Here is a 57,050-nt window from a genome sequence, read left to right as displayed (position 1 = left end):
TCTTGTCGTTGATTTCTTTTTAAAGGAGTTCAAGCCATGTCGAATCGCACCCCCGCCACTTCCATTTCCCCGCTGACACGCCGGCAGTTCTCCGGCGCCCTGGCCGCCGCGCCCTGGCTGGCCCCGGCCGCGCTTTTCCCGCTCTCCGCCCAGGCCGCCGCCGCGGCCGTCGGCCAGGCGGCGCCCGATTTTTCCGCCGTCGACACCGCCGGCAAAACCCACCGCCTGAGCGACTACAAGGGCAAGCTGGTGGTGCTGGAGTGGACCAACCCCGGCTGCCCCTTTGTGCGCAAGCACTACAGCGGCAACATGCAAAGCCTGCAAAAGGAATTCACCGCCAAGGGCGTGGTGTGGCTGGCCGTCAACTCCACAGAAGAAAGCAGCGGCGACTACCTGGCGCCGGGCAAACTCGCCGGCTGGATGGCCGAAAAGCAGGGCCAGCCCACGGCCACGCTGATGGACGAATCGGGCAAGGTCGGCCAGCTCTACGGCGCCAGGACCACACCGCACATGTACATCATCAGCCCGCAGGGCCAGCTGGTGTATGCCGGCGGCATCGACAGCATTCCCTCGGCCCGCGTCGACGACATCAAGACCGCCACCAACTACGTGCGCCAGGGCCTGGGCGAGGCGCTGGGCGGCAAGCCGCTGAGCGTGGCAACCAGCCGCGCCTACGGCTGCTCCGTCAAGTACAAGGATGCGGCGTAAGCCATTTCGGCCACCCCCAGGAAACAAGAACCGACCATGACCACTCCGTCTCCCGCCGATCGCATGCCGCACATCCTGAACCACTGCCGCACCATCGCGGTGGTGGGCCTGTCGCCGCATCCGCACCGCGCCAGCTTTGACGTGTCGCGCTACATGCAGGCCAACGGCTACCGCATCATCCCGGTGAACCCGAACGCCACCGAGGTGCTGGGCGAGAAGGCCTACCCCACCCTGACCGAGGCCGCGCGCCACGAAAAAATCGACCTGGTGAACTGCTTTCGCAACAGCGAGGATATTCCGCCCGTGGTCGACGAGGCGATTGCCATAGGCGCCAAGGCGGTCTGGATGCAGCTGGGCATCAGCAACCCGGGCGCCGCGGCCAAGGCCGAAGCCGCCGGCCTGCTGGTGGTGCAGGACCACTGCATCAAGATTGACCACCGCGTGCTGCAGTCGCGCGGCTTGTTGCACAACGCGCCGGCGCCGGCCTGAACCCGGTTCCGCGGCCGCCGCCGGCGGCCCGGGAAAGCCAAGGCTTGCGCGACGCACCGCCGCCGCTGAGAATGTGCCATGTCCCTGCGCACGGCACCCACCTCTTCCCCCACATCCGCCGTTCTGCCGTCCCCTTCTTCTTTCTCCTCTCTTCCCCTGTTGCTGGCCATGGCCGCGCTGGCCGGTTGCGCCGGCCCGGCGCCCACGCACCGGGGCGAGGCGCAGGTGGCACCCATGGCCCCCAGCGAGGTGGGCCAGTCGGACGTGAACCGCATGGCCACGCTGGGCATGCAGGGCAACCTCGAAAGCCTGCTGCGCCTGGCCGACAAACTCTACCGCCGCAACCCGGCCGAATGGCGCAAGACCAGCCCCATCAGCCGCGACGCGGCGCTGGCGCAGCTGCGCGTGGCGGTCGACACGCGCACGCCCTGGCCCGAGCTGCAGGGCCGGCGCGACATCGCCGCGCTGTCGCTGGCGCTGGGCCCGGACTTCAAAGGCGACCGCGTGGCGGCCTTCATCTACGCCAGCGCCGACATGGTGGTCACGGCCCACGGCGGCAAGACGTCTTTCTATTTGACCGACAGCCTGGACGCGCAGTACATCTACAACGCCGCGCGCAACATCGAGATCGCCGTGTGGATGCTGTCCAACCGCCGCAATGCCGCGGGCCAGCCGCTGCTGCTGGCCGACGAGATCAGCGAGCGCGAACGCAACCTGAGCTTTGAGCGCGAGTTCGGCAAGGTCATCGGCCGGCTGGATTTGCTGTCATCGGTGCTGACCGAAAAATACCGCCGTGCGGTGATCACTTACGTGCAGAACTTGCTAGGCGGTACGTTCCTGCAGTTCTTACCCGTCAGGTAGAGCAAGCTCACCCCCTTCTCCGCTCACTGCGTGTAGCGGGATCCCCCCTCAGGGAGCGACATCTACGGCCCGGCGAAGCCGGTTCCGTGCTGTCACTTGGTTAAGAAAAGAGACACGTCTCCGGCCGGAGACAATAGCTATTTGCCGTCCATTCCGGAATACCCCATGCCCGACAACTACCTGCCCGAGGTCAGAAACCAGTACGAAGCCCTGCCTTACCCGCCCTGCGACCCGCAGGACGAGCACAGGCGGCTGGCGCTGACCTGGCTGGAAGACCTGCCCATGATCAACCACTACTGCTTTGCCGGAAAGCAGTCTTTCCAGAAGGGCTTCCGGGCGCTGGTGGCCGGCGGCGGCACGGGCGACGCGACCATCTTCCTGGCCGAGCAGCTGCGCCACACCGACGCGCAGATCGTGCACCTGGACATGAGCGAGGCCAGCATCGCGCTGGCCAAGGAGCGCGCGCAGATCCGCAAGCTCACCAACATCACCTGGGTGCACGACTCGCTGCTGAACCTGCCGGCGCTGGCCGCGCAGCTTGGACAATTCGACTACATCAATTGCAGCGGCGTGCTGCACCACCTGGCCGACCCGGACCTGGGCCTGAAGGCGCTGCTCAGCGTGCTGAAAGAGGGCGGCGCCATCGGCCTCATGGTCTATGCCACCACCGGCCGCATCGGCGTCTACCAGATGCAGGCGCTGATGCGCCTGGTCAACGGCGACGAAACGGACGCGCAGCGCAAAATCGCCAACACCCGCGACATCCTGGCCAGCCTGCCGCCGGGCAACTGGTTCAAGCGCAGTGAAGAACTGCACCACGACCACAAGGCCGGCGACGCCGGCCTCTACGACTTGCTGCTGCATTCGCAGGACCGCTCGTACAGCGTCGGCGAACTGTTTGACTGGTTAGGCGACGTCCACGGCCTGCACCTGGCCTTCACCGACGTGCAGCGCGGCCGCGCGCCCTACCTGCCGCACATGGTGCTGGGCAGCAAGCCGCCGGCCATGGCTGCGGCGCTGCGCAAACTGCCGGTGAGGCAACAGTATGAAATGGCTGAGCTGATGGGCGGCAACATCATCACCCATTCGCTGTACCTGACGCGCAATGCCGCATGCACCGCACCCTACGGCGATACCGACTACGTGCCTTTTTATTACCACGAGCCCCTGACGGCCGAGCTGGCCGCGCAGGTCTTCGGCAACAGCCGCGGCCAGCCCTTCATGCTCAGGCACCAGCATTCAGGCGTTTCCATCACGGTGAACCCGGGCAAGTACGGCGCGAAGATCCTGGCGCTGATAGACGGCCGACGCAGCTTCGGCGAAATTTTTGATCTCTTTCGCGCGGCTTGGCAAGGCAAGGCCGCCGCGCCCGACAACGCCACGCTGTTCGCGGATTTCGCCGAATCCTATGAGACGCTGAACGCGCTGGAGCGTTTGCTGCTCAGGCACATGTCGGTCGAGGTCGCGGCGGCGAAGTAAGTCAGGCTTAGGCGGCGGAACGCCACAGGTCGGCGGTCTGCTGCGCTTCATTCACGCGCAAGTCGACCACCACGACGAGTTCACCGCCGAAGCGGCCTATGCCCAGGCCGCTCATCAATTTTTGCTCTTCCTCATCGGTCGCCATGCGCACAAAACACAGGGCCTGATGCTTGCCGGCATGTGCGGCTGGCAGGATATTGAGCTGCGTGACCGTGCCGAAACGCGCGCACATGGTCCTCAGCACAGTCTGCAGGGTGGCGATGTCAGGGCATTGCTGCAACTGGTCGAGTTCGAGAGGGCTCATGGGTCCTTGCCTGGAATAAAAACGGAAAACGGGGAAGTCTCACTGCGAGTGCGGGAAGTGGTGCAGCTTGAGGGGCGTCCCTGCGGCCTTCCGTGCGGTGGCGGCGACCCACAGCGTAGGACAAAACCGCGCGCAAGTCCGTGACGGAACGTTTTGCAACGCTTTACCGTCAACGCTTGCAAATCTCCTGAAGAAACCGCCGCGCCATGCGTCAGCATGTTTGATTGAATGTCTGAAAAGCAGGTGCTTGCCCGTGTCCGCTGCTGTTCCCACCCTGGATTCCGCGTTCGCGCTTCATGTTCTGCCGCATTCCGGCGCCGACCGGCTGGCGCGGCTGGCCGCGCGTGCCTGCGGCGTGCCGATTGCCATCGTCGTGGCCCTGGAAGGCGACGAGGCCGTATTCCACGCGGGCACCGGTTTTTCCGCGCAAGAGCGCGAGGGGCTGGTCGCCCTTTGCGAGGCCACGCTGGAAACACCGCCGCGCCAGCCGCCGCTGCCCGCGCGCTGCGCACCCGAAATTTATTTCTACCGCGGCCTGCCGCTGAGCCGCGAAGACGGCACGCCGCTGGGCGTGCTGGCGGTGATGGACAAGACGGCGCGAAACCTCAGCCCCGAACAGGAAGAAGACCTGGAGACGCTGGCCGGGCTGGCCGCTGCGCAACTGGACGCGCGGAACGGCCAGGCGCTTCAGGCCACCCAGCAGACGGAAGAAGACGCCCAGCGCCTGGCCACGCGCCTGGGCATCACGCTGGAAAGCATCACCGAAGGCTTCTACACGCTGGACCCGCAGTGGCGCTTCAGCTACCTCAACCGCGAAGGCGCGCGCCTGCTGGGCCGGCCGCCGACCGAGCTGCTGGGCAAAAGCATCTGGAAGGAATTCCCGGGGGCCATCAACACGCTGTTTTCGGAGCAGGTGCGGGCTGCCGTGGCGGGCAATTACCAGGTGGAGTTCGAGGCCCTGTATGCGCCGCTGGACAAGTGGTTCGAGATACGCGCCTACCCCTTCCCCGACGGGCTGGCGATCTACTTTCGCGACGTCAGCGACCGGCGCCAGGCGCGCGAGCAGCTCATGCTGCTGGAAACCAGCATCTCGCGCCTGAACGACATCGTGCTGATCGCCGAAGCCGTGCCCTCGGGCAAGCCGGGGCTGCGCATCATCTTCGCCAACAATGCCTTCGAACAGCACACGGGCTACAGCCTCGAGGAAGCCCTGGGCCAGTCGCCGCGCCTGCTGTGCGGGCCGCTGACGCAGCGCGGCGAACTCGAGCGCCTGCGCAACGCCTTCCAGAAGGGCGAGCCGGTGCAGGCCGAACTCATCACCTACAAAAAGAACGGCAGGCATTTCTGGATGGAGGTCGACATCGTGCCGGTGGCCGACGATGCCGGCGTCTTCGTCACGCACTGGGTGGCGGTGGGACGCGACATCACGCGGCGCAAGGTGGCCGAAAGCGAGATCAAGCACCTGGCTTTTTACGACCCGCTGACCCAGTTGCCGAACCGCCAGCTGCTGATGGACAGGCTGGACAAGGCGCTGAGCCACAACCTGCGCCATCCGCGCGAAGGCGCGCTGATGTTCATAGACCTGGACAACTTCAAGACACTCAACGACACCATGGGCCACCAGAAGGGTGACCTGCTGCTGCAGCAGGTGGCCAAGCGCCTGGCCGCCTGCGTGCGGCAGACCGACACGGTGGCGCGCCTGGGCGGCGACGAGTTCGTGGTCATGCTCGAAGACCTGGGCCAGGACCCGGGCGAGGCGACGGTGAAGGCCGAGATCGTCAGCGGGCAGATCCTGGCCGCGCTCAGCGAGCCCTACAGCCTGGCGGGCTACCAGCACTACAGCACCTGCAGCATAGGCGTGACCGCCTTCAACCAGACGCTCAACAACATCGGCGACCTGCTCAAGCAGGCGGACCTCGCCATGTACCAGGCCAAGATGGCCGGGCGCAACACGGTGTGCTTTTTCAACCCGGCCATGCAGGCGGCAGTGACGGCCAGCGCCGCCCTGCAGTCGGACCTGCGCCGCGGCCTGCGCGAACACCAGTTCCTGCTTTACTACCAGCCGCAGGTGGGCCGCGACGGCCGCATGACGGGCGTGGAGGCGCTGTTGCGCTGGCAGCACGGCGAGCGCGGCATGGTGCAGCCGGCGGAGTTCATCCCGGCGGCCGAAGAGGCCGGGCTGATCCTGCCGCTGGGCCAGTGGGCGCTGGAGACGGCCTGCCGCCAGCTTGCGGCCTGGGCCCGGCGCCCCGAAACCGCGGCGCTGAGCATCGCGGTGAACGTCAGCGTGCGCCAGTTCCGCCACCCCGAGTTCGTCGACCTCGTGATGGCCGCGCTCAAGGAAACCAAAGTCAGCCCGCACAAGCTCAAGCTGGAGCTGACCGAAAGCCTGCTGGCCGAGGACATGGAGATCACCATCACCAAGATGGCCCGCCTCAAGAAGATGGGCGTGACCCTGTCGCTGGATGATTTCGGCATGGGCTACTCGTCGCTGTCCTGCCTCAAGCGCCTGCCGCTGGACCAGCTCAAGATCGACAAGTCTTTTGTCGAAGACATCCTGCGCGACCCCAACGATGCCGCCATCGCCCGCACCATCATTGGCCTGGCGCAAAGCCTGGGCCTGGGCGTGGTGGCCGAGGGCGTGGAAACCGAAGCGCAGCGCGACTTTTTATCGCGCCACGGCTGCGACTGCTACCAGGGTTATTTGTTCTGCAAGCCGCTGCCGATTGACGAACTGGAAGCCTTTATCAAGACGCTGCGGATGTAAGGGCGGGGGTTGCCGCTTTGGGGTGCTGGTGTTCCAGCCGGAAGATCACCTCCCTGACGATGCCGTACATCACGGCGCGGTCGCGGCCCGGGTGGTCGCTGAAGTGCACCGTGGTGGCGCCTATGGCGGCGCCCTCGCCTTCATAGGCCACCGTGATGCCATGGGCCGTCATGAGCGGCCCGCAGGCGCGCCAGTCGCGCGTCCACTGCGGCAAGGCCTGGGCGTTGTCCCAGAGCGTGCCCGCGCTTTCATAGCATTCCTCGATATGCGTATGCCCCAGCAACTGCGCCAGGTGCCGCTCTTTGGCAATGCAGCTGCGGAAATATTCCTGGTCGTTCATGCGCATGGAAGTGTCCCTTCTATGTCCCTGGGAAGCCGTTCAGCCATGGTAAGTCCGAACCCGCGCGGATGCCAGCGGGGTATATATCCCATATACCCCGGGGCAAAGGAGGCGTGAGGCGGCTCTGAGACAATCGGTGCATGTTCGCACCTCTCCAAAACGACAGCTTTTTACGCGCCTGCCTGCGCCAGTCCACCCCCCACACCCCCGTCTGGCTGATGCGCCAGGCCGGCCGCTATTTGCCTGAATACAAGGCCACGCGGGCCCAGGCCGGCAGCTTCATGGGCCTGGCCACCAACACCGACTACGCCACCGAGGTCACGCTGCAGCCGCTGGAGCGCTACCCGCTGGACGCCGCCATCCTGTTCAGCGACATCCTGACCGTGCCCGACGCCATGGGCCTGGGCCTGTCTTTCGCGCTGGGCGAAGGCCCGCGTTTTGCCACGCCGGTGCGCGACGAGGCCGCCGTGGCCAGACTCGAAGTGCCGGACATGGAGAAGCTGCGCTATGTCTTCAACGCCGTCACGTCGATCCGCAAGGCCCTGAACGGCCGCGTGCCGCTGATCGGCTTTTCGGGCAGCCCCTGGACGCTGGCCTGCTACATGGTGGAGGGCGCCGGGTCCGACGACTACCGCCTGGTCAAGACCATGCTGTACCAGCGCCCCGACCTGATGCACAAAATGCTGGCCGTGAACGCCGACTCCGTGGCCGCCTACCTGAATGCGCAGATCGAGGCCGGCGCCCAGGCGGTGATGATTTTCGACAGCTGGGGCGGCGTGCTGGCCGACGCGGCCTTCAAAACCTTCAGCCTGGCCTACACGGCCCGCGTGCTGGCCCAGCTCAAGCGCGAACATGAAGGCGTCAAGATTCCACGCCTGGTGTTCACCAAGGGCGGCGGCCAGTGGCTGGAAGCCATGGGCCAGCTCGACTGCGAAGTGCTGGGCCTGGACTGGACGGTCAACCTCGCCCAGGCGCGCGCCCTGGTCGGCGAGCACGGGCCGCAGGCCAAGGCGCTGCAGGGCAACCTGGACCCTAACGTGCTGTTTGCCAACCCGGCGCAGATTGAGGCCGAGGTGGCCGCGGTGCTGGACAGCTTCGGCGCGCCCCATACCGACCCCGACAAGGCCGGGCCCACCCATATCTTCAATCTGGGGCACGGCATCAGCCAGCACACGCCGCCGGAAAGCGTTGAAGTGCTGGTGCGCGCAGTGCACGCTTACTCTCGCAGCATGCGCATCGCCCGTAGCTAAAGCTTTGCGCGTACGCCCCCAAACCGCCGGCAGAGGGCCTATTCCAACCATGGCTAGCACAAAACCGGGCATTGGCTGCTGGACTTATGCACAAAAATCTTGCTGCGCCGCCGCAATGAAACCGTTCCGGTCCACCTCGCGCTATCAAAGCAATAGCGTTCGTAAGTCATTGATTTATATAGAGACTTTAAATTGCTTTTTTTCCGGGCAATTTAAGCAAACCCTTGATTTACAAGGCTTCGCGACGCTCGACGACAAGCTATCAACAAAGTTATCCACAGAAAATCTGGAAATCTGTAAAGCGGTGGCAAATCAAGCACTTAGCGCATTGTCTGGATGTAGATCGCCAGAAGTAAATACATTTAGTTACTCTGAATGAGCAATTGGCTGCAAGTTGTCGTGGCAGCGCCGGCGCACAGTTCCATCGCCGGGCCGCTGACTTACCAGAGTGAGTTGCCACTCCCGGTGGGGGCGCTGGTGCGTGTGCCGCTGGGCAAACGCGAGGTCCTGGGCGTGGTCTGGGAAGTGCTGCCCGACAGCGGCGCGCTGCTGGAAATGCAGACGCGCCACGTTGCCGGCGCGCTGGAAGGCCTGCCGCCTTTGTCGGCCACCTGGCGCAAGCTGGTGCAGTTCACCGCAATTTATTACCAGCGCTCGCTGGGGGAGGTGGCGCTGGCCGCGCTGCCGCCGCAACTGCGCGACCTCAGCAATGTGCAACTGGCGCGGCGGCTCAAACGCCCCATGGCCGACACCCGCGGCGAGCAGGCCGGCGGCCGGGCGCTGACGCTCAGCGCGCAACAGGCCGCCGTGCTGGCCGAATTTGATGCCGATACGCGGCCGGCGCTGCTGTTCGGCGCCACCGGCAGCGGCAAGACCGAGGTCTACCTGCGCGCCGCCGCCCGCGTGCTGGAACTGGACCCCGCCGCCCAGGTGCTGGTGATGGTGCCCGAGATCAACCTCACGCCGCAGCTGCAGTCGCGCTTTGAAGAGCGTTTTGCCCACCTGGGCAAGGAGCGCGTGGTGGCGCTGCACAGCGGCCTGACGCCGGCCCAGCGCCTGAAAAGCTGGCTGGCGGCCCATGCCGGCCATGCGCGCCTGGTGCTGGGCACGCGCATGGCGGTGTTCGCCTCCATGCCCCACCTGCGCCTGATCGTGGTCGACGAGGAACACGACCCCAGCTACAAGCAGCAGGAAGGCGCGCGTTATTCGGCGCGCGACTTGGCGATTTACCGCGCCAAGGTAGAAACCGAAGACGCCACGCATGCGCACGGCCCCTGCCGCGTGCTGCTGGGCTCGGCCACGCCCTCGCTGGAAAGCTGGCAGGCCGCGCTGGCGGGGCGCTATCAGCGCTTGGTCATGGACGAACGTATTGGCACGGTGCCGTCGACCGGCGAGGAAGCCGCGCCCTACTCCGCCGGGCCGCAGCCTGATCCCTACTCACCGCCGAAAGCGCGGGAACCGGGCGACGCCGGCAGCCTGCCCACCGTGCGGCGCGTGGACATGAACCACCAGCCCAAGCACTGCATCATCGCGCCGCCCCTGCTGGAGGCCATCGCCCAGCGCGTGGCGCGCGGTGAGCAGTCGCTGATCTTCTTGAACCGGCGCGGCTATGCGCCGGTGCTGGCCTGCCACGACTGCGGCTGGAAAAGCGAGTGCCCGCATTGCAGCGCATTCCGCGTCTTCCACAAGATAGACCGCACCCTGCGCTGCCACCACTGCGGCTTCACCGAACGCGTGCCGCGCGCCTGCCCGAGCTGCGGCAACATCGACATCGCGCCCGTGGGCCGCGGCACCGAGCGCCTGGAAGAGCACCTGGCCGAACTGCTGGCCGGCGTGAAGCGGCCCGACGGCGAGCCCGTGCGCATCGCCCGCATCGACGCCGACACCACGCGGCTCAAGGGCGCGCTCGAATCACAGCTGGCCAGCGTGCATGCCGGCGAGGTCGACGTGCTGGTCGGCACGCAGATGATCGCCAAGGGCCACGACTTCCGGCACATCACGCTGGTGGCGGCCATCAACCCCGACGGCGCGCTGTTTTCCAGCGACTTCCGCGCGCCCGAGCGCCTGTTCAGCCTGCTGATGCAGGCCGGCGGCCGCGCTGGCCGCGACGCGCGCCACAGCGGCGCCAGCGAAATGTGGGTGCAGACCTTCCACCCCGAGCACCCCTTGTTCGCCGCGCTCAAGCAGCACGACTACGCGGGTTTTGCGGCCCAGCAACTGGCCGAACGCGAAGCGGCCGGCATGTCGCCTTTCGGCTTTTCGGCGCTGGTACGGGCCGAGGCGCGCACCCAGGAAGTGGCGCAAGGCTTCCTCAACGCGGCGGCGGCCCAGGCCGAAGCCTTACAACTCACCGGCAACGGCCAGGTCACGGCCTACCCGGCGGTGCCCATGACGATTCAGCGCGTGGCCAATATCGAACGCGCGCAGATGCTGGTCGAAAGCCCCTCGCGCGCGGCGCTGCAGCGCTTCCTGGCGAATTGGCAACCGGTGTTGTTTGAAACGCGCCAGCAGGCTGAGTTCAAGAGCCTGATTCGCTGGGCGATTGATGTGGACCCGATTGCGATTTGATGGAGTGGCCGGTTGCGGTTCGTGTTGACATGAGAGGCTCGACCCGGACTTTTCAGCGGGAAGTCCTCACGATGGAGCACTCAGGCATCGACCTCGACCAGCTATGCACCGAGCTCAAAGCCATTGTCTTCGCACCACTTGCGTAACTCATTTTCTGTAGCAACGCGCTCATACTCGTGCCATGCGTCGAGTTGACCCACGCGAGTCAGCAAAGATTTGAATTATGCGTATGCGCCTTTCTTGCGAAAGAACGCGTGGACCGCTTCCTGGTGCTGGGGAAGATGCTTTTTCACAAAGCGAAGTACGAGAGAACTACCCAGGTCGAACTCGTTTTTCTGCGGAAACGCGATGTACAGGTTACCGTCTTCGATATCGCCCGGAAGTTCTTCGTCGATGCCTTCGCCACGCCAATGTATCGAGCCTGTCTTTCTACCTACATAGACTTGACAGTCGATTGCGGCCGCCTGTCCAGCACTGAGCCATTCGTAGGCGGCAAGCAGTTCAGCGAGGCTTACCGGTACGCTCATATGCCGCCTTCCGGCGTCCAATTTAATGCATACCGCAAAGCACTGCGATATAGCTTGGCGACTTCGACCGCAGAGATCAGCGCTGAGGCTTGTCTCATCTGAATAACGTGCTCCATCAAAAGTAGCGACAAATCCGGCGTTGCATATTAGCTCCCGCGCATGGCATGCGCCCAGCTCAGGGGGCAATGGTTCGTTGCTCTCGTTGCACAGGGAATGCTGCATCACCCTCGGTCACTTGCCGCCAGCTTTCCTGCCCCATCCAGCCACGCAGCGCCACCACGCCTTTAGGCGTGATCTCCAGCGCGCGCATGCCCTGGCGGCGCATCAGCCAGCCGCGTTCCAGGCTGTGCGTGCAGATCAGCGTGCCCAGTTGCCCGGCCACATGAAAGCGGCGCTCGCTCCAGTCAAGACATGGCCGGCAATAAGGCCGCCTGGTGTGGGTGCCGGGCAATGAAGCCGTCAGATCAATCCCCAGCCGCGCGAGCACGGCGCCGGCCTTGTCGGTCACGTGGCCGGCCTCGCCGTCAAAGGTGATCGCGCCATCGGCGATCAGGTGATGGGCAATCGCCACGCCGAGCCGGCCGGCGATGTGGTCGTAGCAGCTGCGCGCCATGCGCATGGCGGCGTCCTTGGGGCCGGGCACCACGGCGCGGCGCAGCGGGGGCGCGTTCTGAGCCGCGAGTTGCGTGATGCCTTCGAGCACCCGGGCCACCTCGGGCGAAGCCAGCCGGTGGTAGCGGTGGCGGCCGTGCTGCTCGACGCTCAGCAGGCCGCCTTCGACCAGCAGCGCCAGGTGGCGGCTGGCGGTTTGCGGCGAGACGTTGCCGGCGCCGGCCAGTTCATGGGCGGTGAGGGAGCGGCCGTCCAGCAGCTCCATCAGCATGGCGGTGCGGGCCGGCTCGCCGACCAGCGAGGCGATGTGGGCGATCTGGTTGGTGTTCATGGCTTGGGACCTCTTGGGTACCCACCTTAGCAGCATCGCGCGGCCCATGCTTCGCTCCGGGGCGAAGCATCGCAGGCCTTCTTCGCCGCACCATGGCAGCCATGCCCTTCAAGGAGAAGCCCATGGAACTGCCAATGTCCCCTGCCCTGCAAACCCCAGCGCCGCGCGCCTTTTACGGAACCACTGTCGTACGCGCCGCCTTTGTGTTGGCCATCTTCGGCTGGGGCATAGGCTTTTATAGCCCGGCGATTTTTCTGCATGCCGTGGTCGCGCGCACCGGATGGGCGCTGCCGCTGGTCTCCAGCGCGGTGACCTTTCACTTCTTGTTCGGCGCGGGTGTGGTGGCCTGCCTGCCGCGCATCCATGCCCGCCTCGGCGTGGCCGGCACGACGGCCGCCGGCGCCGCCGCGCTGGCCCTGGGCCTGCTGGGCTGGGCGCTGGCAGCCCAACCCTGGCAGTTGTTTGCCGCCGCACTGCTGACCGGCGGCGGCTGGGTGACCATGGGTGCGGCGGGCATCAACGCCATCATCTCGCCCTGGTTTGTGCGCGGCCGGCCCATGGCACTGGCCAAGGCCTACAACGGCGCAAGCCTGGGCGGCGTGATCTTCTCGCCGCTGTGGGGCGCGCTGATCGCCGCCATCGGCTTCACGGCGGCCACGCTGCTGGTGGGTGCGGCCATGCTGGCCATCGTGGGTGGCTTGAGCTTTTACGTGGTGCGCCGCACGCCCGAGCGCATGGGCCAGCGGCCCGACGGCGATGCGCCGGGCGCGCCGGCGCGCGGCGTCACGTCGGCGCACGCCAAGCCGCTGCCGGGCCGGCTGCTGTGGCGCGACCGCGGCTTTCGCACGCTGGCCGCGGCCATGGCGCTGAGCCTGTTCGCGCAGGCCGGCCTGATCACGCATTTGTATTCGCTGCTGGTGTCGGCCATGGGCACCCAGGGCGCGGGCCTGGCGATGGCGCTGGCGACCGCCTGCGCCATAGGCGGGCGCACGCTGGTGGCCAGGTGCATGCCGGTGGACGCCGACCGCCGCCTGGTGGCCGTGGTGAGCTACGCGGTGCAGATCGCCGGTTCGCTGACGCTGGCCTCTGCGACGGAACACCAGACCGCGCTGATCCTGCTGGGCGTGGTGTTGTTCGGTGTCGGCATCGGCAACGCGACCTCGCTGCCGCCGCTGGTGGCGCAGGTGGAGTTCGTCAAGGAAGACGTGGCGCGGGTGGTGGCGCTGATCGTGGCGATGTCGCAGGGCCTGTGGGCGCTGTCGCCGGCCGCGTTCGCGCTGCTGCTGGTGAACGGTGACGGGAGCCCGGCGCACCTGGGTACGGGCACGGGGCTTTATTTCGGCGCGACGGTGCTGCTGCAGCTGGCGGCCATCGCCTGCATGCTGGGCGGGCGCAAACCCTCGGGCTGAGACCTCAGGTCAAGCGCGGCGTGGCGTCCGGCACGCAGGCCGCGGCACGCGCGAGCAGCAGTTCGCGTTCGCGCAGGTTGCGTGTGAGCGAGGCGGCGCGTTCGAACTCGGCATGGGCTTCTTCCAGGCGTCCCAGCTTGAATAAAAAATCGCCGCGCACGCTGGGCAGCAGGTGGTAGTTTTTCATCAGGGGCTCGGCCAGCAGCGCGTCGGCCACCTCCAGCCCCGTCGCCGGGCCGAAGGCCATGGCCAGCGCGACGGCGCGGTTCAGTTCCACCACCGGCGAGGGCGCGAGCTGCGCCAGCGCGTCGTAGAGCGCGGCGATGCGCGTCCAGTCGGTGTCGGCGCCTGTGGGCGCGCGCGCATGGCAGGCGGCGATCGCGGCCTGCAGCGCATACGGCCCCAGCGCGCCGCCCAGCGCCTCGGCGCGCGCCAGCGCGGCAAAGCCGCGGCGTATCAGCAGGTGGTCCCAGCGCGCGCGGTTCTGATCGAGCAGCAGGATGGGCTCGCCCGAAGGCCCGGTGCGCGCCTTGGCGCGCGAGGCCTGGATTTCCATGAGCGCGACCAGGCCGTGGACTTCGGGCTCCTGCGTCGCCAGTTCGCCCAGCACGCGGCCCAGCCGCAGCGCCTCGTCGCAGAGCGCGGGCCGCATCCAGTCGCTGCCCGAGGTGGCCGAATAGCCTTCGTTGAAGATCAGGTAGATGACTTCCAGCACCGAGGCCAGCCGGGCCTCGCGTTCTTCGGGGCCGGGCCCTTCAAAGGGCACGCGGGCTTCGGCCAGGGTGCGCTTGGCGCGCACGATGCGCTGGGCCACGGTGGGCTCGGGCACCAGGAAGGCGCGCGCGATTTCGTCGGTGCTGAGGCCGCCCAGCAGCCGCAGCGTGAGCGCGATGCGCGCCTCGGTGGACAGCACCGGGTGACAGGCGGTGAAGATCAGGCGCAACAGGTCGTCGCCGTAATCATCCTCGCCGTCGCCGGGGCCGGGCTCGTCTACATCGGCGAAGGCCATGTCCTGCTCCATCTCGAGCTCGCGACCCAGCTCTTCGTGCTTGAGCGCGAGCAGCTTGCGGCGACGCAGGTAGTCAATGGCACGGTGCTTGGCGACGGCCATGAGCCAGGCGCCGGGGTTGTCGGGCACGCCGGTCTGCGGCCAGCGCTCCAGCGCCGTGACCAGGGCGTCCTGCGCGATCTCCTCGGCCAGCCCCACCTCCTGCACCATGCGCGCGACCTTGGCGATGACCTTGGCCGACTCGATGCGCCAGACGGCGTCGATGGCGCGGTGGGTTTCATGGGACGCCATGCGGCCTCAGGCGCCCTTGCCCTTGGCTTTTCCGCTGGGCGCCTGCTGCATTTCGGTGAAGCCGGCGGCGGCCTGCTGCACGTCGGGCGGGAAGTCGCTCATCTCCTGCACCTGGCGGATCTCGATGGTTTCGTTCTCGCCGCCGGGGCAGCGTGACGCGCACTGGATGGCTTCCTCGCGCGAGGCGACGTCGATCATCCAGAAGCCGCCCAGCACTTCGCGGGCTTCGGCAAAGGGGCCGTCGACCACGCGCGGCTTGCCGCCGGGAAAGCTCACGCGCGCGCCCATGGAGGGCGGGTGCAGGCCTTCCAGCGAGAGCAGCACGCCGGCTTTTTGCAGTTCCTCGTTGTACTTCATCATGGCGGCCACGGCGTCCGCGCTGGGCAGGGTGCCCGCGTCTGCGGTTTCGTAGCCTTTGGGGATCATCAGCATCATGAATCGCATTTCAATACTCCTTGGGCGTGGATTGGGACAAGGAGCCGGGCGTTGGTCGTGTCACTTCAGCCTGGCTCTATCCGTATGACGAACGGGTTCCGGGAAATCGACAGGCAGGTCCTACTTTTCCGCTGCGGCCTTCAGGTCGGCCAGGCCCGCTTCAAAGTCCTTGCCCACCATCTTGTCCATGCTGAAAAAGACCTGCATGACCCTGGACATCAGGGGCGCGGGGCCGGCCATCTCCCAGCTCACCATGCTGCCGCCGGCCTGCGGCTGGATGCTGAAGACCACCTTGTTGCGGGCCTCGAAAGGCTTGGTGAAATTCAGGTCTATCCTGATGAGTGAGGACGGCACGGACTCGGTGATCAGCATGTCGCCCGTGCCGACTTCCTTGCTTTCCCAGGCGTAGGCCGAACCTTTGCCGGTGGCCGGGCCGCTGAAGCTGCGCTTCATGGCCGGATCTTTCTTCTCCCAGGGCGACCAGGCGGCCCACTGTTTGTAATCGTTGATCAGCGGAAAGATCTTTTCGGGCGGCGCCTGGATGGTGGCCTGGCGTTGCACGCGGAAGGTGTCGGGCTTGTTGGCGGCAAGCAGCAGCACGGCCACGATGAAAACCACAATGGCGACGGCGGCAATGATGGCAATGGTCTTGAACATGTTTTATTCCCTTCAGTTGGTGTTCGTTCACTTCGATAAATGGGCGAGCGCCGGGTTTATCGGGCCGGGCCGGCCCCCAAAAAACGTCTGCTCACTGGTACGACGAACGGGAAACGCAAAATCGACACGCCTGGCCAAAAAAATTCAAAATATTTTTGACCGCCGCTCCCGGATGTCAGGCCGGGGCGAAATCGGCCATCTCATAGAGCAAGCGGATCTCCACCTCAAGCTCCTCGGTATCGCGAAACGGGAAGGGGTAGCCCAGCGCCCAATCCACCGCCGCCCGCAGCGAGCGCGCCCGGATGATCCAGAAGCCGGCCAGCAATTCCTTGGCCTCGGCAAACGGCCCGTCCATCACGCTGGGCTTGCCGCGCGTGAACTTCATGCGGGATGCGCCGGCGCTGGGTTTGAGACCCTCGCCCATCAGCAGCACGCCGGCCTGGACGGCCTCATCGTTGTGCCTGGCCATGCGCCCCAACCACTGGCTGTCGGGCACGACACCGGCTTCGGCCCTGTCATTGGATTTGAGCAAAATCATGAAGCGACTAAAGCCTTCGGGCAGGGGCGGCGCGCCCTCACCACTCACGCCGCGCAGGCCGCCGGGGCAGCCGCCCTCGCGGATCTCCAGCGAGGTGTTGCCATCGGCGTCTTCCTGCGGCCAGCGCTTGAGCCACTCAATGAGCTCCCGGCACGAAGCCGCCTCGACCATGGTGAAGCCGGCGATCAGTTCTTTGGATTCGGTGAAGGGGCCGTCGGTTACCGTGGGCTTGCCGCCCGAGAAGCGGATGCGCGCGCCCTTTGAACTGGGCTGCAACCCAACGCCGCCCAGCAGCATGCCGGCTTTGGCCAGCTCTTCGTTGTAGGCGCCCATGGCGGCCAGCAGCGCGGGGCCGGGCAGTTCGCCGGCCTCGGTGCTCGCGTCGGATTTGCGCAGGATCATGTATTGCATGCGTGGTGTCTCCTTGGAACCCGGTTTTTACCTCAAACACGGGCCCGGCGGCCGGACGCCTGTTTTCAGGACTTTGCGCCGGACTGTGCCTCCACCTGCCGGCGCAGGCGCTCCTCGGCTTCGCGCAATTCAGGCGTGAATTCGGCGCCGAAGTCTTCGGCCGAGAACACCTGGCGGATTTCGAGTTCGGCTTCGCTTTCCGGCGGGAAGGGGCAGCGCTTGATCCATTCGATGGCCTCTTCTTTCGACGAGACCTGCAGCATCCAGAAGCCGGCCACCAGTTCCTTGGTTTCGGGGAAGGGCCCGTCGACCACGGTGCGCTTGCCGCCGGAGAATTTGACGCGCGAGCCTTTGGAACTGGGGTGCAGGCCCTCGCCCGCGAGCATCACGCCGGCCTTGACCAGCGATTCGTTGAATTTCCCCATATCGGCCAGCAGTTGTTCGCTGGGCATTTCGCCGGCTTCGCTGTGTTTGTCGGCTTTGACCAGAACCATGAATTTCATTTCGGACTCCTTGCAGTTGCGTTGGGAGCGGAGAGCCCGGACAACCCGGGCAGAAACATCCTGCTCTTGTGGGTACGACGAAGGGCTGAAGCGAAATCGACAGATCGGGATCGTCTTTTTCAGTTTTTTTGTAACAGCAACTGAAAAGACCGGGTACCAGACTCAGGTCAGCAAAGCCACAGCCGCCGAGAAGCTGAAGAAGGCCAGCACCGTGGACAGCAGGATGATGCGCGCGATGCGGCCGTTGTCGGCGCCGAAGCGCTCGGCCAGCAACGCGACATTGCTGGCGCTGGGCAGGGCCGCCACCAGCACGATCACGACCAGCGCGGAGCGTTGCAGCGGCACGCCCAGCGCGATGGCGCCCAGCCCCACCACGCCCACGAGCACCGGGTGGACCACCAGCTTGATGAGCGCCACCGGCACATAGTCCCTGAGCGGCGTGGCGGCGACGCTGTTCATCTGCGAGCGCGCCAGCACCGCGCCTATGGTGAACAGCGCCACGGGCGAAGCCGCGTCGGCCAGCAGGCCCACGGTCTGCATCACCGGCCCGGGCAGCGCCACGCCGAAGCCGGAGGACAGCGCGCCCAGCACGATGGCCCAGGGCATGGGATTGAGCGCCACGCCCTTGAGCGCTTTTTGCGCGGCGACTTCGGCGCCGTGGATGTCGGCCGAATCGAGCCGCGACAGCGCGATGCACAGCGAGCTTGTGACCAGCAGATCAACGAGGATGGTGACGATGGCCGGGCCGGCGGCCTGCGCGCCCAGCAGCGCCACCAGCAGCGGCACGCCCATGAAACCGGTATTGGGAAAAGCCGCCACCAGCGCGCCGAAGGAGGCGTCGTTCCAGTTCATGCGGCCCTTGCGCGTGAGCAGCACGGTCAGGGCCACCATCGCCAATGCACAAACCAGGTAGACGGCCACCAGGCCGGCGTCCAGCAATTGCGCTATGGGCGTGCCGGCGCCGAAGCGGTACAGCATGCAGGGCAGCGCGAAATACAGCACAAAGGTGTTGAGGCCGGGAATGGCCAGCTGCGGCAGCAGGCCACGGCGCGCGGCCAGGTAGCCGCACAGCACCAGGGCGAAGAAAGGGAAAGTGATGAAGAGAATGCTGAGCACGGCGCTGATTGTCGCCCACGCCTTCTCTATATGAGTGCTCCGCACAACCGGCGTGCACACCGGTGCAGGAAAAAATAGCGGCAACGCAGGAAGTCCCTGCACGGGAGCTACTCATGAAACGGCAAAAAAAAACGGCGGGCAGCCGGCGAGGCCTTGATTCTGGTCCGCCTCCCGCCAGGCTGCCGCCGAACGCCGGGGACCCTCCCGGCGATGTCGCCCCTTTAAAAGCTGTGCGCAATGCCCGCGTAAATGGTTCTTTGCGACTGGTTGACCGCCGGATTTCCCGATACCGTGTCCACCCCGAAGTTGGCGCCGCTGGAGTTGCTGACGTTGCCGAATGCCGCGTACAGCAGCGTGCGCTTGGACATGGCGTAGTCCGCGCCCACCATGCCCAGCGTGGCCTTGCCGGCCACCCGGTCGGAGGTGACGTGGAAGACCGAACCGATCAGCGTGAGCGCCGGCGTCACGTCGTAGCGAACGCCGACCCAGGCATGCTTGAGCTTGGTCGCGGCGGCGAGGGCCGCGTCGGGCGCGGTGATGTAGTCGTAGGCGGCATACAGCTTGGCCGGGCCGATCTTGTAAGTGCCGCCGATGATGGTTTCCTTGGAGGTGTTGAAAACATCTGTGAAGGTGCCGACAGCATTACGGCGCTGGGAATAAATGGCGCGCAGCATCAGGTCCTGGTTCGCATAGGTCAGAGAAAGGCCTTCGCCGCGGTTGGCCTTGCTGTTGCCCGCCTGCTCGCCCAGCGAGATTTGCCCGGTGGCGCTGAAGCCACCCAAATCAGGCGTTGAATACTCGACCACATTGTTGGCCCCGGGCCAGTTGCGGCCCCTGACCAGGGTGGCGCTGCCCACCCACTGCTGCCCGGTCGGGTCCAGGTCCCACACATCGTTGCTGATGAACAGGTTCTTGCCGAGGCGAAAGCTGCCCCAGCTGGCGTTGGACAACCCGACATAGGCGCGGCGGTTGAACAGGTTGGTTCCGGCCCCCCCGTTTTTAAGCTCAAAACCGCTTTCGAGAACGAAGTTGGCCGCCAGGCCGCCTCCCAGGTCCTCCTTGCCCTTCATGCCCCACATGCTGGTGCCCCACTGGTTGCTGGCCATAAAGGTTTTGGAGAAGCTGGCGTTGGCCACCGGGTCATACACATGGTCGATATAGGCCAGGCCCGAGACGACGCGCCCATACAAGGTGACGGAGGACTGGGCCGAGGCCATCTGCGGAACCAGCGCAGCCACGCAGGCAGCCCCCAGGTACATACGACGGAAAGCAGCTTTCATGATGTGTCTCTTTTCTATGCTTGGTTTTGAGTCAGTGAAGAAGTCCGGCTATGCCCATTCGCCGGCATGGCTGCCCAGAGCGAACCCGGTCCGGGCGGGAAATCCTGGTCGGCAGCACCGTCAATCGTCCTGGGCACATGACAAAACCCCCTTTTTTGAGCTGACGACCATGAGGCGAAAGTGCCAAAGGCAAAAACTCCTCCGACAAATAATTCATTGATGAATAATGTATTTACTCATGGACTGAATCATAGAAATTGGCTTATCTTTCAGGCTCCGGACTTTCCCTAGATAAACATTCGATTTATTGGTAAATTTTTTAATCCAAAAGTAAACAAATCCGCGCCAGAACGGCGAAAATCGTCTTGAACGCTGCATGACATATCAAGAGCGCTGCCTTACATATCAAAATTGCAATGCTTCGGCTTCACCCACTCTGCCGCCATGAACCAAAACTCCTCATCCCCGACTGCCGACGAGAACCCGGACGACGCTGACGCCACCGCATCCCCGTCTCTTGCGGATGACCGCTACCGCGCACCGGCGCTTGACAAGGGCCTGGACATCCTGGAGTTGCTGGCCCGCCAGCCGCAGGGCCTGACGCGCGCGGAGATCGTGAAGAAAATGGACCGCAACGCGAGCGAGATCTACCGCATGCTGGAGCGCCTGGTGGCCCGGCAATATGTGATGCGCTCGCTGCCGGGCGACCGCTATTCGCTGAGCCTGAAGCTCTTCACGCTGGCGCACCTGCATCCGCCGCTCAACCGGCTGGTGAGCCAGGCGATGCCCATCATGGAAGCCTTTGCACAGCAGGCGGAGCAGGCCTGCCACATGGGGGTTTACGACCAGGGAAATGTGCTGATCGCCGCGCAGGTCAACGGCCCCGGCACCTGGAGCATGACGGTCCGCGTGGGGGGCCATGTCGGGCTGGTCGATACCGCCTCGGGCCGGGTGTTGCTGGCTTTCGCGGATGCCAGCCAGGCCCGGCAAATGCTGGCCCAGCACACGGCGCCCGAAGGCGAGGCGCCGGTCGAATCCGATGAATTGGCCGCCACCCTCGGCCTCATCCGCAAGCAAGGCTATTTCGAACGCGACAGCTTGCAGTCTTTCGGCGTGGCCGATATCTCCTGCCCCATCTTCGGGCCCGACCACAGCGCGCTGGCCGTGCTGACCTGTCCTTACGTGCGGCGCATGGACCGCCATGCGGGACCCGACCAGAAAACCGTGCGCATGCTGCTGCTGCAGGCGGCCCAGGCCCTGTCCTTGACGCAAGGCGGGTTCGCCCCGGCGAGCCGGGACGCCTGAGACCCCGCCGCGGACCCCCAAAGGGGGTAGCCGCTATGATTTGCCGTTCCCCGGCAGCCCGCTACAGGGCCTGCCCCGCGCTCCCTTCTCCCCTTGGAATCGATTTCTCTTCATGAACCACGGCCTGAACCCTGCCCAACAAGAAGCCGTGAACTACCTGCATGGCCCCTGCCTCGTGCTGGCGGGCGCCGGTTCAGGCAAGACGCGGGTGATCACACACAAGATAGGCCGGCTGATCCAGTCGGGGCTCAAGCCCGAGAAGATCGCGGCGATCACCTTCACCAACAAGGCCGCCGCCGAAATGCGCGAGCGGGCCAAGGCCTTGATCGGCAAGAGCGCCAAGGGCGTTCTGATCTGCACCTTCCACGCGCTGGGCGTGCGCATGCTGCGCCAGGACGGCGCGGCGCTGGGCTTGAAGCCCCAGTTCTCCATCCTCGACAGCGACGACGTGACCAGCATCATCAAGGACGCGGGCGGCAGCACCGACGCGGCCACCGCGCGGCAGTGGCAGTGGACCATCAGCCTGTGGAAGAACATGGGCCTGAACTCGGCCGAGGCCATGGCGCAGGCCAACGGCGACGAGGAACGCGCCATCGCCCGTGTGATGGCGCACTATGAAGAGCGCCTGACCGCCTACCAGAGCGTGGACTTCGACGATCTGGTGGGCCTGCCGCTCAAGCTGCTGCGCGAACACGACAGCGTGCGCGAAAAATGGCAGGAATCGCTGGGCCATGTGCTGGTCGACGAATACCAGGACACCAACGCCACGCAATACGAGATGCTCAAGCTGCTGGTGGGCCCGCGCGGCCGCTTCACCGCCGTGGGCGACGACGACCAGTCGATCTACGGCTGGCGCGGCGCGACGCTGGACAACCTCAAGAAGCTGCCGCAGGATTACCCCAACCTCAAGGTGGTGAAGCTCGAGCAGAACTACCGCTCCACCAGCGCCATCCTGCGGGCGGCCAACAATGTGATCGGCCCCAACCCCAAGCTGTTCCCGAAGACGCTGTTCAGCGAACTGGGCGAGGGCGAGCCGGTGCGCGTGGTGGATTGCGACAGCGAGGAGCACGAGGCCGAGCGTGTGGTGGCGCGCATCCAGAGCCTGCGCGCCGAGGGCAGCCTGCAGGCCGAGGGCGGGCAGTACAAGGAGTGGAAAGACTTCTGCGTGCTCTACCGCGCCAACCACCTGGCCAAGCCTTTTGAAAAAGCCTTTCGCAAGGCCAACATCCCCTACAAGGTCTCCGGCGGGCAAAGCTTTTTCGACCGCGCGGAGATCAAGGACCTGTGCTGCTGGATGCGGCTGCTGGTCAACAACAACGACGACCCGGCGTTCATGCGCGCGGTGACCACGCCCAAGCGCGGCATAGGCCACACCACCCTGGGCGCGCTGGGCAACTTCGCGAGCGCCTCCAAACAAAGCCTGTTCGAGGCGCTGTTCAGCAACTCGCTGGGCTCGGTGCTGCCGGCCAAGGCGGTCGGTTCGCTGCACGAGTTCGGCCGCTACCTGAACGACCTGGAGTACCGCGCCAAGCGCACCGTGGGCGCCGAGGACGCGCGCGTCTTCCTGGCCGACTGGCTCAAGGAAATCGATTACGAGAAGCACCTTTACGACGGCGAAGACAGCGAAAAACTCGCGGCCGCGCGCTGGACCAATGTGATGGACTTCTGCGACTGGGTGGCCCAGCGCTGCGGCGGACAGATCGACGACGCTTCGGGCGCTGTGGTGGCCGCCGAGACCAAGACCATGCTGGAGGTGGTGCAAACGATCGCGCTGCTGTCCACCATCAGCGAACGCGAGGGCGACCAGAACGTGGTGACGCTGTCCACGCTGCACGCGGCCAAGGGTCTGGAGTGGCCGCACGTGGTGCTGGCCGGCGTGAACGAGGGCCTGCTGCCCTTCAAGCTCGAAGACGACGATGGCAAAAACACGGACAGCATCGCGCTGCGCCTGCAGGAAGAGCGCCGCCTGATGTATGTGGGCATCACGCGCGCGCAGCGCACGCTGGCCGTGAACTGGCTGCGCAAGCGCAAGAAGGGCCGCGACATGATTCCCGGCATGCCCAGCCGCTTCATCGCGGAGATGGCACTGGACAAGGCCACGGTGAAGGAAGACCCGCGCGAAAAGCTCAAGGCCTTGCGCGCGGAGTTTGCGAAAAAATCCGCCGAGGGCATTGCCGCCGCGGCGGCTTCCGAGACCCGTTAGCGCCGGGGTTTCACAGCCCCAGCCACTTGCCGATGCCGACCAGCGCAGCTTCGTCAAATTCCACGAAGCCCGTCACATTGAGCGCTTCCAGCCGCTTCTTGCCTTCGGCGGACTGCTCCAGCCCGACGAAGTAGGCGGTAAGCTGGGCGCGCTGCGCATCCGTCACCTTGGCGCTGGCGATCATGTGCTTGATGGGCACGGGCTTGCTGGTGGCCAGCACCTTGCCGCCCTTGTCCTGCCAGTCCTTGACCACCGCGCGCGAAGCCGTCACGCCGGCGGTTACCAGGCCGTGCTCGACCATGAAGGGCACGGCTTCCTGCAGCTTCACGTAGCTGGTTTCCAGCGGCTGCGCGCCGAGGGCGTCGCGCAAGGTCGCGCGCATGATCACCGAGGTGATGGAGTCTTCGTCGGGCGCGCCTATCTTGTGGCCCTTGAGGTCGGCCAGCGTCTTGAGCGGGGAATCGCTGCGCACCATGAAGGAGTCGCGGTATTCGGTGAAGCCCTTGGTCAGCGCAATGAGGTGATAGCCGCTTTTGGACATGGCCCGGATGGAATGGTGGGCCGGATGCACGTAGGCGATGTCATAGCGCTGCTCGGCCAGGCCCGCCGCCAGCTCTTTGTAGTCTGTGACCGGCTGTATCTTCACCGGCCGCTTGAGCAGCTTGCCGAGGTCTTCGGACAGCTCGCGAAAACGCTCGACGGTCGCGCCCGGGTTGACGCGGTAGGTCACGCCTTCGTTCACCGCGAACACCAGCGGCGTACCTTGCGCCCACGCCTGGCCGGCCATCAGGGCCAGCAAAAGCACACTCACACATTGACGGAAACTCATGAAAACATCCCTTCGAATAAGCAGAAAGTATTCCCAGTGTCGCCGTTACAAACAGTTGCAACTAACGGGTTTGTCTGTGTTGCGCCTCATACAAGATGTATTCGTGAGATAGTTCGCAAGCTTCAGGGCTTGTGCGTTGCGTAAACCCCGCACCTTGCCACCCCTGAATTGCCGTTTCGCCACCGCGCCGCCATCCTGCCCTTCGGCCGGCTTGGGCGCTTTCCCGTAGCCCGTACCGAACAGCCCAAGCCGGGTGTTCGCCCGTTCATGATTTCGAATATCTTGCGACTTGCTCTTTTTTTGATCACCGCCTGCGCCCTGTCTGCCGGGGTTTCCGCCCAAACCGCCTCTGATGTCGCGTGCCCGCCGGCGGCGGAAATGAAAGCCGCGCAACTCCACGGCCTGTGGGTGGCGCGTTTTGCCAACCCGCCGGCCGGCCTGCCGGCCCGCGCCACCATGCTGCTGGAGCGGCATGCCGAATTCAGCGAAAGCCTGGCCGGCGTCGTGAGCCGCGACCTGGGCAGCGCCGGCGGCTCCAAGGCCATTGCCGGCCATGCCGCCAAGGCCGTGCTGGCCGGCGACCTCGAGGGCGGCATGCTGCTGCTGGACGAATCGTCCGACAACGTCAGCATCACCGGCACCTGGAACGGCGAAATGGTCGAGGGCTCCTGCGGCAAGGTGTTCAAAGGCAGCTGGAAAGACACCAGCAGCAGCGCGCCCGACAACGCGCCCGAGATTCCCTTCACGCTGACCAAGCTGCCCTGAGCCGCATCCGCCCCACAACCCCTCAGCCTTAGAACACCACCGGACCCAGCCCCCCATGCGACTGAAACTCTCCGCACTTGCCACCCCACTGCTGTGGGCCGGCCTCCTGGGCCTCTTCAGCGCCGCCCAGGCGCAAACACCGCCCGCCGCGCGCCCCTCGCCGCTGGGCTGGCAAACCTGCCAGGCGCTCAAGGGCGACGACGCCGGGCAACTGGCCTGCTTCCAGCAGTGGGCCGATTCACAGTCGCCGGCCAATACGCCCGCGCCCAGCCTCACCACGGCGCCGGCCAATGCGGCGACCGGGCAGCCGGCAACGCCGGTGCTGCTGCTGCCTTCGCTGAACACCGAAGCGCCCGACGGCAAGCCGATCGGCTGCAGGAACACCAAGTACTCCGAGCTGTCCCGCTTCTGGGAACTGCAGCGCGGCACCGACTGCGACACCTTCTCGCTGCGCGGCTACCGGCCGATCTCGCTGGCCGTGGTCACCTCCGACAGCGTGAACACGCAGCCCTCCTCACCGTCGCTGGGCCACACCGCGCTGACAGCGCAGCCCTACATGCGCACCGAAAACAAGATCCAGCTTTCGGTGCGCACCAAGGTGGCCAAGGGGCTGCTGAAGAAGGGCGACAACGACGAGGACGACCACGACTCGGTGTGGATCGGCTACACGCAGCAAAGCTACTGGCAGCTGTTCAACGGCAGCATCTCGCGGCCTTTCCGCAGCACCGACCACGAACCGGAAGTGCTCTACATCTACCCGCACCAGATTGCGCTGCCCGGCGGCTGGAGTTACCGGCTCTCGGGCCTGGGACTGGTGCACCAGTCCAACGGCCAGTCGTTGCCGCTGTCGCGCAGCTGGAACCGCGTCTACCTGATGGGCGCGGCGGAAAAGTCGCTGGGCCAGGACTCGGGCCTGACCCTGCAGGGGCGCATCTGGGACCGCCTCAAGGAGTCTTCCGGCAACGACGACAACCCCGGCATCGAGGACTATGTGGGCCGTGCCGAAGTCACCGGCAGCTGGCAGATCAACAAGGCCAACACGGTGGGCGTGACGCTGCGGCATTCGCTGCGCAAGGAAGCCCGCGGCTCGACGCGTTTTGACTGGATGATGGCGCCCGCCTCGTCGCCCAACTACACCGGCCTGCGCTACCACGTGCAGCTTTTCAACGGCTACGGCGACAGCCTGGTGGACTACAACCGCAAGCGCACCGTGCTGAGCGTCGGCCTGAGCCTGGTCGACTGGTAGCCACGGGGCTTTACGGCACTTTTGCCAGCACGCGAACGGCGTGCCGGCTGATACACAAGGGCAAGGACCGGCCCCAAGCTGGTGCCGATGAACGAGCCCACCACCTTCACCCTGGCCTGCATCGTGGCCGGCGCGCTGCTGATCGCGATGACGCTGGGCGGCTCTTTCATCGCGCGCCTGCCGCTGAGCTCGGCCATGCTCTACCTCGGCGTCGGCGTGGCGCTCAGCCCGGTCGGGCTGGCCCTGATCAAGCTCGACGCGTTCAAAAACGCCGTGCTGCTGGAGCGCCTGACGGAAGTGGCCGTGCTGGTGTCGCTGTTCACCTGCGGCATGAAGCTCGAGTTCCGCTGGCGGGACGGGCGCTGGCGCATTCCGGTGCAGCTGGCGACGGTTTCCATGCTGCTGACGGTCGCGGCCGTCACCGCGCTGGGCGTCTACCTGCTGAACCTGCCGCTGGGCGCGGCCGTGCTGCTGGGCGCGATCCTGGCGCCGACCGACCCGGTGCTGGCCTCCGACGTGCAGGTGTCCAACCCCGGTGACCGCGACCGGCTGCGCTTCGGCCTCACGGGCGAGGGCGGGCTCAACGACGGCACGGCGTTTCCCTTCGTCATGCTCGGGCTGGGCCTGCTGGGCCTGCACGAACTCGGCGAAGGCGGCTGGCGCTGGTGGGCCGTCGACGTCGCCTGGGCGGTGGCCGGCGGCCTGGCGCTGGGCTGGCTGCTGGGCACGCTGGTGGGCCGCGCGATTCTTTACCTGCGCATGCGGCACCGCGAAGCGCTGGGCTCGGACGAATTCATCGCGCTGGGGTTGATAGGGCTGACCTACGGCCTGGCGCTGCTCAGCCACACCTACGGCTTCCTGGCGGTGTTCGCGGCCGGACTGGCGCTGCGCCGCATCGACGAGCCCCACGTGCGGCCGCAGGTGCAGGCACCCGACCCTGCCGGCGAGGCGCTGAGTCCCGCAGAGCAGGAGGCCTCGGGCGCCGAAGCGCCGGCCCACATGATGCGCGCGGTGGAGCGCTTCAACAGCCAGCTCGAAAGTTTTGTGGAAGTGGCCATCGTGCTGGCCGTCGGCGTGCTGGTGGCGACGACGCGCTTTCGCACGGAAGTGCTGTGGTTCATCCCGGTACTGTTCCTGGTGATACGGCCGGCGGCCGTCTACCTCGGCCTGCTGGGCACGCCGGTCAAGGGCACGCAACGCCGCCTGATGGGCTGGTTCGGCATTCGCGGCATCGGCTCGCTCTACTACCTGCTTTACGCCATCAACCACCACATCGAACGCGCGCTGGCCCAGCAACTGCTGTCCATCACGCTGGCCGTCGTCGTGGCCTCCGTCGTCGCGCACGGCGTCTCGGTCACGCCGCTGATGAAACGCTACGAGGCGCGCAAGGCCGGGCGGCGCCCGCGCTGAGCACAAAACCCTGCCGGCGCCGCCCCGGCGGGACCGCTTCGCCGGGTTTTGTGGGCGTCTCTCCATCTGCCCCGCACTTGACCTGCGTCAAGCCATGGCGGAAATATCCCCGACATTCTCCTCGTCGGTGATATTGATAACCATTCTCATTTGTATAATCGCGGCTTCCTCTTTCTTTTCCGCCATCCACCAGACCCAGGAGCCGTCATGACACCAGCGCTGAAACCAGCCCTCATTGCCACCTTGCTCGCCCTGCTCGCAGCGCCCGCCATGGCCCAGCCCGCAACGGCCGCAGCCGGCACTGCCGTAGCGGCCCCCGCCGCGCAGGCAGCGACGGCCCCCGCCGTGGCAAAACACTATGCGGCACTGGTGCTGGCCAGCTATGAAGACACGCTGGCCAGCGCGCTCACGCTGCAAAAAGCGGTGCAGGCCCTGGCGGCTACACCTTCCGACGAAAACCTGAAAGCCGCGCGCAAGGCCTGGCTGGACGCCCGCGAGTTCTACGGCCAGACCGAGGCCTTCCGTTTTTACGGCGGCCCGATCGACGACAAAAACGGCCCCGAAGGCCGCATCAACGCCTGGCCCATGGACGAGTCCTACGTCGATTACGTGAAAGACTCGCCCAACGCCGGCATCATCAACAACCGCAAGGTCGTCATCGGCAAGAAGCAGCTGTCCGGCCTCAATGAGCGCAACGGCGAAGAGAACATCGCGACCGGCTGGCATGCGATCGAGTTTTTGCTGTGGGGCCAGGACCTGAGCACCACCGGCCCGGGCAACCGCTCCTTTGAAGATTTTGTGGACGGCAAGAAACCCAACGCCGATCGCCGCCGCCAGTACCTGCTGGTGGTGACCGAACTGCTGGTCGATGATCTGCGCAGCCTCTCCAAAGCCTGGGCGCCCACGGCCGGGTCCTACCGCGCGAAGTTCGAGCGCGGCGGCATGGAATCGGTGCGCAGGATTTTTGTCGGCCTGGGCTCGCTCTCGCGCGGTGAACTCGCCGGTGAACGCCTGGAAGTCGCCCTGGCCAGCCAGGACCAGGAAGACGAGCATTCATGCTTTTCCGACAATACGCACCGCGACGTGGTGAACAACGCCAAGGGCATACAGAACGCCTGGCTGGGCCAGTACAAGCGAGCCGACGGCAGCACGCTGGCCGGCGCTTCGCTGCGCGACCTGGTGGCCGTCAAGAGCCCGGCGCTGGCCGAACGCACGACCAGGCAGATCGCCGCGTCGGTCGCCGCCGCCGAAGGCATTCAGGCGCCGTTTGACCGCGAAATCGTCGGCGCCAAGGATGCGCCCGGCCGCCTGCGCGTGCAAAAAACCATCGACAGCCTGGTGCAGCAGAGCAAGGACCTGGTCGAAGCCGCCAACGCCGCCGGTATCACCAAGTTGACCCTGGTGAAGCCTTAAGTGTCCCGCCCCGCCTCGCTCCGGACCATCACACGCTGCCTGCGGGCGGGGTTGGCCGGGCTGGCCGTGACGGGCCTCGCGGGCCTGGCCTTCTGGGCGGCCGCAGGGCCTGCCGGGCAGGCCGGCGCCGCGCCCGATGACGAAAAAACCGGCGGCGAGACCACCGTCTTCGCCACCGGCCAGAACGCGTTTTCATTTCCCCTGGCCAACCTGCCCGATGAGGAGCGCACGCGCTTTGTCATCGGCAATTCGTTTTTCAGGCGCAACTGGGTGCAGGCGCCGTCGTCAACCACCGCGCGCGACGGCCTGGGCCCGCACTTCATCGCGCGCTCTTGCGGCGGCTGCCACGTGCAGGACGGCCGCGGCGCGCCGCCCGACTTCACGCGCGGCCTGTCCGAGCAGCCGGTGGGCTTGCTGCTGCGCCTGTCGGTGCCGGGCAAGGACGCCCACGGCGGCCCGCTGCCCGACCCGGTCTACGGCGACCAGTTTTCCAACTTCGCGATCCAGGGCGTGACGCCCGAAGGGCAGATCTCGCTGCGCTACGAGGTGGTGCGCGGCAAGTTCGCCGACGGCACGCCGTACCAGCTGCAAAAGCCGCGCTACGGTTTCAGCAAGCTCAACTACGGCCCCATGACCAAAGACGTGATGCTGAGCCCGCGCATCGCGCCGCAGATGGCCGGCGTGGGATTGCTGGAGGCGATTCCCGAGGTGGAGATCCTGCGCAATGCGCGCGACCAGGCGGCCCTGGGCGGCGCGGTGCGCGGCGTGGTCAACCAGGTGTGGGATGCGCCCTCGCAGCAGATGCGCGTGGGCCGTTTCGGCTGGAAGGCCAACGTCGCCACGCTGGCGCACCAGACCGGCGGCGCCTTCCTCGGCGACATGGGCATCACCTCGCCGCTGTTCCCCAACGAGACCTGCACGGCCACGCAGAAAGACTGCATGGCCGCGCCGCGCGGCGCGCAGGGCAAGGCGCCCGAGATCGACGAGAAAACCTTCAACGACGTGGTGTTCTACGAGAGCACACTCGCGCCGGCGGCGCGGCGCAACCCCAAGGACGCACAGGTGGTGCAGGGCCAGAAGCTGTTTGCCCAGGCACAGTGCGCCGCCTGCCATCGCCCGAGTTATGTGACCGGTGAAATCCCCTTCCCGCGCCTGGGCAGCAAGGCCGCGCAGGGCCAGACCATCTATCCTTACACCGACCTGCTGCTGCACGACATGGGCGAAGGCCTGGCCGACGGCCGGCCCGACTTCCTGGCCAACGGCCGCCAGTGGCGCACGCCGCCGCTGTGGGGCCTGGGCCTGGTGCCCGACGTGAACGGCCACAACCGCTTGCTGCACGACGGCCGCGCGCGCGGCGCGCTCGAGGCCGTGCTGTGGCATGACGGCGAGGCCAGGGCCAGCAAGGACAAAGTCCTGCAAATGAATGCGCAGGAACGCGCCGCGCTGGTGAAGTTCCTGGAGTCGCTGTGACACGGTGAGTGTTTGGCTCACACGTTGCCTGACCGAACAGACAAGGCATATTCCGATGAAAACCATCACCACCGAACTGAAGCCCTCGCTGCGCAAGGCGCTGCTGGCCCTGGCCGGCGCCGCCCTGCTGGCCGGCGGCGCGGCGCGCGCGCAAACCGTCGCCTCCAACGTCGCCGTGCCGTTTTACACGGCGGGCGATTTCATGCGCGGCGCGTACCGCTTCTGGTACGCGCCGCAAGCCGCCGCGTTCGCAGAGCAGGCGGGCGGCCTTCCAGCCGCGGTGTCCGCGGTGTGTGACGCGCCTACGGACGCCGCAGCGCCCCCACTGGAGCAGGCGCGCGAGCGATGGAAAGCCACCGCCCTTGCCTGGGACCGTTTAAGCGGGGTGCAGGTCGGCCCGCTGGTGCAGCGCCGCTCGACACGCCAGATCGACTTCACGCCGACGCGGCCCGAGCTTATCAAGCGCGCGATTCAAACCGCCCCGCAAGATGCCACCGCCATGGAAAGCATAGGCACCCCCGCCAAGGGCTTGCCGGCGCTGGAGTGGCTGCTGTGGACCCAGCCCATCGCGCCAGCCACGCCGGCTTGCCGCTATGCGGTGCAGGTAGCGGCCGACGTCCAGCGCGAGGCCGATGCCTTGGCCAAAGCCTTTAACGAACTCGCCGCGCGCCCACCCGGCGAAGCCGAGCAAACCCAGGGCCCGGCCATGAGCGAACTCATCAACCAGTGGGCGGGCGCGCTGGAACGCCTGCGCTGGGCCGAAATGGAAAAGCCGCGCCTCGCGGGCAGCGCGCAAGGTGGCCGCAATGCCGTGGCCTATGCGCGCAGCGCCAGCGGCCAGACGGCCGCGCGCTGGGCCGCGCAATGGCAGGCACTGCGCACGCTGGGCGCCTCGCAAGCGGCCGAAGCGCCGCGTCCCGGCACCGGCCTGGCGCCGATTGAAACCTATTTGCGCGGCCTGGGCCGCAACGAGCCGGCCGACCTGCTGGCGCAAAGCGTGGGCAAGGCCGACAAGGCGCTGCAGAATGTGTCGCCCGCGAACCGCGCCGGCATCACCGCCGCCGGGCGTTCGCTGGCCGACCTGAAAAAACTCACCGAAGCCGAGATCGCGCCCGCGCTGGAAGTGAGCATCGGTTTTTCGGATGCCGACGGGGATTGACGAGATGGCCGCGCCCTTCACCTTGCAACGCCGGCAGTGGCTGGCCTTCGCCGCCTCGCTGGCCGCGCCCTTGGCCACATCCGCCATGGCTGCCGCGCGCGCGCCGCAGCTGGTGACGGCCTGGGAAGGCCGCGACGGCTACCAGGTCGGCGTGCTCGCGCAGCAGGGCGCGGCCCTGACGGCAAGCGCCGCGCTCGACGTGCCGACACGCGCCCACGGCATGTGGGCCGAAGCCGGCGGCACGCTGCTGGCGGTGGCGCGCCGCCCCGGCGACTGGCTGCTGCGCTGGAAGCCCGATGGCGCCGGCGGCGGCAAAGCAATTGCATGGGGCTGGATAGAACCCGACCGCGCCTTCAACGGCCATGTGGTCGCCAGCCCCGACGGCAAGCTGCTCTACACCACCGAAACCAACCTCGAAACCGGCCAGGGCCTGATCGGCCTGCGCGATGCCGCCACGCTGGAAAAAACCGGCGAATGGCCCACCCACGGCATGGACCCGCACGAGCTGCTGCTGGACGCCGATGGCAGCCTCATGGTGGCCAACGGCGGCATTCCCGCCCTTCCCGAAACCGGCCGGCTCAAGATTCACATGGACCGCATGGACGCTTCGCTGGTGCGGCTGGACACGCGCACGGGCGCGCTCATCGGCCAGTGGCGCCTGGCCGACCGGCGCCTGAGCCTGCGACACATCGCCTGGGGCGAGCCCGTGGCCGGCGGCGCGCCAGGCCGGCGCCTGCTGGGCATCGCGCTGCAGGCCGAACACGGCGACGCGGCCGCCAAGGCCGTCGCGCCCGTGCTGGCCGTGTTTGACGGCCAGCGCCTGCAAACGCACGCTGCGGGCGCCGGCCAATTACTTGCGGGCTACGGCGGCGACATCGCGCACACGGCCGGCGGCTTCGCGGTGAGCTGCCCGCGCGCCAACGGCGTGGCGCTGTGGCGCGCCGACGGCAGCTGGACCGGTTTCCTGCCACTGCAGGAAGCCTGCGCGCTGGCCGCAGCGCCCGCGCCGGGCGGCGAGCCCAGCCTGTGGGCCGCTGGGCGGCTGGCCGCGCTCACACAGGACAGCTGGGGCGCCACCCGCGCGTCACCACTCACAGACCTGCGCCTGGACAACCACTGGGCGCCGTTGGGCTGACACCGGGCCACACGCGCCAACGCCCCGGCACCCTTGCGGGTGACGGGGCGTTGGCCATTTGGCTTGGCTGAAGCGCTGCGCTTATTGGGCGGAAGGCTTCACGAGTTCGGCAGCGGCCTGGGGAGCGGCACCGGTCTTTTCAGCACGGGGAGCGGCCAGGTTTTGCTGGGCGGTCGCGCCGTTGTAGCTGGAGGCCGAATTGGCGCCCTGGGCTTGCACGACTTCAGCTTTGACTTCAGCGCGGGTTTTGGTCACGGGCGCCTTCATCTGGTCATACAGGTAGGAGTTGAAGGTTTCGGCGGAAGCGGCCACGGAAGTCAGGGCAGCAACGGCAACAACAGCGGCGGCAACAAAGTTCGATTTCATGATGAATATCCTCTCAAAAGTTAAAGTGACGTTCCGGGCATGGCGGGCTCATCTTCCCGTCTGTCCAGCCTCGGTGAGTCGCCTAGTAAGTGGCTTCGGCTCATCGATGTATGAACTGTATTCCTGTTAAATCAATCAAAAAATAGCAATTCCAACAATACATTGCTGTTAAATCAGCAACAATAGAGCTGTTATATAGGGGTTAACCATGGACCGTCTTCAATCAATGCGCGTCTTCCAGCAGGTGGTGGACGACGGCAGTTTTGCCGCCGCGGCGCGCAAATTCGACATGTCGTCCGCCGTGGTGACCCGCCTGGTCGGCGACCTGGAAGACCACCTGGGCGTGCGCCTGTTGCAGCGCACCACCCGGCGCCTGGCGCTGACGGACGCCGGCGAAACCTACCTGGCCCGCGTGCGGCACATCCTGAACGACATCGACGAGGCCCATGCCGCCGCCCAGGCGCATGCGCAGGAGATGTCCGGCACCATCCGCATCATGACGCCGCCGGTCTTCGCGGTGCACGTGCTGGCGCCGCTGGTGGCGGAGTTCGGCCGGCGCTACCCCAAGGTCGTGCTCGACATTCACGTGGACTCTCCGCTGGTGCCGCCGGTCGAAGACTACGACCTCACCTTGCTGGGCGCCGCCGACACCTTCGACGCCAATATCATCGCGCGGCCCATCGCCTCGTCCGACGGCGTCCTCTGCGCCTCGCCCGACTACCTGCGCCGCAACGGCACGCCGGCGCGGCCCGAAGACCTGCCGCAGCACCACTGCCTGCGCGTCAAGCAGGCCGCCAACCGGCACCGCACCTGGCGCCTGACCAATCCGGAAGAAGGCAAGCGCGTCATCGAAGTGCAGATAGAGCCCAGCATGCTGGTGAATCACTCGGACACGCTGATACGCGCCTGCGTGGACGGCGCCGGCATCATGAGCCAGTCCATCGACCTTGTGGCCAACCACCTCAACAGCGGCGCGCTGCAGCGCATCCTCTCGCCCTGGATCACCGGCACCAACACCTTGTACGCGGCGCTGCCCAGCCGCAAGTTCATTCCGGTGCGGACCAGCGTGTTCCTCGAGTTCATGACCGAGTACACGCGCAAGGTGATCAAGAAAATGGAAGCGCGACCGGACTGAGTTCCCGCGCGAGGCTCCTTCGGTATGGAAGGCCAGTGCGCCGTCCCCACTTAGGCAACAAGGCCGGCCCGCATATCCAGTGCGGATTCAAGTCATTTGAATTTCGCCATGCGCGATGAGAGATGCATCCCTTCTTGACGCGATGCTTTCAAAACTCTTTCACAAAAAAAGTTCCGCGCTGTCACGCATTCATTGTTCCAGTTCGGGCAATGGAATGTTCTAAAAACACGCACTTGTCTATACGTCTGGCGCAACAAGATTCGATGCATCGGTGAGCCACATTCATAACAGCGACTCAGCGAGGAAGGCCCCTCGGGCAGACCGCCCGTCCGACCGGATTTTTCAAAAACTGATCTAAAGGAAATTCATCATGAAATCGAATCTTGTCTCCGCTTCCGTTCTTGCCGTCTCCGCACTCGCCTTCTTCGGCTCCGCCAGCAGCTTCGCCGAAGGCCGCGACCCCTTCCCCCAGGACAAGGTGAATACGGTCAGCACCAAGACCCGCGCCGACGTGAAAGCCGAACTGCTGCAAGCCCAGCGCGAAGGCTATTCCGTGAACATCAGCCCAACCTACCAGGACGTCTATACGGCACCCGTCAGCGGCAAGGCCCGCGCTGAAGTGAAAGCCGAAATCGGCACCACCGTGTCGGGCGCCGCGCTCGATCGCGACTACCCTGTCGTTCAATAAGCGCTTTCTGCGCTGTTGATCACAACGGACCAAGGTGACAGCTCCGAAAGCGGCCACATCAGGTCCTTGAACAACAAAACATCCGTATGCGCGAAAGCGTGTTCGGATGTTTTGCCATTTGCACGCCGAGAATCACCGCAGCACTGATGGCCTTCAGCGCCACGGCGCTGCAGTAGCTGGTGTGCGAAGCCGGGCGACCTGATTCCGGAAACAAAAAAAGCCCTTGAATCCGTTAGGAATCAAGGGCTTGCGCATCTGGTGGCCTGGGGCGGAATCGAACCACCGACACAAGGATTTTCAATCCTCTGCTCTACCGACTGAGCTACCGGGCCTGAGCCTTAGATTATATATCAGCCGAAAGAGGTGCCTGGACGGCTGGCCTGGAAAGGCTTAGATGCCGCGCTTGCCACGCGTGAGATCGACGCCCAGCTGCTTCAGTTTGCGGTACAGGTGGGTGCGCTCCAGGCCGGTTTTCTCGGCGACGCGGGTCATGGAGCCGCCCTCCTTGGCGAGGTGAAATTCGAAGTAGGCCTTCTCAAACTCGTCGCGCGCGTCGCGCAGCGGTTTTTCGAGCAGGAAGCTTTGCGTGGCTTGGGGACCGAGATCAACGGGTGCGGGCAATGTGCCGCCGGTCATCACGGCTTCCACCGTAAGGTCAGCGGCGGGAAGCGGGGAACTGCTGTTCAGGGCTGCAGGTTTGCGGGGGCTTGCCTTGCTCAGGCCCTGCTCGACGGCCTTGAGCAGTTTTTGCAGGGTGATGGGCTTTTCAAGAAAGGCCATCGCGCCTATCTTGGTGGCCTCGACGGCGGTGTCTATGGTGGCGTGGCCGCTCATCATGATGACAGGCATGGTGAGCAGGCCGCTGGAGGACCACTCCTTGAGCAGGGTCACGCCGTCGGTGTCCGGCATCCAGATGTCCAGCAGCACCAGGTCGGGCCGGGAGCGGCTGCGGGCAGCGCGGGCCTGGGCCGCATTCTCGGCGAGCTCGACCTGATGCCCTTCGTCATTGAGAATTTCTGAGAGTAGGTCGCGTATGCCCAGCTCGTCGTCGACCACCAGAATATTTGCCATGATTGAACTGCTGCCTGCCTGTTGTTGTTGCGATGCCGTGCGGATTCGGAAATCGAAGTGTTACTGAATGTGTTGTTATGCCACAACTGCAAATGATAACGACACTTGCGCACCTTGCACTACGCCGTCGAAAACGCGGTTCGAAATATCGACGCGCGCCCCGTGTTCATCGGCGATTTTCTTGACGACCGCCAGCCCCAGCCCCGTGCCCTTGACCTTGGTGGTGACGTAGGGCTCGAAGGCGCGTTTGAGGATGTGCTCGGGAAAGCCGGTGCCGTTGTCGCGCACGCTCAGGCGCACCCGCCTGGAGGCCTCGGAGTATTCGGTCTTGAGGGTGACGCGCGCACCCTCTTTGCCCTCCTGGGCGTCCTGCGCATTTTGCAGCAGGTTGTGGATGACCTGGCGCAGCTGCTGGGCGTCGCCCTGGATCAAGGGAGCCTTGGGGTCTAGTTCAGCGACGACGGGCACGGCGGCGGCGCCGTCACGGCGCTGGCCACCCTGGCCGTCGCTGTGGCTGTCGTGCAGGTAGAGCTGCGCCACGTCGTTGATCAGGGCGTTGAGGTCCACCGGCTTGAGTTCGGCCGCGGGCAGCCGGGCATAGTCGCGGAACTCGTTGACCAGCCGCTTCATGGCGTCGACCTGGTCGACGATGGTCTTGACGGATTTGGTGAGCAGCAACTGCTCGGTTTCGCCCACCTTGCCGGTGAGCTTCATCTCCAGGCGCTCGGCCGACAGCTGGATGGGCGTGAGCGGATTCTTGATTTCATGCGCCAGCCTGCGTGCCACCTCTCCCCAGGCCTGCGCGCGCTGGGCCGAGACCATTTCGGAGATGTCGTCGAACACCAGCAGAAATTCCTCGGTGCCGGGCATCTTCGCCCCGCGTGCGATGAGCGTTATGGCGTTGTCGGGTGAGCCGGGCATGGCCGCGTTGAGTTCAAACGACTGCTGCCAGTGTTCCAGCCCGTGCGGCGCGTTGTCGCTGAGGTAGTCGGCGAACTGGGCCAGCACGTCCTTGGCGAACACGCCCAGGCCCGGGACTTCGCCCAGCGACTTGCCGTGGTAGGCCGCCAGCGGCGCGCGCAGGATGCGCGTGGCGCCCGGGTTGCTGGACTGGATGCGGCCGCGCACGTCCAGCACGATGACGCCGGCCGTGAGGTTGTCCAGGATGGTTTGCAGGTTGGCGCGCGCGGCATCGACCTGGCTCATGCTTTGCTGCACCGCCGTGCGGGCATCGGACAGCTGCTGCGTCATGTCGGCAAAGGAACGCGTGAGCCCGCCGAGTTCGTCCTTGCCCTGCAGCGCGGCCTTGGGCGTCAGGTCGCCCTGGGCCACCTGGCGCACGCCTTCGGCCAGCACCAGCAGCGGCTTGGCCAGCTGGTTGCCCAGCACCACGGCCAGCAATACCGCGCCGAACACGGCCAGGAACAGGCTGAGCGTGAGTGTGCCTATGTACATCTTGCGCAGGCCGCCGCGCGCCAGCGCGCGTTCCTGGTATTCGCGGTTGGCCTCCTGCACGGCGATGGCGTTGGCCACCAGGCCTTCGGGCAGCAGCTGGGTTACCTGCAGGAACCGGGAATCTCCGAGCACGGCCACGTTGGCGTTGTTCACCACGGCGATGGCCTTGACGCGCGGCGCGGTGGCGTTGGCCGCGGGCCCGCCGGCCGCGGCCGCCGTCAATTCCCCATTGCCGGCGGACACCACCTCGTCCAGGCCTTCGATCTGCGTGACGACGCGCTGCGTGCGCGCGCTGCGCAGCTGCTGCACCGAGGGGCGTTCGGGCTTGAGCAAAAACCGCGACTCGCCGGCGCTGGCAATCACCTGGCCCGAGGGGCTCCAGAGCACGACGTCGCTGGCCTGCAGCTGGTCGCGCAGGCGCTCAAGCGCCAGGCCGGCCATGGAGTCGGGCGTTTCGGCGATCTGCGTGGCGGCCTGCCGGGTCTTGTTGCCGAGGTCGGCCGCCAGCGTGTCCAGCGTGGCGCGGCCCAGGTTCAGGCCCGCGGCCAGGGCGCCTTCGACTTCCACGTCGAACCAGCTTTCAATGGAGCGCGAGACGAACTGGTAGGACACCACGTAAATCATCAGCCCCGGCATCAGGCCGACCAGCGCGAAGATGGCCGCGAGCTTGACCAGAAGGCGGCTGCCGAAGCGGCCGCGGCGCAGCCGCAGCAGCAGGCGCGCGACGATCCAGCCGATCACCAGCAGCAGCAGGCCGGCGACGGCCACGTTGAGCACCAGCAGCAGCGCGTAATTGCGTTCGTAAAGCTCGCGGTTGCCGGTGGCCTGCGTGAGCAGGAACATCAGCACCAGGCCCAGCGCCACGATGGCGCCTATGCCGACACCGACCGTCCAGCGAAAGGCCTTGCTGCTCTTGAGAGACCCGCCGCTGACCTGCAGGTTCACTTGGTGGCCTCGGTGCCGGGGGCCGCGGGAGCGGCCTGGGGGGCGGCGGGCTCAAGCCGCAAACGATCCTTGACCTGCGCGGAGATATTCCAGTCCCGTTGCCCCGCCACGCCGATCTGGAAGGGCCGCGGCAACTGGGACAAGTCCAGCCTGAAGCTGAAATCCAGCTTGTATGAGGCCTCCGGGTCCACGTCGCCGGCGTCGGCAATCTTCCAGCGGGCCACGCGCTGGATGGCCGACAGCGCCTCGGGCAGGGTTTCGTAATTCTGGTTCAGCGTGGCGCGCAGGCCGGCGGAACTGGCGATCAGCCCGGACGCGATGTTGACGCGCCAGCGCCGGGTCAGCGGCTGGTAGGCCACGCGTATGGTGCGGGCGGCACTGGCCACGCGCGGGTCGGTCCAGTACCAGCGGTCGCGGTAGATGTCGGCCTCGACCACAAAAAACATCGGGATGCCCTTGAGCAGGGCGTCTTCCACCACAGGAGGAAGGTCGAAGCGGACCAGCGCGGACAGGTGCACGCCGTCGTCGCCGCGTTCCACACGCAGTTGCGTGATCTCGGTGGCGAAGGCCGGCACGGGCGCCCAGGCAAGCAGCACGCCAAGGCACACGCCAGACAGCCAACGCGCAACGGCACCCGCCAGGCGCCGGCAGTCGTCAGCGGCGGTGTTTTTCAAGGAGTGCGTAATAGAAACCGTCGTGCTCACGCATCAAATTGTCCGGGAAGACCGTCGCTTCCACGCCACTTTGGGGCAGCAAATGCCCCGGCGAGGGCCTTAATAGGGCATCGGTGTGGTGCGTAAGAAACGTTTGCAGCTGGTTGTCACCTTCCGCCCGAAAAACCGAGCAGGTGCAATACAACAGCCGCCCGCCCGGCTTGAGCAGGGGCCAGAGCGTTTCCAGCAGCTTCGCCTGGATGGCGGCCAGCTGGGCGATGTCGGTGGGCCGGCGCAGCCAGCGCACGTCGGGGTGGCGCCGCACGATGCCCGAGGCGGTACAGGGGGCGTCCAGCAGGATGCCGTCATACGGCCGGCCGTCCCACCAGCCGTCCGGCTTGCCTGCGTCGCCCACGCGGATGTCAGCCTGCAAGCCCAGGCGCTGCAGGTTTTGCGCCACGCGTTCGCAGCGGCGCGCATCTATGTCCAGCGCCGTGACTTCGCAATCGGCCATTTCCAGCAGGTGGGCGGTTTTGCCGCCGGGTGCGGCGCAGGCGTCGAGGATATTGAGCCGGGCATTGCCCTCCCCGGGGACCGCCAGCCCCTCCAGCAGCAAGGGCGCGGCCAGCTGGGCGGCGGCATCCTGCACCGAAAAGTGCCCCTCGGCGAAGCCGGGCAGGCTGGTCACGGCGCGGGCGTTCGCCAGGATCACGCCGTGTTCGCCCACCGGCGCGGCGTCGATCCCGGCGGCCTCCAGCGCCTGCAGATAGCCGGCCTGCGTGGTTTTGCGTTCATTGACGCGCAGGATCAGCGGCGCGCGGCTGTTGTTGGCCTGCAGGATGGGCTGCCACTGCCCGGGATGGTCCTTGCGCACCCGGTCTATCCACCACTGCGGGTGGTTCCAGACGGCCTGGGGGCTTTTTTCGCTGCGCGCGACCAGCTCGTCGCGTTCGCGCAGGAAACGCCGCAGGCAGCCGTTGATAAAGCTGGCCTGGTGCTGCGTGGCGTCGCCGCGCTTGGCGGCCTCCACGGCCTGGTCGACCAGGGTGTGCGCGGTGTAGGGCGCGTCGTTTTCGGTCCAGATCAGGGCCAACGCCACGCACAGCAGGGCGTCGGCCTCGGGCGGCGGCGGCCGGCGGGCCAGCTGCTGGCGCAGGGCCTCGGCGCGGCCCAGCCAGCGCAGCGTGTGAAAGCCCAGGGCCTGGACGCCCGGCCGCAGCGCGGCGTCAACGTCTTCGAGCGCGGCGGTCATGGACTGGCCGTCGCGCACGGCCATCAGCAGGGAAGCAGCCCCTTGCAGCTGGCGCCACAGGGGAACTTGGGTGGGGTTGTCTTGCATCGGTTCCGTGGAGGCGGGTTTTGGGAAGCCGCCGTCAAACCATTCAGGGGCGAACGGCGAATAGCTGTATTAGACCAGCCTCGCCGCTACGGTCCTGAGCCCCCTCCAGGACGTTCAGGTCAAAGTGTCTGCCCAGATATTGCTCGCCCAGTTCAGCGCATAGACGCCTTCAAGCTCGGTAGGCCCGGTGCTGACGCCGCCGGAGCCGGCAACGGCTTTGAAGGTTTTTTCGGCGGCCACGTACTCATGCACGCTGGCCACGTGGATCACGTTTTTGTTGTCGACAAAGCTGTAGCAGGTGTTGGTCAGCATGGGCGCGGGGTTGACGTCCCAGCCCGAGAGCTCGGCCACGATGGCGGCGGCTGCGACCTTGCCGTGGTTGTTGGCCATGTGGCCGCTCTTGGGCATGGCGGGTGCCACCTGGATGGAGTCGCCGAGCACGTGGACGTCTTTGGCGGCAGTGGATTCAAACGTCAGGTAGTTGACGCCGCACCAGCGGTTGTTGGCCTGGTTGTTGAGGCCCGCCTGCACGGCGATGGTGCCGGCGCGCATCGCGGGCAGCACGTTGAGCACGTTGGCTTTCACGTCGTCCTGCACGTCGAACCGGATGATGCCGGCCCTGGCGTCAACGGACGTGGCCTTGTGCTGGCCGCGGTATTCGACGATGCCCTTGTACTGCTCGGCCCAGACCTTCTTGAACAGCGGCCCCTTGGAGGTGACGTCGGGATTGGCGTCGAGGATCAGCACCTTGCTGCGCGGCTTGGCGGCCTTGAAGTAGCCGGCGATGACCGAGGCGCGCTCATACGGGCCGGGCGGGCAGCGGTAAGGCGCTTCGGGAATCGTGATGGCATAGACGCCGCCGTCGGGCATGGCCTCCAGCTGCCGGCGCAGCGCCAGGGTTTCCGCGCCGGCCTTCCAGGCCTGCAGGACCTGGCCGGTGTCATTGGCGGCCTTCAGGCCCTCGATGCTGCCGAACATCAACTCAACGCCCGGCGAGACCACCAGCTTGTCATAGGCGATGGTGGCGCCGCCGGCCAGCGTGACGGTTTTCTTCGCGGTGTCGATGGCGCTGGCGTAATCCTTCACCACCGTGATGCCGTGGGCGCGCGACAGGCTGGCATAGGAGCTCGTGATGTCCGCCATCTGCTTGCCGCCGCTGAGCACCAGGTTGGAGATGGGGCAGGAAATGAAAGCCTCCTGCGGCTCGATCAGCACCACGTCGATGGTGTGGTCGGACAGCAGGCGCACATATTTGGCGGCGGTGGCGCCGCCGTAGCCGCCGCCTATCACCACGACCTTGGCTTTGGAGGGAACGGCTTGTTTATCACGCGACGACGATTGCGCCAACCACCCAATCCCGGCTATTGCCGCAAGGGCGGCAAGAGTGGCGGATCCCTGTATGGTTTCACGACGATTCATTTTGGGCGTCCTCACTTTTGTTGAGCCGAAAAATAACCGGCCAGCGACTCGACCTGCGCGTCGTTAAAGCCCTTGCTGATCTGGTGCATCACCGTGGCCGGCCGCGCACCGCTCTTGAAGGCATTCATCTGCGCGACGATGTAGCCTTTGTCGAGGCCGGCCAGCGAGGTGACCGTGGAGCCTTCGACCACTTTGCCGTTGGTGCCGTGGCAGTTGGCGCAGGTGGCGGCCAGGCTCCTGGTGTACAGCGCTTCCTTGCTTTGTGCCTGCGCCTGGGGGCTGAGGGCCAGACAGAGCAGCGGCAAGCCGAGTTTGGCGAGTCGTGGGATTCTCATGGTTCTTTTCTCCTGGCGGGTTCAACGCCGGTTGTATCTTGAACTGACAATTTAACGCGGTGCCCCCGGCACCCTATAGGGAGTATCCAGTACTTCAGCGCATCATGTCAGGCCGGCATTCGAACCATTGGTGATGTGCTTGGAACCAACTCATTGTTGGCATCGGCGGCTTCAAAAGATGGCGTCAGGCCGCGTCGGCAGTTCGTCCCGCATGGACAGCGCCCCCATGGGCCGGCCGTAGATCTGGAAGATGCGTTCGGACAGCGGCGGGTGGCTGGCGAACCAGCGGCCCCGGTCGCGGGCATCGACCAGCAGCATGTGCTGCACGGCCGGGTGCAGGCTGCGCGAGGGCGCCATGCCCTCTTCTTCTTCGCCGGCCACCTTGCGCAACACGCCGCCCAGCCCTTCGCGGCTGCGCGTGAACTGCACGGCGCGTGCGTCGGCGAGGAACTCGCGTTGGCGCGAAATCGCCGCCTTGAGCGCGCGCCCCGCCAGCCAGCCCAGCGAGCCCGTGACCAGGATGGGAAAGCCGGGCAAGGCGAGGAAGGAGCGCTGGCCATTCCCGTCGGCCTCGCACATGCTTCGGCCCAGGTTGAAGACCATCTCCAGCCCGAACACCATGCCCGCCAGGCGCATGTTCAGGCGCGTGTCGCCTTCGCGCAGGTGGCTCAGTTCGTGGGCCACCAGGCCCTGGAGTTCGTCGCGCGTGAGCTTGTCGAGCGCGCCCTGCGTGACGGCGATGACCGCGTCGTCACCGCCCCATCCCGCGGCGAAGGCATTGATGGCGTCCAGGCGCGGCAACACCATGGCCAGGGGCGGCTTCATGCTGGCGGCAATGGCCAACTCGTCCACAATGTTGCAAAGCTTGTGCTCGGCCTCCCGGCTGGCGGGCCAGGCTTCGCGCGCGCCCACGCGGCGAGCCAATGCCTCGCCGCCGCTGCCCAGCGCGGAGGTCTCCAGCCACCAGCCGCCCAGCACGAACAGCAAAGTCATGGAGGTGTTGACGGTGAAAAAATAGGCCGGGTAGCCGCTGAAGCCCGGTGTGACCAGGCGCCAGGCCAGCGCCAGCGCCCCGTTGACCGCCAGCAGCAAGGCGACCAGCGTCAGGCCGAACAACAGCAGAAGCCGCAGGGTCTGGGCGCGGGCGGTTTCCTGCCGGTCAAAGAAGCGCATCAGTATTTCCGAATGTCACTCGACCTTCGATGCCTCAGTGAAATCGAAAACCTGCATGGAGCTCTTCGCCCAGCAGGGGCCGCGGAACCGGCTTTGCCGGGCCGCAGGCGCAGCGGCCCCCTCGGGGGGAAGCGCATTACACGAAGTGAAAAGCGTGGGGGCCATCACATCTCAATGCGGACGGCCTGGCGCTCCACGGCGCTCTCGGTGGCGCGCAGCATGGCCGAAGGCGCAAAACCAAAGGTGCGCGCGATCATCACGGCCGGGAACTGGCCCTGCGCATTGTTGTAGTCCAGCACGGCGTCGTTATAGGCCTGGCGTGCAAAGCCGACCTTGTTCTCGGTGCTGGTGAGTTCTTCGCTGAGTTCGCGAATCGTCTGGTCGGCCTTGAGTTCGGGGTAAGCCTCGGCCACGGCGAAGAGGCGGCCCAGGCTGCCATCCAGCGCCTGCTCGGCGGCGGCCAGCGCGGTCACCGCGCCGGCGTTGGCGGGCCGACTGCGCACCGCATCGCTGGCGCTGCGCGCCTGGTTGCGCGCGAGGATCACGGCCTCCAGCGTGCTTTGCTCGTGCTGCAGGTATTTTTTGGCGGCTTCCACCAGGTTGGGGATCAGGTCGTAGCGGCGCTTGAGCTGCACGTCGATCTGGCCGAAGGCATTGGCAATGATGTTTTTAAGCCGCACCAGCCGGTTGTAGGCGCCTACGGCCCAGAAGACCAGCAAGGCGAACACGGCGATGGCGACAAGCGTACTGAGGGACATGGGACTCCTTGATGCTGAAGGGCGCCGGAGGCACTGGGCTCCGCCGGCGGTTGCGCGAGGTTAACTGCTTTTGGGCCGGACCGGCAAGCCGGCCGCCCTTCCGGCGTGGCGCCCACGCGGCAAGCGCCCAAAAAAAAGCCCCACATCCTTTGCGGGATGTGGGGCCGGGCGCCTTTCAGGGCGCCGGGAGCGTGTCGCTGCTTATTCGGACGCAGGGCTGTCGTTGCCGGCTTCGGCTGCGGCAGGCATGGCTTCCAGTTCGGCGGCTTCGGCTTCGGCGATCGCGCGGCGCTCGGCGTCGTCCATCTGGTCCTTGGCCTTGCGTGCCTCGTGGTAGGCCATGCCGGTGCCGGCAGGGATCAGGCGGCCGACGATCACGTTCTCTTTCAGGCCGCGCAGCTCGTCGCGCTTGCCCATGATGGCAGCCTCGGTGAGCACGCGGGTGGTTTCCTGGAAGGAAGCCGCGGAGATGAACGAATCGGTCGACAGCGATGCCTTGGTGATACCGAGCAGCAAGTTGCTGAACGTTGCGGGGATCTTGCCGTCGGCGCGCAGGGCGTCGTTGGCGTCCAGGATGACCGAGCGCTCGACCTGCTCGCCGGCGATGTAGCTGGAGTCACCGACGTTTTCAACGACAACACGGCGCAGCATCTGGCGAACAATCACTTCGATGTGTTTGTCGTTGATCTTCACGCCCTGCAGGCGGTAAACGTCCTGCACTTCGTCGACGATGTAGCGGGCCAGCTCTTCCATGCCCAGCAGGCGCAGGATGTCTTGCGGGTCGGCCGGGCCGTCCACAATCGATTCGCCCTTGTTGACCACCTGGCCTTCGTGCACCAGGATGTTCTTTTCCTTGGGAACCAGGTCTTCCCAGACCTTGCCTTCAGGATCGGTGATCTGCAGGCGAACCTTGCCCTTGGTCTCTTTACCGAAGGACACCGTACCGGTCATTTCGGCCAGTGTGCCCTTGTCTTTCGGCGTACGGGCTTCGAACAACTCGGCCACACGCGGCAGACCGCCGGTGATGTCGCGGGTTTTCTGGCCTTCGATCGGGATACGGGCCAGCACTTCGCCGGGACCCACGTCCTGGCCGTCGCGCACCTGGACCAGCGCGCCCACCTGGAAGCCAATCGTCACCGAGTGATCGGTGCCGGGGATCTTGACTTCGTGGCCGGCGGCGTCGATCAGCTTGACCTGCGGGCGGATCACTTTCGTGGCGCCGCGGCGTTTCGGATCGATCACCACCAGGGTGGACAGGCCAGTGACATCGTCAACCTGCTTGGCAACCGTCACGCCTTCTTCCACATTCTCGAAGGCCACCTTGCCGGCGAACTCGGTAATGATGGGGCGCGTCAGCGGATCCCAGTTGGCCAGGATGGCGCCGGCCTTGATGGTCTGGTCGGCTTTCACCGCCAGGATCGCGCCGTACGGCACCTTGTGGCGCTCGCGCTCGCGGCCGTGCTCATCATGGATGATGATTTCGCCGGAACGGGCGATCACGACCAGCTCGCCCTTGCTGTTGGTCACATAACGCATCGGTCCGTTGAAACCGATCACGCCGTTGGACTTGGCTTCCACGCTGGAGGCGATGGCTGCGCGCGATGCGGCGCCGCCGATGTGGAAGGTCCGCATCGTCAGCTGGGTGCCGGGCTCGCCGATCGACTGGGCGGCGATGATACCGACCGCTTCGCCAATGTTGATCAGGCCGCCGCGGCCCAGATCGCGTCCGTAGCACTTGGCGCACAGGCCGAAGCGGGTTTCGCAGGTCAGTGCGGTGCGCACTTTCACTTCGTCGACACCGGCTGCCTCAAGCTCTTCGATCAGGTCCTCATCCAGCATGACGCCGGACTTGGCCAGTACCGAGCGGTTCTCGGGGTGCAGCACGTCTTCGACCGCGGTGCGGCCGAGGATACGGTCGCGCAGCGATTCAATGACCTCGCCACCCTCAACGATGGCGCGCATCACCGAGCCATCGGTCGTGCCGCAGTCGTCCTGCGTCACGACCAGATCCTGCACCACGTCGCACAGGCGGCGTGTCAGGTAACCGGAGTTGGCGGTTTTCAGTGCCGTGTCGGCCAGACCCTTACGCGCACCGTGGGTGGAGATGAAGTACTCCAGCACGTTCAGGCCTTCGCGGAAGTTGGCGGTGATCGGCGTCTCGATGATGGAGCCGTCAGGCTTGGCCATCAATCCGCGCATACCGGCAACCTGGCGAATCTGCGCGGCGGAACCGCGGGCGCCGGAGTCGGCCATCATGTAGATGGAGTTGAAGGATTCCTGCTCGACTTCCTTGCCGTTGCGGTCGATGACCTTCTCTTTCGAGAGCTGGGCCATCATCACTTTCGACACTTCGTCGCCGGACTTGCCCCAGATGTCGACCACCTTGTTGTAACGCTCGCCGGAGGTCACCAGGCCCGAGACATACTGCTGCTCGATCTCTTTGACTTCCTTCTGGGCGCGCGCAATGATGGCGGGCTTTTCCTTGGGGATCAGCATGTCGTCGATGCAGATCGAGATGCCGGCCTTGGTCGCCAGGCGGAAGCCCGACTGCAGCAGCTTGTCGGCGAACACCACGGTCTCTTTCAGTCCGCACTTGCGGAAAGACACGTTGATGAGCTTGGAGATTTCCTTCTTCTTCAACGCCTTGTTGATGTTGGAGAAAGGCAGGCCCTTGGGCAGGATTTCGGAAAGCAGTGCGCGGCCGCCGGTGGTTTCCCACAGCTTGGTCGAAGGCACGAACTCTTTCGTTTCCTTGTCCTTGGTGTACTCGGTCAGGCGCACGCTGATACGGGCGTTCAGGTCGAGCTCGCCCGCGTCGAACGCGCGGCGCACTTCACCGGTGTCGGAGAACACCAGGCCTTCGCCCTTGCCGTTGGTACGGTCGCGGGTCGTGTAGTACAGGCCCAGCACAACGTCCTGCGAAGGAACGATGGAGGGCTCGCCGCTGGCAGGAAACAGGATGTTGTTCGAAGCCAGCATCAGGGTGCGGGCTTCCATCTGCGCTTCCACCGACAGCGGCACGTGGACGGCCATCTGGTCGCCGTCGAAGTCGGCATTGAAGGCCGAGCAGACGAGCGGGTGCAGCTGGATCGCCTTGCCTTCGATCAGGATGGGCTCAAAGGCCTGGATGCCGAGACGGTGCAGCGTGGGCGCACGGTTGAGCATCACGGGGTGTTCCTTGATGACCTCTTCCAGGATGTCCCAGACCACCGGCGTGCCGGATTCAACTTCCTTCTTGGCGGCCTTGATGGTCGTGGCGATGCCGCGCGACTCGAGCTGCGCGAAGATGAAAGGCTTGAACAGTTCCAGCGCCATCAGCTTGGGCAAGCCGCACTGGTGCAGCTTGAGCGTCGGGCCCACGGTAATCACGGAACGGCCGGAATAGTCGACGCGTTTGCCCAGCAAATTCTGGCGGAAACGGCCCGACTTGCCCTTGATCATGTCGGCCAGCGACTTCAGCGCGCGCTTGTTGGCGCCCGTCATGGCCTTGCCGCGGCGGCCGTTGTCCAGCAGCGAATCGACGGCTTCCTGCAGCATGCGCTTTTCATTGCGCGCGATGATTTCAGGGGCCTTCAGCTCCAGCAGGCGGCGCAGGCGCGAGTTGCGGTTGATGACGCGGCGGTACAGGTCGTTCAGGTCGGAGGTCGCGAAGCGGCCGCCGTCCAGCGGCACCAGCGGACGCAGGTCCGGCGGCAGCACGGGCAGCACGTCCAGCACCATCCAGCCCGGCTTGATGCCGGACTTCTTGAACGCTTCCATCAATTTCAAGCGCTTGGCGTTTTTCTTGATCTTGATTTCGGAACCGGTCAGGTCGTTGCGCAGCTTGTCGATTTCGACGTCGAGGTCCAGCCCTTCGAGCAGGTCCTTGATGCCTTCGGCACCCATCTTGGCGGTGTACTCGTCGCCGTACTCTTTACGCTTGGCGTCGTAGTCGTCTTCCGACATGATGCTGAATTTCTTCAGCGGGGTCATGCCGGGGTCGGTCACCACGTATGCTTCAAAGTACAGCACGCGCTCGATGTCGCGCAGCGTCATGTCGAGCACCAGGCCCAGGCGCGACGGCAGCGACTTCAGGAACCAGATGTGCGCGCACGGCGCGGCCAGGTCGATGTGACCCATGCGTTCGCGGCGGACCTTGGTCTGCGTGACTTCAACGCCGCACTTCTCGCAGATGACACCGCGGTGCTTCAGGCGCTTGTACTTGCCGCACAGGCATTCGTAGTCCTTGATGGGGCCAAAGATCTTGGCGCAAAAAAGACCGTCGCGCTCGGGCTTGAAGGTGCGGTAGTTGATGGTTTCAGGCTTCTTGACTTCGCCGAAAGACCACGAACGGATCTTCTCGGGCGAGGCCATGCCGATCTTGATGGCATCGAAATGCTCATCCGGCGTGAATTGCTTGAACAGGTCGAGTAATGATTTCATGAGTTAAATCCTTTTCTTTCCTGTTGATTAGCTGCGTTCCAGCTCGATGTCGATACCGAGCGAACGGATTTCCTTGACCAGCACGTTGAACGACTCGGGCATGCCCGCCGTGATCGCGTGCTCGCCCTTGACGATGCTCTCGTACACCTTGGTACGGCCCTGCACGTCGTCGGACTTGACGGTGAGCATTTCCTGCAGCGTGTAGGCGGCGCCGTAGGCTTCCAGCGCCCAGACCTCCATCTCGCCGAAACGCTGTCCACCGAACTGCGCCTTGCCGCCCAGCGGCTGCTGCGTGACCAGGCTGTAAGGGCCGGTCGAGCGGGCGTGCATCTTGTCGTCCACCAGATGGTGAAGCTTCAGGACGTGCATGTAGCCGACCGTCGTCGTGCGCTCGAACTGGTCGCCCGTGCGTCCGTCGTACAGCTGCGCCTGGGTGCGCGTCGCCGTCAGGCCCTTGAGCTTGGCGATGTCGTCCGGGTAAGCCAGCTTGAGCATGGTCATGATGTCTTCTTCCGAAGCACCATCGAACACCGGCGTCGCGAACGGCACGCCGGTGGCCAGGTTGCTGGCCATCTCGAGCACGTCGGTGTCGGACAGCTTGGCCAGGTCTTCGGTGCGGCCGGACTTGTTGTACAGCGTGTCCATGAACTTGCGCAGCTCGGCCACCTTGGCTTCGGCTTGCAGCATGTCGCCGATACGCTGGCCCAGGCCCTTGGCGGCCCAGCCCAGGTGGACTTCAAGCACCTGGCCCACGTTCATGCGCGAAGGCACGCCCAGCGGGTTCAGCACGATGTCGCACGGCGTGCCGTCGGCCATGTAGGGCATGTCTTCGACCGGAACGATCTTGGACACCACACCCTTGTTGCCGTGGCGGCCGGCCATCTTGTCGCCGGGTTGCAGGCGGCGCTTGACGGCCAGGTAGACCTTGACCATCTTCAGCACGCCCGCCGGCAGCTCGTCGCCCTGCGTGAGCTTCTTGCGCTTTTCCTCGAAAGCCAGGTCGAAGCTGTGGCGCGTCTGCTCCATGGCATTCTTCACGCTTTCCAGCTGCGTTGCCACGTCGTCTTCCGCCGGACGGATGTCGAACCAGTGGTATTTCTCGACGTCGGCCAGGTAGGCCTTGTCGATTTTGGTGCCCTTGGCGAGCTTCTTCGGGCCGCCGTTGGCGACCTTGCCGACCAGCATTTTTTCAATACGGTCGAACGCGTCGGCTTCCACGATGCGCAACTGGTCGTTCAGGTCCAGGCGGAAGCGCTTGAGCTCGTCGTCGATGATCTGCTGGGCGCGCTTGTCGCGAACAATGCCTTCACGGGTAAAGACCTGCACGTCGATCACGGTGCCTTGCGAACCCTGGCTCACGCGCAGCGAGGTGTCTTTCACGTCGCTGGCTTTTTCGCCGAAGATGGCGCGCAACAGTTTTTCTTCCGGCGTCAGCGTGGTCTCGCCCTTGGGCGTGACCTTGCCGACCAGCGTGTCGCCCGGCTGGACTTCGGCGCCGACATAAATAATGCCGGACTCGTCAAGGCGGTTGAGCTGCTGCTCTGACAGGTTGGGAATATCGCGCGTGATTTCTTCGGAACCCAGCTTGGTGTCGCGGGCCATCACGACGAGTTCTTCGATGTGAATCGAGGTGTAGCGGTCTTCAGCCACCACGCGCTCGGAGATCAGGATCGAATCCTCGAAGTTGTAGCCGTTCCAGGGCATGAAGGCCACCAGCATGTTCTGGCCCAGGGCCAGCTCGCCGATGTCCGTCGATGCGCCGTCGGCGATCACGTCACCCTTGGCCAGCTTGTCGCCCATCTTGACGATGGGACGCTGGTGGATGTTGGTGTTCTGGTTGGAACGCTGGTACTTGATCAGGTTGTAGATGTCCACGCCGACTTCGCCGGCCAGGGCTTCCGCATCGTTGACGCGCACCACGATGCGGGTGGCATCGACGTAGTCGACCACACCGCCGCGATTGGCCGTCACCACGGTGCCGGAGTCGACCGCGGAAACGCGCTCGATGCCGGTGCCGACGAAGGCCTTTTCAGGACGCAGCACAGGCACGGCCTGGCGCTGCATGTTGGCGCCCATCAGCGCGCGGTTGGCGTCATCGTGTTCCAGGAAGGGCACGAGGGAAGCGGCCACCGAGACGATCTGCGCGGGCGACACGTCCATGTACTGGATGCGCTCTGCACCGACCAGCACGGATTCGCCGTTTTCACGGGCCGACACCAGGTCGCCGGTCAGCTTGCCGGACTCGTCCAGCAGGGCATTGGCCTGGGCGATCACGTACTTGCCTTCTTCGATGGCCGACAGGTAGTCGATCTGGTCGGTGATCTTGCTGTCCACCACACGACGGTACGGGGTTTCGATGAAACCGTACTCGTTGAGGCGGGCGTACAAGGCCAGCGAGTTGATCAGGCCGATGTTCGGGCCTTCGGGCGTTTCAATCGGGCAGACGCGGCCGTAATGGGTCACGTGCACGTCGCGCACTTCGAAGCCGGCGCGTTCGCGGGTCAAACCGCCCGGGCCAAGGGCCGAAACACGGCGCTTGTGGGTGATCTCGGACAGCGGGTTGGTCTGGTCCATGAACTGCGACAGCTGCGATGCGCCGAAGAATTCCTTCAGGGCGGCGGAGATCGGCTTGCTGTTGATCAGGTCGTGCGGCATCAGCGGCTCTTGCTCGGCCTGGCCCAGACGCTCTTTCACGGCTTTTTCGATACGTGCCAGGCCGGTACGGTACTGGTTTTCGGCCAGTTCACCGACACAACGCACGCGGCGGTTGCCGAGGTGGTCGATGTCATCGACTTCGCCGTTGCCGTTGCGCAGGTCGACCAGGATCTTGACCACGGCGAGGATGTCCTCGTTGGTCATGACCATGGGGCCGGTGGAAGAGTCGCGGCCGACGCGGGCGTTGAACTTCATGCGGCCTACGCGCGACAGGTCGTAGGTGTCCGGGTTGTAGAACAGGCGCTGGAACAGGGCCTGGACCGCGTCTTCCGTCGGCGGCTCACCGGGGCGCATCATGCGGTAGATCGCGACGCGCGCGGCGAACTCGTCGGCCGTTTCATCGGCGCGCAGGGTTTGCGAGATGTACGCGCCCTGGTCGAGTTCGTTGGTGTACAGCACCTGCAGGTCCTGCACGCCGGCCACGCGCAGCTTCTTCAGCAGCAGTTCGGTCAGCTCGTCATTGGCCTTGGCGATGATCTCGCCGGTTTCGGCGTCGACGATGTTCTTGGCGACCACGCGGCCGACCAGGAAGTCTTCGGGCACGCTGATGGTGGTGGTGTTGCTCTGCTCGAGTTCGCGGGTGTGGCGAACCGTGATGCGCTTGTCCTTCGCGACGACGACCTTGCCGTTCTTGTCGGTGATGTCGAAACGGGCGACTTCACCGCGCATGCGCTCGGCGACGAATTCCATCTGCGCACCGCTGTCCATCAGGCGGAAGTTGTCGAACACGAAGAAGTTCGCGAGGATGGATTCCGGGTTCAGGCCGATGGCCTTGAGCAGGATGGTGACCGGCATCTTGCGGCGGCGGTCGACGCGGAAGTACAGCACGTCCTTCGGGTCGAACTCGAAGTCGAGCCAGGAGCCGCGGTAAGGGATGATCCGGGCCGAGAACAGCAGTTTGCCCGAGCTGTGGGTTTTTCCCTTGTCGTGTTCAAAGAACACGCCGGGGGAGCGGTGCAACTGGGACACGATCACGCGTTCGGTCCCGTTGATCACGAAGGAGCCCTTGTCGGTCATGAGCGGCACTTCGCCCATGTAGACTTCCTGCTCTTTCACTTCCTTGACCACCTTGGACTGCGACGTGGATGATTCGCGGTCATAAATGATCAGCTGCACCTTGGCGCGCACGGCCGAGGCGAATGTGAGTCCACGGGTCTGGCACTCGCGCACGTCGAAGGCGGGCTTGGCCAGGTTGTACTCGATGAATTTCATCTCGACAAAACCATTGTGCGAGACGATGGGGAAGGCGTTGTCAAACGCCGCCTGCAGGCCTTCAATGGTGCGCTTCTGGGGGGCACGGTCGGCTTGCAGGAATGCGGTGTACGCATCCTTCTGCATTTGCAGCAAGTAGGGAACAGTCAACACGCTTTCGCGGTTGCCGAAGCTTTTGCGGATGCGTTTACGTTCGGTATAGGAATAGGCCATGAGTTCTCCGCGTTGATGGGCTCTGGCGACTCTCGTGCCCGAATACACCACGTATTCAGGCAGCTTGGTGGTTGGCCACTACCAACCATGGCGGACGGTGACGCATTGCACGTCACCCGAACCAAGGCGTTTTCTGCAGTCGGGGTCAGAAAACACTGGAAAGCAGACGGTTTAAGTCTGCTTTCCAGTGTTTCTACAAAACACTGGGCAGGCCTGAGGCCTGCCAGGGTTCGAAGAAAACTGACAGGCTGCAGGCCAGTCAGGGTTCGAAGAACACTGGAAAGCAGACGGTTAAATCCGCTTTTCAGTGTGCTCCTTGAAGCACGAAAGGCTGGAAGCCCGACTAAGGTCTTCCAGCCTTCCCGAACACCAAGAATTACTTGAGTTCGACTTTCGCGCCTGCGTCTTCGAGCTTCTTCTTCGCAGCTTCTGCGTCGGCCTTTGGAGCGCCTTCCTTGACGTTCTTCGGAGCGCCGTCAACCAGGTCCTTGGCTTCCTTGAGGCCCAGGCCGGTGATTTCGCGAACTGCCTTGATGACCGACACCTTGTTGGCGCCAGCTTCGAGCAGCACGACGTTGAAGTCGGTCTTCTCTTCAACAGCAGCAGCGGCACCGCCGCCGCCGCCGGCAGCGGGAGCGGCCATTGCAGCAGCGCTCACGCCAAATTTCTCTTCGATGGATTTCACCAGTTCGTTGAGTTCGAGGACCGTCATGCTATCCAGCGCGGTCAAAAATGCGTCTTTATCGAATGCCATTTTGATTTCCTAAAAAAGTTGGGTAATTACGCTGCTACAGGTTCAGCTGCTGCAGGGGCATCGGCTTCGCCGCCGCCCTTTTTTGCCGCCAGCGCGCCCAGCACAACGGCCGTACGCGAAATGGGGGACATCAGCAAGCCACACACCTGGGCCAGCAACACTTCCTTGGAAGGGATGTTGGCCAGTTGCTTCACGCCGTTCACGTCCAGGGTCTTGCCACCGAATGCACCACCGCGAATGACCAGCTTGTCGTTGGTCTTGGCGAAGTCAGATACCACTTTCGCGGCAGCTACTGCATCTGTGGAAAAGCCGTAGATCAGCGGACCGGTCATCTGGTCGGACACGACTTCGAATGCACTACCGGCCACGGCACGGCGAGCCAGAGTGTTCTTCAGAACACTGAGGGTCACGCCTTTGTCGCGGGCCTGGCTGCGCAGACGGGTCATGTCAGCGACCGTGATACCACGGTATTCCGCCAGCACGAGCGTTTGAGCTTTAGCGGCGAGGCCAGTCACTTCATCAATGACGGCTTGTTTCTCACTGCGGTTGAGACTCAAGGTCTACTCCTTAAAAATGTGCATTCGGGTTCCGGCCTGCTTGCGCCGGCACTCACCCTTCAACACGCTCATATTCAGCGACCAACTGTTTTCAGATTCTTTGCAAAACCATTCAAGCAGCGGGACCGCCATCTGCGTTGGCTGTCTTTCGATTAAGCGGCAAAGCCCAAAAGCCCTGCCGCGCCAACGGTCTTGGATGACCTGCCGGAGCGAACCCCGGCAGCCCACCACATCGAGCAGCCCTTGCGGGGCCGCCCAAATTCCTGCGATTACGCTGCGATGGTCTGCGTGTCGACGCGAACGCCCACACCCATCGTGGACGAAACCGCCACTTTCTTCAAATACACACCCTTGCTGGAAGCCGGCTTGGCTTTTTGCAGCGCATCGATCAACGCGGCCAGGTTGCCCTGCAGCTTGTCGGTGTCGAACGAGCGACGACCGATGGTGCCATGCACGATACCGGCCTTGTCGACACGGAACTGGACCTGACCGGCTTTTGCGTTGCGCACAGCCTGGGCGACGTCCGGCGTGACGGTGCCGACCTTGGGGTTGGGCATCAGGCCGCGGGGGCCGAGCACCTGGCCCAGGGTACCCACGATGCGCATCGCATCGGGGGAGGCAATCACCACGTCGAAGTCCATCTTGCCTGCCTTGATTTCGGCGGCCAGATCATCCATGCCGACGATGTCCGCGCCGGCGGCCTTGGCTTCTTCAGCCTTGGCGCCCTGTGCAAACACGGCCACACGCTTGGTCTTGCCGGTGCCGTTGGGCAACACAACCGCGCCGCGAACGACCTGGTCGGATTTCTTGGCGTCGATGCCGAGCTGCACCGCCACGTCGATGGACTCATCGAACTTGGCGACGGCGAATTCTTTTACAAGGCCCAGGGCCTCGGGCAGCGCGTACAGCTTGTTGCTGTCGATTTTGTCGCCGATGGTTTTCTGGCGTTTGGTCAGCTTGCTCATACAACACCTTCCACCGACACACCCATGGAACGGGCCGTGCCAGCAATAGTACGAACTGCAGCGTCGAGGTCAGCAGCCGTCATGTCTTTCATTTTGGTCTTGGCGATTTCTTCCAGCTGTGCGCGGGAGATCTTGCCAACCTTCACCGTGTGCGGCGTGGACGAACCCTTGTCGAGCTTGATGGCCTTTTTGATCAGGACGCCTGCAGGAGGCGTCTTGATGACGAAGGTAAAACTCTTGTCGGCAAATGCCGTGATCACCACAGGCAGCGGCAGACCTGGCTCAACACCCTGGGTCTGCGCATTGAATGCCTTGCAGAATTCCATGATGTTCAGGCCGCGCTGACCGAGCGCAGGGCCGATCGGGGGGGACGGGTTGGCCTTACCAGCTGGCACTTGCAGCTTGATGAAGCCGACGATTTTTTTCGCCATACTTTTCTCCTTGCGGGTCATAACGCCTGGGCACTGCCACCAAGGCAGGCCCGGGCTCCCCGGGGGTTACACAACTCAAAAACAGCCCCTGAGGACCGTTTCGCGCCGAGTTGCAAGGCGCGAAATTGACGACCGAACCGAAATTACGTTTTTTCGATCTGGCTGAATTCCAGTTCCACCGGCGTGGCGCGACCGAAAATCGTGACCGACACACGCACCTTGTTCTTGTCGTAATTGACTTCTTCCACCGTGCCGTTGAAGTCGGTGAACGGGCCGTCCTTGACGCGCACGTACTCGCCGGTTTCGAACTCCACCTTGTGGCGCGGCTTCTCGGTGCCCACCTGCATCTGGCTGACGATCTTCTGGACGTCTTCCTCGGAGATCGGGGCCGGGCGGTTCTTGGCGCCGCCGACAAAGCCGGTGACCTTGTTGGTGTGCTTCACCAGATGCCAGGTTTCGTCGTCCATGACCATCTCGACCAGGACGTACCCAGGGAAAAAGCGGCGTTCCGTCGTCTTCTTCTGGCCGTTCTTGATTTCGACCACTTCTTCGGTGGGCACCAGGAAACGGCCGAACTTGGACTGCATGCCCGCGCGGTTGATGCGTTCGACGATATTGCGTTCGACCGCTTTTTCCATGCCGGAATAGGCATGGACGACATACCACTGCATGCCTGGCGTCGGCGTGAGGGACGTTCCCGCCGCTACTTCGCTGACTACCGTGCCGTTCAGATCGCTCATTATCGTTTCCATCCCAGGAGGAGGTCGTAAAACACCCATTCGAGTGTCTTGTCCGTAAACCACAAAAACAGCGCCATGATCACCACAAAACCGAACACATAAGCCGTCATCTGGATGGCCTCCCGACGGGCCGGCCAAACGACTTTTTTGACTTCTCGCCAGGAATCACGCCCGAAAGCCACGAACTGCTTGCCCGGTTCGGACAACATGAACACAGCCACGGCCGCTACCAGTCCGGCGATCAGGATGCCCCACTGGGCCACCTGGCCCTGCTTGGCCAGCAGGTAAAAGCCCACCAACGAGCCCAACACCAGAGCGACGGCCGCGCCCAGCTTGACCTTGTCGGCGCTGGTACTGACGGTTTCAACTTGAGAAGTGGCCATGGTTGGCGGATTTCCTGTTCAATCTTCGGCGTCTTCTCAGACGCTTAAGCCCACCTGGAGTTTCAACTCCCGGCGGGCTTGCTTTTTAACTTTTCAAACCACCTTCAGCGTCGACACACATCAACCATCAGGTGGCAGGGGCAGTAGGAATCGAACCTACAACCTTCGGTTTTGGAGACCGACGCTCTGCCAATTGAGCTATACCCCTCCATCAAACCTCGCAAATTACGCAATGATCTTGGCAACGACGCCGGCGCCGACGGTCTTGCCGCCTTCGCGGATGGCGAAGCGCAGGCCTTCTTCCATGGCGATCGGGTTGATCAGCTTGACGGTGATCGACACGTTATCGCCCGGCATGACCATTTCCTTGCCTTCTGGCAACTCGATCGCGCCGGTCACGTCCGTCGTGCGGAAGTAGAACTGGGGACGGTAGTTGTTGAAGAAAGGCGTGTGGCGGCCGCCTTCGTCCTTGCTCAGAACGTAGATCTCGCCGGTGAAGTG

At 64.9% G+C, this 57,050-nt stretch carries 49 protein-coding genes, 2 tRNA genes and 1 pseudogene; 20 read left to right on the top strand and 32 right to left on the bottom strand.

What is annotated here, in order from left to right; all coding sequences use genetic code 11:
• The first annotated feature begins 36 nt into the window (after positions 1-36).
• From ACLV74_RS21345 to ACLV74_RS21330, 4 genes are all read left to right on the top strand, one after another.
• A complete protein-coding gene (locus ACLV74_RS21345) occupies positions 37-708 on the top strand; it encodes a thioredoxin family protein (RefSeq protein ID WP_411881424.1) in 672 nt (223 codons plus the stop codon).
• Positions 709-744: 36 nt separating this feature from the next.
• Positions 745-1,197 carry a CoA-binding protein gene (locus ACLV74_RS21340; protein ID WP_411881423.1) on the top strand — a complete coding sequence of 151 codons (453 nt, stop codon included), beginning with the start codon at positions 745-747 and terminating at the stop codon, positions 1,195-1,197.
• A gap of 78 nt (positions 1,198-1,275) precedes the next feature.
• On the top strand, positions 1,276-2,058 hold the full coding sequence (locus ACLV74_RS21335) for a hypothetical protein (protein WP_411881422.1): 783 nt from the start codon (positions 1,276-1,278) through the stop codon (positions 2,056-2,058).
• A gap of 165 nt (positions 2,059-2,223) precedes the next feature.
• On the top strand, positions 2,224-3,537 hold the full coding sequence (locus ACLV74_RS21330) for a class I SAM-dependent methyltransferase (RefSeq protein ID WP_411881421.1): 1,314 nt from the start codon (positions 2,224-2,226) through the stop codon (positions 3,535-3,537).
• 7 nt (positions 3,538-3,544) lie between these two features.
• On the opposite strand, the gene ACLV74_RS21325 is transcribed toward ACLV74_RS21330, so the two are convergent.
• Entirely contained in the window at positions 3,545-3,841 is a 297-nt protein-coding gene (locus ACLV74_RS21325; RefSeq protein WP_411881420.1) for an RNA recognition motif domain-containing protein, read from the bottom strand.
• A 253-nt stretch (positions 3,842-4,094) separates the two neighbouring features.
• Between ACLV74_RS21325 and ACLV74_RS21320 the strand changes: the two genes are divergently transcribed.
• Positions 4,095-6,608, top strand: coding sequence for an EAL domain-containing protein (locus ACLV74_RS21320; protein WP_411881419.1), 2,514 nt, complete (start codon positions 4,095-4,097; stop codon positions 6,606-6,608).
• On the opposite strand, the gene ACLV74_RS21315 is transcribed toward ACLV74_RS21320, so the two are convergent.
• Entirely contained in the window at positions 6,589-6,954 is a 366-nt protein-coding gene (locus ACLV74_RS21315) for an aminoacyl-tRNA synthetase (protein ID WP_411881418.1), read from the bottom strand. The genes ACLV74_RS21320 and ACLV74_RS21315 overlap by 20 nt on opposite strands.
• Positions 6,955-7,088: 134 nt before the next feature.
• Between ACLV74_RS21315 and hemE the strand changes: the two genes are divergently transcribed.
• Genes hemE through priA form a run of 3 tightly spaced genes read left to right on the top strand, consistent with a single transcriptional unit; the run spans position 7,089 to position 10,766 of the window.
• On the top strand, positions 7,089-8,198 hold the full coding sequence (gene hemE / locus ACLV74_RS21310; RefSeq protein WP_411881417.1) for a uroporphyrinogen decarboxylase: 1,110 nt from the start codon (positions 7,089-7,091) through the stop codon (positions 8,196-8,198).
• Positions 8,199-8,247: 49 nt separating this feature from the next.
• The gene (locus ACLV74_RS21305; protein ID WP_411881416.1) at positions 8,248-8,577 is read left to right on the top strand and encodes a hypothetical protein; all 330 of its coding nucleotides are present in this window, start codon (positions 8,248-8,250) and stop codon (positions 8,575-8,577) included.
• Positions 8,574-10,766 (top strand): primosomal protein N', encoded by a 2,193-nt coding sequence (gene priA / locus ACLV74_RS21300; protein ID WP_411881415.1) that lies wholly within the window; start codon positions 8,574-8,576, stop codon positions 10,764-10,766. The genes ACLV74_RS21305 and priA overlap by 4 nt, the downstream gene beginning before the upstream one ends.
• 221 nt (positions 10,767-10,987) lie before the next feature.
• Here priA and ACLV74_RS21295 read toward each other — a convergent pair whose 3' ends face one another.
• Positions 10,988-11,293, bottom strand: a complete 306-nt coding sequence (locus tag ACLV74_RS21295) for a hypothetical protein (protein ID WP_411881414.1) — start codon at positions 11,291-11,293, stop codon at positions 10,988-10,990.
• Between the two features lie 175 nt (positions 11,294-11,468).
• Positions 11,469-12,236 carry an ArsR/SmtB family transcription factor gene (locus tag ACLV74_RS21290; protein ID WP_411881413.1) on the bottom strand — a complete coding sequence of 256 codons (768 nt, stop codon included), beginning with the start codon at positions 12,234-12,236 and terminating at the stop codon, positions 11,469-11,471.
• Between the two features lie 122 nt (positions 12,237-12,358).
• Here ACLV74_RS21290 and ACLV74_RS21285 point away from each other — a divergent pair, with 122 nt between their 5' ends.
• Positions 12,359-13,645 carry an MFS transporter gene (locus ACLV74_RS21285; RefSeq protein ID WP_411881412.1) on the top strand — a complete coding sequence of 429 codons (1,287 nt, stop codon included), beginning with the start codon at positions 12,359-12,361 and terminating at the stop codon, positions 13,643-13,645.
• Positions 13,646-13,649: 4 nt separating this feature from the next.
• Here ACLV74_RS21285 and ACLV74_RS21280 read toward each other — a convergent pair whose 3' ends face one another.
• From ACLV74_RS21280 to ACLV74_RS21250, 7 genes are all read right to left on the bottom strand, one after another.
• Positions 13,650-14,945, bottom strand: coding sequence for an RNA polymerase sigma factor (locus ACLV74_RS21280; protein WP_411881411.1), 1,296 nt, complete (start codon positions 14,943-14,945; stop codon positions 13,650-13,652).
• A 6-nt stretch (positions 14,946-14,951) separates the two neighbouring features.
• Complete coding sequence (locus ACLV74_RS21275) at positions 14,952-15,389, bottom strand: YciI family protein (protein ID WP_411881410.1); 438 nt, start codon at positions 15,387-15,389, stop codon at positions 14,952-14,954.
• 111 nt (positions 15,390-15,500) lie between these two features.
• Entirely contained in the window at positions 15,501-16,037 is a 537-nt protein-coding gene (locus ACLV74_RS21270) for an SRPBCC family protein (protein WP_411881409.1), read from the bottom strand.
• A gap of 175 nt (positions 16,038-16,212) precedes the next feature.
• Positions 16,213-16,986 (bottom strand): YciI family protein, encoded by a 774-nt coding sequence (locus ACLV74_RS21265; protein ID WP_411881408.1) that lies wholly within the window; start codon positions 16,984-16,986, stop codon positions 16,213-16,215.
• Positions 16,987-17,051: 65 nt separating this feature from the next.
• Complete coding sequence (locus ACLV74_RS21260; RefSeq protein ID WP_411881407.1) at positions 17,052-17,489, bottom strand: YciI family protein; 438 nt, start codon at positions 17,487-17,489, stop codon at positions 17,052-17,054.
• 162 nt (positions 17,490-17,651) lie between these two features.
• Positions 17,652-18,605: an AEC family transporter gene (locus tag ACLV74_RS21255; RefSeq protein WP_411881406.1), complete on the bottom strand. Its 954-nt coding sequence runs from the start codon at positions 18,603-18,605 to the stop codon at positions 17,652-17,654.
• Between the two features lie 221 nt (positions 18,606-18,826).
• Positions 18,827-19,885 carry a porin gene (locus ACLV74_RS21250; RefSeq protein WP_411881405.1) on the bottom strand — a complete coding sequence of 353 codons (1,059 nt, stop codon included), beginning with the start codon at positions 19,883-19,885 and terminating at the stop codon, positions 18,827-18,829.
• A gap of 444 nt (positions 19,886-20,329) precedes the next feature.
• On the opposite strand from ACLV74_RS21250, the gene ACLV74_RS21245 reads away from it, so the two are divergent.
• Together ACLV74_RS21245 and ACLV74_RS21240 are read left to right on the top strand one after the other, a co-directional pair.
• Positions 20,330-21,190 carry an IclR family transcriptional regulator gene (locus ACLV74_RS21245; protein WP_411881404.1) on the top strand — a complete coding sequence of 287 codons (861 nt, stop codon included), beginning with the start codon at positions 20,330-20,332 and terminating at the stop codon, positions 21,188-21,190.
• 112 nt (positions 21,191-21,302) lie between these two features.
• Positions 21,303-23,393 (top strand): ATP-dependent helicase, encoded by a 2,091-nt coding sequence (locus tag ACLV74_RS21240; protein WP_411881403.1) that lies wholly within the window; start codon positions 21,303-21,305, stop codon positions 23,391-23,393.
• A gap of 10 nt (positions 23,394-23,403) precedes the next feature.
• Here ACLV74_RS21240 and ACLV74_RS21235 read toward each other — a convergent pair whose 3' ends face one another.
• Positions 23,404-24,222, bottom strand: coding sequence for a phosphate/phosphite/phosphonate ABC transporter substrate-binding protein (locus tag ACLV74_RS21235; protein ID WP_411881402.1), 819 nt, complete (start codon positions 24,220-24,222; stop codon positions 23,404-23,406).
• A gap of 378 nt (positions 24,223-24,600) precedes the next feature.
• Here ACLV74_RS21235 and ACLV74_RS21230 point away from each other — a divergent pair, with 378 nt between their 5' ends.
• The 7 genes from ACLV74_RS21230 (at position 24,601) to ACLV74_RS21200 (ending at position 32,820) form a co-directional block, all read left to right on the top strand.
• Positions 24,601-24,987 (top strand): hypothetical protein, encoded by a 387-nt coding sequence (locus ACLV74_RS21230; protein ID WP_411881401.1) that lies wholly within the window; start codon positions 24,601-24,603, stop codon positions 24,985-24,987.
• 55 nt (positions 24,988-25,042) lie between these two features.
• Positions 25,043-26,233 carry a phospholipase A gene (locus ACLV74_RS21225; protein ID WP_411881400.1) on the top strand — a complete coding sequence of 397 codons (1,191 nt, stop codon included), beginning with the start codon at positions 25,043-25,045 and terminating at the stop codon, positions 26,231-26,233.
• An 87-nt stretch (positions 26,234-26,320) separates the two neighbouring features.
• Positions 26,321-27,643 (top strand): cation:proton antiporter, encoded by a 1,323-nt coding sequence (locus ACLV74_RS21220; RefSeq protein ID WP_411881399.1) that lies wholly within the window; start codon positions 26,321-26,323, stop codon positions 27,641-27,643.
• A 207-nt stretch (positions 27,644-27,850) separates the two neighbouring features.
• A complete protein-coding gene (locus ACLV74_RS21215; RefSeq protein ID WP_411881398.1) occupies positions 27,851-29,056 on the top strand; it encodes an imelysin family protein in 1,206 nt (401 codons plus the stop codon).
• Positions 29,057-30,526, top strand: a complete 1,470-nt coding sequence (locus ACLV74_RS21210; RefSeq protein WP_411881397.1) for a di-heme oxidoredictase family protein — start codon at positions 29,057-29,059, stop codon at positions 30,524-30,526. It abuts the gene before it with no gap.
• A 55-nt stretch (positions 30,527-30,581) separates the two neighbouring features.
• Positions 30,582-31,685, top strand: a complete 1,104-nt coding sequence (locus ACLV74_RS21205) for an imelysin family protein (RefSeq protein ID WP_411881396.1) — start codon at positions 30,582-30,584, stop codon at positions 31,683-31,685.
• Positions 31,669-32,820 carry a DUF1513 domain-containing protein gene (locus ACLV74_RS21200; RefSeq protein ID WP_411881395.1) on the top strand — a complete coding sequence of 384 codons (1,152 nt, stop codon included), beginning with the start codon at positions 31,669-31,671 and terminating at the stop codon, positions 32,818-32,820. The genes ACLV74_RS21205 and ACLV74_RS21200 overlap by 17 nt, the downstream gene beginning before the upstream one ends.
• 81 nt (positions 32,821-32,901) lie before the next feature.
• Here the strand turns inward: ACLV74_RS21200 and ACLV74_RS21195 are convergent, their stop codons facing one another.
• Positions 32,902-33,186, bottom strand: a complete 285-nt coding sequence (locus ACLV74_RS21195) for a DUF4148 domain-containing protein (RefSeq protein WP_411881394.1) — start codon at positions 33,184-33,186, stop codon at positions 32,902-32,904.
• 208 nt (positions 33,187-33,394) lie between these two features.
• Between ACLV74_RS21195 and ACLV74_RS21190 the strand changes: the two genes are divergently transcribed.
• The gene (locus ACLV74_RS21190; RefSeq protein ID WP_411881393.1) at positions 33,395-34,321 is read left to right on the top strand and encodes a LysR family transcriptional regulator; all 927 of its coding nucleotides are present in this window, start codon (positions 33,395-33,397) and stop codon (positions 34,319-34,321) included.
• 370 nt (positions 34,322-34,691) lie between these two features.
• Positions 34,692-35,009 (top strand): DUF4148 domain-containing protein, encoded by a 318-nt coding sequence (locus ACLV74_RS21185; RefSeq protein WP_411881392.1) that lies wholly within the window; start codon positions 34,692-34,694, stop codon positions 35,007-35,009.
• 256 nt (positions 35,010-35,265) lie between these two features.
• Here the strand turns inward: ACLV74_RS21185 and ACLV74_RS21180 are convergent.
• The 19 genes and pseudogenes from ACLV74_RS21180 to tuf form a co-directional block, all read right to left on the bottom strand.
• Positions 35,266-35,341, bottom strand: a tRNA-Phe gene (locus ACLV74_RS21180).
• 58 nt (positions 35,342-35,399) lie between these two features.
• Entirely contained in the window at positions 35,400-36,080 is a 681-nt protein-coding gene (locus ACLV74_RS21175; RefSeq protein ID WP_411881391.1) for a response regulator, read from the bottom strand.
• A 75-nt stretch (positions 36,081-36,155) separates the two neighbouring features.
• Positions 36,156-38,480, bottom strand: a complete 2,325-nt coding sequence (locus ACLV74_RS21170; protein WP_411881390.1) for an ATP-binding protein — start codon at positions 38,478-38,480, stop codon at positions 36,156-36,158.
• Positions 38,477-39,154: a DUF4390 domain-containing protein gene (locus tag ACLV74_RS21165; protein WP_411881389.1), complete on the bottom strand. Its 678-nt coding sequence runs from the start codon at positions 39,152-39,154 to the stop codon at positions 38,477-38,479. Before ACLV74_RS21165 ends, ACLV74_RS21170 begins: the two co-directional genes overlap by 4 nt.
• Complete coding sequence (rsmB, locus tag ACLV74_RS21160; protein ID WP_411881388.1) at positions 39,135-40,472, bottom strand: 16S rRNA (cytosine(967)-C(5))-methyltransferase RsmB; 1,338 nt, start codon at positions 40,470-40,472, stop codon at positions 39,135-39,137. The genes ACLV74_RS21165 and rsmB overlap by 20 nt, the downstream gene beginning before the upstream one ends.
• Positions 40,473-40,586: 114 nt before the next feature.
• Complete coding sequence (locus ACLV74_RS21155) at positions 40,587-41,891, bottom strand: NAD(P)/FAD-dependent oxidoreductase (RefSeq protein WP_411881387.1); 1,305 nt, start codon at positions 41,889-41,891, stop codon at positions 40,587-40,589.
• Positions 41,892-41,902: 11 nt separating this feature from the next.
• Positions 41,903-42,226, bottom strand: a complete 324-nt coding sequence (locus ACLV74_RS21150; RefSeq protein ID WP_411881386.1) for a c-type cytochrome — start codon at positions 42,224-42,226, stop codon at positions 41,903-41,905.
• Between the two features lie 171 nt (positions 42,227-42,397).
• A complete protein-coding gene (locus ACLV74_RS21145) occupies positions 42,398-43,399 on the bottom strand; it encodes a M48 family metalloprotease (protein WP_411881385.1) in 1,002 nt (333 codons plus the stop codon).
• Between the two features lie 164 nt (positions 43,400-43,563).
• On the bottom strand, positions 43,564-44,157 hold the full coding sequence (locus ACLV74_RS21140) for a LemA family protein (protein WP_411881384.1): 594 nt from the start codon (positions 44,155-44,157) through the stop codon (positions 43,564-43,566).
• A gap of 201 nt (positions 44,158-44,358) precedes the next feature.
• The gene (gene rpoC / locus ACLV74_RS21135; RefSeq protein ID WP_411881383.1) at positions 44,359-48,579 is read right to left on the bottom strand and encodes a DNA-directed RNA polymerase subunit beta'; all 4,221 of its coding nucleotides are present in this window, start codon (positions 48,577-48,579) and stop codon (positions 44,359-44,361) included.
• Positions 48,580-48,606: 27 nt separating this feature from the next.
• Positions 48,607-52,719 carry a DNA-directed RNA polymerase subunit beta gene (gene rpoB, locus ACLV74_RS21130; RefSeq protein WP_411881382.1) on the bottom strand — a complete coding sequence of 1,371 codons (4,113 nt, stop codon included), beginning with the start codon at positions 52,717-52,719 and terminating at the stop codon, positions 48,607-48,609.
• Positions 52,720-53,095: 376 nt separating this feature from the next.
• Positions 53,096-53,473 (bottom strand): 50S ribosomal protein L7/L12, encoded by a 378-nt coding sequence (gene rplL / locus ACLV74_RS21125; RefSeq protein ID WP_411881381.1) that lies wholly within the window; start codon positions 53,471-53,473, stop codon positions 53,096-53,098.
• A gap of 26 nt (positions 53,474-53,499) precedes the next feature.
• The gene (gene rplJ, locus ACLV74_RS21120) at positions 53,500-54,030 is read right to left on the bottom strand and encodes a 50S ribosomal protein L10 (RefSeq protein WP_411881380.1); all 531 of its coding nucleotides are present in this window, start codon (positions 54,028-54,030) and stop codon (positions 53,500-53,502) included.
• A 269-nt stretch (positions 54,031-54,299) separates the two neighbouring features.
• Entirely contained in the window at positions 54,300-54,995 is a 696-nt protein-coding gene (gene rplA / locus ACLV74_RS21115) for a 50S ribosomal protein L1 (RefSeq protein WP_341909990.1), read from the bottom strand.
• The gene (rplK, locus tag ACLV74_RS21110) at positions 54,992-55,426 is read right to left on the bottom strand and encodes a 50S ribosomal protein L11 (RefSeq protein ID WP_007871338.1); all 435 of its coding nucleotides are present in this window, start codon (positions 55,424-55,426) and stop codon (positions 54,992-54,994) included. The genes rplA and rplK overlap by 4 nt, the downstream gene beginning before the upstream one ends.
• A gap of 143 nt (positions 55,427-55,569) precedes the next feature.
• Positions 55,570-56,097, bottom strand: a complete 528-nt coding sequence (gene nusG / locus ACLV74_RS21105) for a transcription termination/antitermination protein NusG (protein ID WP_228778638.1) — start codon at positions 56,095-56,097, stop codon at positions 55,570-55,572.
• Positions 56,098-56,165: 68 nt separating this feature from the next.
• Positions 56,166-56,549: a preprotein translocase subunit SecE gene (gene secE, locus ACLV74_RS21100; protein WP_411881379.1), complete on the bottom strand. Its 384-nt coding sequence runs from the start codon at positions 56,547-56,549 to the stop codon at positions 56,166-56,168.
• A 132-nt stretch (positions 56,550-56,681) separates the two neighbouring features.
• Positions 56,682-56,757 (bottom strand) — tRNA-Trp (locus ACLV74_RS21095).
• Between the two features lie 17 nt (positions 56,758-56,774).
• A pseudogene (gene tuf, locus ACLV74_RS21090) lies at positions 56,775-57,050 on the bottom strand (elongation factor Tu); the annotation flags it as partial.

This window comes from Polaromonas sp. YR568 (assembly GCF_943369415.1).
Lineage (GTDB): Bacteria > Pseudomonadota > Gammaproteobacteria > Burkholderiales > Burkholderiaceae_C > Polaromonas.
The sequence above is the reverse complement of the archived record's forward strand: the minus strand, read 5'-3'. Positions and strand labels throughout refer to the sequence as shown.

What these genes read in the sequence shown, in the direction of transcription:
- ACLV74_RS21345 (WP_411881424.1), top strand. Translation starts at nt 37, where the DNA reads ATGTCGAATCGCACCCCCGCCACTTCCATTTCCCCGCTGACACGCCGG.
- ACLV74_RS21340 (WP_411881423.1), top strand. Translation starts at nt 745, where the DNA reads ATGACCACTCCGTCTCCCGCCGATCGCATGCCGCACATCCTGAACCAC.
- ACLV74_RS21335 (WP_411881422.1), top strand. Translation starts at nt 1,276, where the DNA reads ATGTCCCTGCGCACGGCACCCACCTCTTCCCCCACATCCGCCGTTCTG.
- ACLV74_RS21330 (WP_411881421.1), top strand. Translation starts at nt 2,224, where the DNA reads ATGCCCGACAACTACCTGCCCGAGGTCAGAAACCAGTACGAAGCCCTG.
- ACLV74_RS21325 (WP_411881420.1), bottom strand. Translation starts at nt 3,841, where the DNA reads ATGAGCCCTCTCGAACTCGACCAGTTGCAGCAATGCCCTGACATCGCC.
- ACLV74_RS21315 (WP_411881418.1), bottom strand. Translation starts at nt 6,954, where the DNA reads ATGCGCATGAACGACCAGGAATATTTCCGCAGCTGCATTGCCAAAGAG.
- hemE (WP_411881417.1), top strand. Translation starts at nt 7,089, where the DNA reads ATGTTCGCACCTCTCCAAAACGACAGCTTTTTACGCGCCTGCCTGCGC.
- ACLV74_RS21305 (WP_411881416.1), top strand. Translation starts at nt 8,248, where the DNA reads ATGGCTAGCACAAAACCGGGCATTGGCTGCTGGACTTATGCACAAAAA.
- priA (WP_411881415.1), top strand. Translation starts at nt 8,574, where the DNA reads ATGAGCAATTGGCTGCAAGTTGTCGTGGCAGCGCCGGCGCACAGTTCC.
- ACLV74_RS21295 (WP_411881414.1), bottom strand. Translation starts at nt 11,293, where the DNA reads ATGAGCGTACCGGTAAGCCTCGCTGAACTGCTTGCCGCCTACGAATGG.
- ACLV74_RS21290 (WP_411881413.1), bottom strand. Translation starts at nt 12,236, where the DNA reads ATGAACACCAACCAGATCGCCCACATCGCCTCGCTGGTCGGCGAGCCG.
- ACLV74_RS21285 (WP_411881412.1), top strand. Translation starts at nt 12,359, where the DNA reads ATGGAACTGCCAATGTCCCCTGCCCTGCAAACCCCAGCGCCGCGCGCC.
- ACLV74_RS21280 (WP_411881411.1), bottom strand. Translation starts at nt 14,945, where the DNA reads ATGGCGTCCCATGAAACCCACCGCGCCATCGACGCCGTCTGGCGCATC.
- ACLV74_RS21275 (WP_411881410.1), bottom strand. Translation starts at nt 15,389, where the DNA reads ATGCGATTCATGATGCTGATGATCCCCAAAGGCTACGAAACCGCAGAC.
- ACLV74_RS21270 (WP_411881409.1), bottom strand. Translation starts at nt 16,037, where the DNA reads ATGTTCAAGACCATTGCCATCATTGCCGCCGTCGCCATTGTGGTTTTC.
- ACLV74_RS21265 (WP_411881408.1), bottom strand. Translation starts at nt 16,986, where the DNA reads ATGCAATACATGATCCTGCGCAAATCCGACGCGAGCACCGAGGCCGGC.
- ACLV74_RS21260 (WP_411881407.1), bottom strand. Translation starts at nt 17,489, where the DNA reads ATGAAATTCATGGTTCTGGTCAAAGCCGACAAACACAGCGAAGCCGGC.
- ACLV74_RS21250 (WP_411881405.1), bottom strand. Translation starts at nt 19,885, where the DNA reads ATGAAAGCTGCTTTCCGTCGTATGTACCTGGGGGCTGCCTGCGTGGCT.
- ACLV74_RS21245 (WP_411881404.1), top strand. Translation starts at nt 20,330, where the DNA reads ATGAACCAAAACTCCTCATCCCCGACTGCCGACGAGAACCCGGACGAC.
- ACLV74_RS21240 (WP_411881403.1), top strand. Translation starts at nt 21,303, where the DNA reads ATGAACCACGGCCTGAACCCTGCCCAACAAGAAGCCGTGAACTACCTG.
- ACLV74_RS21235 (WP_411881402.1), bottom strand. Translation starts at nt 24,222, where the DNA reads ATGAGTTTCCGTCAATGTGTGAGTGTGCTTTTGCTGGCCCTGATGGCC.
- ACLV74_RS21230 (WP_411881401.1), top strand. Translation starts at nt 24,601, where the DNA reads ATGAAAGCCGCGCAACTCCACGGCCTGTGGGTGGCGCGTTTTGCCAAC.
- ACLV74_RS21225 (WP_411881400.1), top strand. Translation starts at nt 25,043, where the DNA reads ATGCGACTGAAACTCTCCGCACTTGCCACCCCACTGCTGTGGGCCGGC.
- ACLV74_RS21220 (WP_411881399.1), top strand. Translation starts at nt 26,321, where the DNA reads ATGAACGAGCCCACCACCTTCACCCTGGCCTGCATCGTGGCCGGCGCG.
- ACLV74_RS21215 (WP_411881398.1), top strand. Translation starts at nt 27,851, where the DNA reads ATGACACCAGCGCTGAAACCAGCCCTCATTGCCACCTTGCTCGCCCTG.
- ACLV74_RS21205 (WP_411881396.1), top strand. Translation starts at nt 30,582, where the DNA reads ATGAAAACCATCACCACCGAACTGAAGCCCTCGCTGCGCAAGGCGCTG.
- ACLV74_RS21200 (WP_411881395.1), top strand. Translation starts at nt 31,669, where the DNA reads ATGCCGACGGGGATTGACGAGATGGCCGCGCCCTTCACCTTGCAACGC.
- ACLV74_RS21195 (WP_411881394.1), bottom strand. Translation starts at nt 33,186, where the DNA reads ATGAAATCGAACTTTGTTGCCGCCGCTGTTGTTGCCGTTGCTGCCCTG.
- ACLV74_RS21190 (WP_411881393.1), top strand. Translation starts at nt 33,395, where the DNA reads ATGGACCGTCTTCAATCAATGCGCGTCTTCCAGCAGGTGGTGGACGAC.
- ACLV74_RS21185 (WP_411881392.1), top strand. Translation starts at nt 34,692, where the DNA reads ATGAAATCGAATCTTGTCTCCGCTTCCGTTCTTGCCGTCTCCGCACTC.
- ACLV74_RS21175 (WP_411881391.1), bottom strand. Translation starts at nt 36,080, where the DNA reads ATGGCAAATATTCTGGTGGTCGACGACGAGCTGGGCATACGCGACCTA.
- rsmB (WP_411881388.1), bottom strand. Translation starts at nt 40,472, where the DNA reads ATGCAAGACAACCCCACCCAAGTTCCCCTGTGGCGCCAGCTGCAAGGG.
- ACLV74_RS21155 (WP_411881387.1), bottom strand. Translation starts at nt 41,891, where the DNA reads ATGAATCGTCGTGAAACCATACAGGGATCCGCCACTCTTGCCGCCCTT.
- ACLV74_RS21150 (WP_411881386.1), bottom strand. Translation starts at nt 42,226, where the DNA reads ATGAGAATCCCACGACTCGCCAAACTCGGCTTGCCGCTGCTCTGTCTG.
- ACLV74_RS21145 (WP_411881385.1), bottom strand. Translation starts at nt 43,399, where the DNA reads ATGCGCTTCTTTGACCGGCAGGAAACCGCCCGCGCCCAGACCCTGCGG.
- ACLV74_RS21140 (WP_411881384.1), bottom strand. Translation starts at nt 44,157, where the DNA reads ATGTCCCTCAGTACGCTTGTCGCCATCGCCGTGTTCGCCTTGCTGGTC.
- rpoC (WP_411881383.1), bottom strand. Translation starts at nt 48,579, where the DNA reads ATGAAATCATTACTCGACCTGTTCAAGCAATTCACGCCGGATGAGCAT.
- rpoB (WP_411881382.1), bottom strand. Translation starts at nt 52,719, where the DNA reads ATGGCCTATTCCTATACCGAACGTAAACGCATCCGCAAAAGCTTCGGC.
- rplL (WP_411881381.1), bottom strand. Translation starts at nt 53,473, where the DNA reads ATGGCATTCGATAAAGACGCATTTTTGACCGCGCTGGATAGCATGACG.
- rplA (WP_341909990.1), bottom strand. Translation starts at nt 54,995, where the DNA reads ATGAGCAAGCTGACCAAACGCCAGAAAACCATCGGCGACAAAATCGAC.
- rplK (WP_007871338.1), bottom strand. Translation starts at nt 55,426, where the DNA reads ATGGCGAAAAAAATCGTCGGCTTCATCAAGCTGCAAGTGCCAGCTGGT.
- nusG (WP_228778638.1), bottom strand. Translation starts at nt 56,097, where the DNA reads ATGCAGTGGTATGTCGTCCATGCCTATTCCGGCATGGAAAAAGCGGTC.
- secE (WP_411881379.1), bottom strand. Translation starts at nt 56,549, where the DNA reads ATGGCCACTTCTCAAGTTGAAACCGTCAGTACCAGCGCCGACAAGGTC.